This window comes from Corynebacterium lactis RW2-5 (assembly GCF_001274895.1).
Classification (GTDB): Bacteria; Actinomycetota; Actinomycetes; order Mycobacteriales; family Mycobacteriaceae; genus Corynebacterium; species Corynebacterium lactis.
Map to the genome: position 1 here is coordinate 2,128,725 of NZ_CP006841.1, position 55,001 is coordinate 2,183,725.

The following is a 55,001-nucleotide window of genomic DNA, read 5'->3' on the forward strand; positions in this document are numbered from 1 at the left end:
TGGAGTCGTCGAATGCGGCGGCGAGATTCCGCCGGGAGTAATCGATTTCGGCCCGGAAGTTCGCTTCCACCCGGATGCCTACATGGGCAGCGGTCCAGAGTCGGAAGACTCCCCTGTAATTGGGGACGAATCAGCGAATTGCCTCCTCGCGCTTGCGGAAGCATCTGCGCGCGAACTCGGGCTGGATGACAAGGCACGAGTCCTCTCCCACGGATGGATTGATCCAAAAACCACACAGTTAAAGGCAGTGCTATGGGCGAAATCCGTCTTGTCTGCGTGGTCCGTTGGTGGTGCGGCAGTTATCGTGCGGGGCGGCGATTCTGAGCGACTGGAGCAGATAGCCACCGCAGAGAAGGCAACAATCCTTCAGGTCTAAATCCGCCACCCGGGTTATCTTTGAAATGTGATTACCCGTCCGTATATTCTCGCAATTCTCGCTGTTCTCAACGTCGTTGCCGCACTTGCGGTCTGGGATCTGAGTCCCTGGTGGTGGATATTCCTCGGCGCGATGATAATTTTGGACCTCATCGCGGTGTACGACATGTTTCAGAAGAAGCATTCGATTCTCCGTAACTTCCCGGTCATCGGTCATCTTCGCTACATGGGCGAGACCATTCGCCCCGAAATGCAGCAATACTTCATCGAGCGCAACTTCGACGGCGCCCCATTCGATCGTGACACGCGCACCGTCGTCTACGAGCGAGCCAAGGGCATTTCTTCGAAAAAGTCCTTCGGCACTGAGCGCGATATCACTAAGCCGGGCTACGAGTACGTGCGCCATTCCATGGCACCAACGCACGAGGTCATCGCTAATCCGCGCGTAGAAATCGGTGGGCCCGATTGCAAGCAGCCGTATTCTTCTTCGATTCTCAATATTTCTGCGATGAGTTTCGGCTCCCTGTCCCCCAACGCAGTGATGGCGATGAACAAGGGCGCGAAGCTGGGCCACTTCGTGCAGGATACCGGCGAAGGTGCGATTAGCCCGTACCATCTCAAGTACGGTGCGGATATTTACTGGCAGCTCGGCTCTGGCTATTTCGGCGCGCGAACCGAAGACGGCGACTTTGACCCGGAGCTGTTCCGCAAAAAGGCAGCTATCCCGCAGGTAAAGGCAACCTATCTGAAGGTTAGTCAGGGCGCGAAACCGGGTCTCGGCGGAATGCTCCCCGGAGACAAGGTCAACGAGGAAATTGCACAGACCCGACACGTAACTGTCGGCAAGGGGGTGATGAGCCCTCCCTATCACCGCGTCTACTCCACTCCGCGCGAGCTGGTGCGATTCATGGGCACCATGCGCGAGCTTAACGGCGGCAAGCCGGTCGGATTCAAACTCTGCGTCGGCTCGCAGCTGGAGTTTCTCGCGGTCTGCAAGGCGATGTTGGAGGAAAACATCACACCGGACTTCATTGTCGTGGACGGCGCTGAGGGCGGAACTGGCGCGGCACCGTTGGAATACTCGGACCGAGTAGGCCTACCGCTGACTGACGGTTTGATTCTCGTCCACAATGCTCTGGTCGGTGCGGGTTTGAGAGACCGCACCAAGCTCGGCGCCAGCGGAAAAATTATCACCGGCTTCGACATCATCAAGCGAATGTGCATCGGCGCGGACTTCGTGAACTCCGCCCGAGGAATGATGATGGCCACGGGCTGCATCCAGTCGCAGCTGTGTCACACGAACACATGCCCCGTCGGTGTCGCCACGCAGGATCCGAAGCTGTGGAAGGCTCTGGATGTCGACGACAAGGCTCAGCGTGTGGCCAATTACCACGATGCGACGGTGAAGGAAGCAGCAGGCATGCTCGCGTCCATGGGACTGTCGGACTTCTCTGAACTGGGCCCTTCTTATCTACTCCGCCGTACCAGCGAAGAGGTCGGTGAGTCTTACGCCGAGCTCTACAACTGGCTCTCCCCCGGCGAGCTTCTCACAGGCACTCGCTTCATCAACTGGGCCGAGGCCTGGGAGATGGCCGACCCGGATACCTTCCGCTACCCATCCGCGCACACTCGCGCGTAGGTCAGCGACTAGGCGGCTAGTTGCCCATGAGCTTCTGGCGCAGTTTTTCGTCCTTAGCCAGAACCTCGTCGCGCATGTTTGCCTGGTACCGCTCCATCGCAACAATCAACTCCGGGTAACCGGCCGAGAGGATACGGACAGCGAGCAGCCCCGCATTCTTCGCGCCGCCCACACCAACAGTCGCAACCGGTACGCCGCCGGGCATCTGAACGATGGATAGAAGCGAGTCGACGCCCTCCAAGTTCTCCAGGGCACGAGGCACTCCGATTACGGGCAGCGGTGTCGCAGAGGCGACCATCCCCGGAAGGTGTGCCGCTCCCCCGGCTCCCGCGATGATGCAGCGCAGTCCCTTGTCCGCGGCGGACTTTGCGTAGTCAATCATGCGTTCTGGTGTGCGATGTGCGGACACAACGCCGACCTCGAAGGGCACCCCGAACTCTGCCAGCACCTGCGCCGCGGGCTCCATTGTTGGCCAGTCGGAATCAGACCCCATAATCAACCCGACTAGTGGCCCCTGCGCGTCCTTCAACTCAAGCATTGTTTTGTCTCCTCGTCCCGCTTCCAATGCGCCTTTTAGCTGTTTTCTGGCTTGCCGACGTACCCATCGGCCCACTTACCGTTCACGATATATTCAGCGGCGAGGTTTGCAATCTTGCGTGTCTCAGCGATGCCCTCAGCTGTAGCGTCGTAGCCACAGAGGTTGACGTGGCCAAGCTTGCGCCCCGGACGCCATTCCTTTCCATACCAATGAATCTTGACCGAGGGAAACCTGCGCCATACCTCGGCAAATCGGTAGGCAATCGGACTGTCGGGAGCCTCTTCGCCGCCGAGCGTATTTACCATCACCGTGACGGGGGCGGTGGGGCGAGTCGACCCTAGAGGAAGATCAGCGACCGCGCGCAGATGTTGCTCGAACTGACTGGTCTCACAACCGTCCTGCGACCAGTGACCGGTGTTGTGGGGGCGCATCGCCAGCTCGTTCACGAAAATCTGGGGGTTGCCTGCTTCGTCTGTGGTTTCGAAAAGCTCGACGGCCAGGGCCCCGGTCACCCCCAGCTCTGTTGCCACCTTCACGCTGAGGTCGCGAGCCTGGGCCGCCAGGTCGTCGGAAAGCCCAGGGGCCGGGCAGATTGCCTCTACGCAGATTCCATCTCGCTGCACCGACTCGAGCACTGGCCAGGCAGCCACCTGGCCCGAAGGAGTCCGAGCACACATGGCGGATAGCTCTCGTACTAGGGCAACCTTGCGCTCCGCCATTAGTGGCACGGACTGTCCCAGCAACTCGGAGACCAACTCGCGCAAGTCCTCGCGGCTGCCAGGGAACCAAACCCCGTGCCCGTCGTAGCCTCCCCGGCGGGCCTTTAGACAGACGGCTCCATCAACTCGGTCGTGGAAAGCCAGGGCTTCTTCGACGGATTCAATTGCTGAATATTCCGGAACTGGAGCGCCCATTTTCTCCAGGCGCTGGCGCATCAGAAGCTTGTCCTGCGCATACAGAAGAGCCGCCGGCTGGGGCTGGACTGAGTAGCCCATCCCCGACAGGCGGTTCAGAAACTCGGTGGGAACATGCTCGTGATCAAAGGTCACAGCATGAGCGCCCTGGACTGCACGCTCCACGTCTTCCCAAACGCGGTAGTCGCCGATGACGATGTCGTGACAGACCTGAGCTGCAGAAGAGTCGCGCGAGCCCGCTAGCAGCTTAATCGACTGACCCAACTCGATCGCCTCGGTCTGCATCATACGGGCCAACTGCCCGTCACCGATGACAGTCACAATTGGCACACCGCGCGGATGCGCAGGATGCCGCTTAGCAGCGGAAGTAGAATTTGCAGGATTATCTGGTGTATCCGTAGCAGTCACGCCCATGATTGTAGGGTATCGCCCACCAAGCCTGATAAACGCGGACTGTATGCGGCCACCGCCTGCCGATTAGGTCATCCGGGAAACCATCTTCGCGACTTTTCGCGCTGACGGGATGTCTTCGACCTCGAGCAGCGGTCCGAAATAATGAGTTCGGAGCAAAAGCGCACTTCCTCGCCTGTCGACACTGCGCACGGAACGTAAATCCACCGTCGTCACTCGTGGACGCAATAGACCACGTCGGAGAAGGATTCTCCTGTCGGTCAGGACGAAGCGCTCTCCTAACCAGTTCAGCGAAGGGCGCACGACTCGCCACAATATTAAAACAGTCCAGGCGAAGAACAGAAAAGTACGGACCGGCTGCATCCCCGCCCCCACCGTGGCGGAACCGTCAATGAAGCCAATCATCAACCCAACGACTCCGGTAATCGCCATCAGCTCCAACAGGGGCCAGACAAGCCTGCCGAAGGTCGGGTTCGTATCGAGCAGAATTTCCTCATTCGTATCGAGCTCAGAATACGGAAAGGACATTACTTTCGGTCCCCCACCGCGTAGCTCCCATCAGTGGCACGAACGTGGAACACATCGCCCGCTGCTACGAAGTGAGCGGTGCCCAAATGATCCGTGACTACTAGCTCGCCATCACTGCGCACATCCGAGGCACGGCCCGTAAGAGTCTTGCCTCCTGGAAGTTCCACCCTCACTTCACTACCAATGGTTATGCAAGCACGACGATATTCTTCGAGCAATTCTGCGGAGCCCTCGCGCCACTGCTTCTCGCGCGCATCCAACGCCCGTAAAAGCCCTGCCACTAACTCAGTGCGCTCCAGGTTAGGTGCCCCCGCGAGGAAGAGAGAGGTTGCATGGGCAACCGGTAGCTCCTCCTCCAGCAGCGACACATTGACACCAATGCCGGGGATAAGAATCGGCGGCGCAATCGATGCTGCCTCCACCAGGATTCCACAGATCTTTCGGCCGTCCACCAATACATCGTTCGGCCACTTCAAACCAACCCGATCGCGCTCCAAACCCGCCTCAGACACCATCATGTCCACGACTGCCAGCCCGACCACTAGTGGCAGGAGTCCAAGTTGGTCGGAATCAATTCCCCGCGGACGAAACAGAACGGACAGTGCGATTGAAGCGCCGTAGGGCGCCGCCCACTTACGGGCTAGACGCCCTCTGCCCGAGGACTGCTCCGAGGCGAAAATGGCACTTCGGTCCGGCACTTGTACCGCAGTGGCGCGTTCTGCCGCCACCTTGTCCTTCAAATCCGCATTAGTCGACCCCGTACTATCTAGCACCTCGATACTGTTCCACCCGGGAGCGAGCGAGCGCAGCTTCGCCGCATCTACAGGCCTGCGAGAAGATTCAATACGAGCGTCAGTCATGCACAGCATCTTAGGCGACACCGCGGATTGACGGCGCCGCAGGAGCAACTACCGTCGGCAAGCCCCAGCGAGGAACTAGCCCTCCCCATTTTCAATACTGCTTCCGCCCCACCGACTAACACCGTTGTGCAGTGACAATTGTCACACTCCATCCCCTTTACTTATTTCGTCCCCAAATACTAAATTCTCCTAACATGACTATTCCCTCACATTTGGTAGTGGACGGACAAAAAAGCTCACAGGGGTCAACCCCGGTCGGCAGCTCGGAAAACCAGCTGCTCACACAAACAGGCCCACTTACCACCGCGGCACGCAACGAGGATCTTCTGCGCAGACGAGCGGAAGCGACGATGCCAATGGGCGCCCTTGCCCACGAAAAGGTTCGTGCGGCCGGCCGCATGACTGCCCGCGAACGCCTCGATTATCTCCTCGACGAAGGCTCCTTCGTCGAGTTCGATGCTCTGGCCCAGCACCGCACAACCGCCTTCGACATGCAGAACAAGCGCCCCATCACCGACGGAATTATCACTGGCTGGGGCACCATTGACGGCCGAGAGGTCTGCGTATTCTCCCAGGACGGCACCGTTTTCGGCGGTGCCCTCGGAGAGGTCTACGGCGAAAAGATGGTCAAGATCCAAAAACTCGCCATCACAACTGGCCGACCACTCATTGGACTCTACGAAGGAGCCGGCGCGCGCATCCAGGACGGCGCAGTCTCCCTCGATTTCATCGCGCAGACCTTTCACCACAATGTCCGCGCAAGCGGCGTAATCCCCCAGATTTCTGTTATTTTCGGCGCTTGCGCCGGAGGCAACGCCTACTCCCCTGCACTCACCGATTTCGTGGTCATGGTCGAAGAGAGCTCACGCATGTTCGTCACCGGCCCGGATGTGATCAAGACTGTCACCGGCGAAGAAATCACCCAGATGGAACTTGGCGGCGCCGACACTCACATGGAAATCGCAGGCAATTCTCACTACACCGCCTCCGACGAAAAGGACGGCCTCGACTGGGTCTGCGACCTTATCGACTACCTCCCCAACAATCACGGCACCACACCCGAGGCATGGCCAAACACGGCCGAGGCAGAAATCACCGAGCTCGACCGTGAGCTCGATTCAATAATCCCCGATGCCCCCTCCATCCCCTACGACGTGCGCGATGTAATCCGCACACTTTCCGACGACGAGGACTTCCTGGAGATCCAGGAAAACAGGGCCGGCAATGTCGTCATCGGCTTTGGAAGAATCGAGGGCGAAAGCGTCGGCTTCGTGGCGAATCAGCCACTCGAGTTCGCCGGCTGTCTAGATATTGATGCAGCGGAAAAAGCAGCTCGGTTCGTCCGCACCTGCGACTCTTTCAACATTCCCCTAGTGCTGCTCGTCGACGTCCCAGGATTCCTTCCCGGAGCCAACCAGGAACACCAGGGAATCCTGCGCCGAGGGGCCAAACTCCTCTACGCGTACGCCGAAGCAACCGTGCCAAAGATTACCGTGACAATGAGGAAGGCCTACGGTGGCGCCTACTGTGTCATGGGCTCAAAGGGACTGGGCGCAGACGTCAACCTAGCATGGCCGACCGCGCAGATTGCCGTAATGGGCGCGGCAGGCGCAGTTCGCTTCCTCCATCGGCGCGAAATCAAGGCGGCGGAGGCGTCGGAAAGCGACGTCAAGGCCCTCATCGCAGACTTTGAGCGTCAATACGAGGGCCACATGCTAACCCCTTACCGTGCCGCCGAACGGGGGTTAATCGACGAGGTAATCCTCCCCTCCGAGACACGCATCCGCGTGGCGCAGAGCTTGCGTCTCCTCAGGGGCAAGAAGGTCCCCTGGCCTGCACGCAAGCACGGAAATATCCCGCTGTAACACCCCATAGTTTTGAACACTTAACCTCACTGTTGAGAGTTCATTCGTTAACAGCGGTCGCCCCCGACTACCTCCCCCCGTTGTCGAAACGTAAACTAGGGACCATGACGACTGCCGCAAATACATCAACCGGTGAAACCCCGGATTTGACCACCACCGCCGGAAAGCTAGCTGACCTGCGTGCTCGCCTCGCCGAGACTCAGGCACCGATGGGCCAGGCGTCCATCGAGCGCGTTCACGACAAGGGAAAGCTCACCGCCCGCGAACGCATTGAGTTCCTGCTTGACGACGGCTCGTTCGTAGAGGTCGACGCCCTCGCACGTCACCGTTCCAAGAACTTCGGCCTGGACGCCAAGCGCCCGGTGACCGATGGTGTTGTTACTGGCTACGGCACCATCGACGGCCGCAAGGTCTGTGTGTTCTCGCAGGACGGCGCTATTTTCGGTGGCGCACTGGGCGAGGTTTACGGCGAGAAGATTGTGAAGATCATGGATCTCGCAATCAAGACCGGTGTCCCGATTATCGGCATTAACGAGGGCGCGGGCGCCCGTATCCAGGAGGGTGTTGTTTCCCTCGGCCTGTACTCGCAGATCTTCTTCCGCAACACCCAGGCGTCCGGCGTCATCCCGCAGATTTCCCTCATCATGGGCGCCTGCGCCGGTGGCCACGTCTACTCCCCGGCCCTGACCGACTTCATCGTCATGGTCGACGGTACCTCGAAGATGTTCATCACCGGCCCGGATGTCATTAAGACAGTCACGGGTGAAGAGGTCACCCAGGAAGAGCTCGGTGGTGCAGGTACCCACATGGCCACCTCGGGTACTTCCCACTACACCGCTTCGGACGACGAGGACGCGCTGACCTTCGTCCAGGAACTCGTCGGCTACCTGCCGTCGAACAACCGCGCAGAGGCCCCGCGCCTCGAGGCAGACCCGTTCGAGGGCTCCATCGCGGACAACATCACCGAGGCGGACCTCGAACTCGATACCCTGATTCCGGATTCCCCGAACCAGCCATACGACATCAAGGAAGTTATTACCCGCCTGGTCGATGACGAGGATTTCCTTGAGATTCAGGAAGACTACGCGCAGAATGTCGTAATCGGCTTCGGCCACATTGAGGGGCGCTCGGTCGGCTTCGTCGCAAACCAGCCGATTCAGTTCGCTGGCTGCCTGGACATCAAGGCTTCCGAGAAGGCCGCGCGCTTCGTCCGCACCTGTGATGCCTTCAACATTCCGATTGTCATGCTGGTGGACGTCCCGGGCTTCCTGCCTGGCACCAACCAGGAGTTCGACGGCATCATCCGCCGCGGCGCGAAGCTCCTCTACGCTTACGCAGAGGCTACTGTTCCGAAGATTACCGTTATTACCCGTAAGGCTTACGGCGGAGCATACTGCGTCATGGGCTCGAAGGACATGGGCGCCGACATCAACCTGGCATGGCCGACCGCACAGATTGCGGTTATGGGTGCTTCCGGCGCTGTCGGCTTCATCTACCGCAAGGAGCTCAAAGCTGCAGCGGCCGAGGGCAAGGATGTCGTCGCACTGCAGAAAGAGTACGAGCAGGAGTACGAGGAGACTCTGGTCAACCCGTACATGGCTGCTGAGCGTGGCTTCATCGACGCTGTTATCCCGCCGAGCGAGACCCGCGGTCAGCTGATTGAGGGCCTGCGCCTGCTGGACCGCAAGGTCGTCAACGTGCCGGCCAAGAAGCATGGGAACATTCCGCTGTGATAGATTCCACCAATACCCCAGCATCCGAGGACGCCGCAGCAGCGCCTGCCGCGCCGTTCATGTCCATACTCAAAGGCAACCCGACACCCGCACAGACCGCAACTCTTGCGCTACTGTTCGCAGGCATGGCTAACGCAGCCGGGGCTGAAGAGGACAAGGGCCCGCGTAACCAGTGGGGCCGGCTGGAGGAAGGCTTCCACCAGCCGCACCAGTACGTTCCGGGAACTTTCCGAAACGTCCACTTCTACTAGTAGTTTTCATCGCTGATGGTGAGGGCTCACACCCCCGCCTTCTCCCAGCGGTCTGACATCATAAAGGCCACCAATGAAAGTTCAATGGTGGCCTTTTACTGTGTTCACTACACTTGAACTTATGAAGAGAAATGCCGTACTAGCCGGACTGGCCGCTTTCGCCCTGATACTTTCGGGATGTTCCCCTTCAGCTGAGGACTCGACGGACAGCAGTGCTGCCGCCGAGCGCATCGTTTCGTTGTCTCCTACTGCGACGGAGACGCTGTACGAAATCGGCGCGGGCAATCAGGTGGTTGCAGTTGATTCGAACTCGAATGTGCCAACCGATGCTCCTCGACGTGATTTCAGTGGTTTCAAGCCCAATCCTGAGGCTGTTCTCGCCGAGAACCCCGATCTTGTTATTGCCAGCGACGACACTAACGGTCTCGGAGAGGCACTGGATGCAGTTGGGGTCAAGCTCCTGCTTCTTCCTGCCGCCACATCCTTCGAGGATGCGTACCAGCAGGTAGAGAAAATTGGCGAGGCGACCGGACACCGCAAGGAATCGCAGCAGGTCGTCGAGGAGATGCGCACCGGCATTAGCAAAGCCGTCCAGGAGGTACCCGAAAAGATTCGTAATTCAGGACTGAGTTACTTCCACGAGGCTGACCCGAGCCTCTACAGTGCTGGTGGCGGCACTTTCATTGGTCAGGCCTATGGACTGCTTGGGCTGAAGTCCATTGCAGGTGACAGCGCTGATTATCCGCAGCTGTCGAACGAGGCTGTCATCGCTGCTAATCCGGATTTCATTTTCCTCGCCGACCACGGTTCGGCAGGCGGGGTAACTCCCGAGGCTGTCTCTGCCCGCCCCGGCTGGAATGAAATTGATGCGGTGAAAAGCAATCGGATTGAGCCGCTCGATCCTGACCTTGCTAGTCGCTGGGGGCCGCGCCTGCCGGAGTTGATTCGCTCGATTGCGACTGTTCTGAAGGCTTACCAGCCTGCTCACGCCTAAGTGGTTTTAAGGAAACAAGCAAATCTTGTGATACCTCATCTTGAATTTTTCGTACCCGGGCGGCGAGATGTTTAAAGGAACGCTGTCAATCACGGTGGGCATCTGCGCGGTTGTTGCAACGCTCATTCTCGGTATTTTCATTGGGGCTGCGCCGCTTCCCGTCGCTGGAGTCTTTCATACTTTGTCGTTTGGCTTACTCGGTGGCCCCGATTCCGCCCTGAGTGCTCGGGAGTCGGCGATTCTGCTTAACGTCCGCCTTCCCCGTGTCGCGATGGCGGCGCTCGTCGGAACGGCCCTGGCTATTGCCGGCGCAACCTATCAAGCTGTGTTTAGGAATCCCCTGGCAGACCCGTACCTATTGGGAATTTCATCGGGTGCAGCCCTCGCGGTCACGGTGGCTATTTTGTTCGGCGCTGCCGCGGCGATGATTCCGATCGTGGGCTTCGCGGGCGGGATCGTAGCGGTGGTGGTTACCTATATTGCGGGCAATTCTCTGGGGGATCGGTCGTCGCCCGTCACCGTTATCCTTGCTGGTGTGGCTGTCGCGGCCTTCGCTAATGCCGCTCAGCAGTTCCTTCTCCAACGTAATGAGGACTCGCTGCGCATTATTTATGGCTGGATGTTGGGCCAGCTTGGCGCATCGTCGTGGAGGGGTGTCCTCTACTCGGCGATTCCGGTGCTGGTAGGTGTCGTCGCGGTCCTCATGTCCGCGCGTGCCTTGGATGTCTTGAGCGTCGGGGATACGGAGGCCGCGTCGCTCGGACTGAACGTAGGCGGTGTCAGGGTCGCCCTGGTCGCCGCCGCGACTCTAATTGCGGCTGCTTCAGTGAGCGTGTCCGGGCTGATTGGTTTTGTGGGAATCATTGTTCCTCATGCCCTTCGGATTATCGTCGGGCCGGGCCACAGGCTGCTTCTGCCTCTAGTTGCGCTGTGGGGTGCCGCTTTTCTGCAGGTGGCGGACATTGTGGGGCGAACCGTCATGTCGCCGGCTGAGGTCCCCGTCGGCGTGGTCACCGCCGCCGTCGGTGGCCCGTTCTTCCTGTATTTGCTGCGTCGCTACGGAAGGTCGAAGTCTTGATGATTTTTCCCATGCTTTTCGCACGCGTGACCGAGCCCGGTCGCGTAGATGATGCGTCGTTGGGCGCGGTCGAGCTACGCGATGTTTCTTTCACATATCCCGGCAGCTCTCAACCGGTTTTGTCATCCGTGCAGCTTCGGGCGAGTGCTGGCCAGTGGGTTAGCTTGATCGGCCCGAACGGCTGTGGCAAGTCGACGCTGTTGCGCTGTATTGGTGGTTTGTCTCATTCCACGGGCGAGCTTGCTGTCGGTGGTATTGACCCGCGCATGAGCCCCCGCGCCGCAGTCGCACGGCGAGTGGCCCTTATGCCGCAGCAGCCCGTGGTCCCCGAGGGAATGCTTATCAGGGAGTACATAACCTTGGGTCGTGCACCGTATAGAGGTCGCGGCCAGCAGGTTGTCGACGATGTCGTCGTCAGGTTGGGGCTGGAGAAGTACGTCTCGCGTCGTCTTACTGATGTTTCCGGTGGTGAGCTCCAGCGTGTCGTTTTAGCGAGGGCTTTGGCCCAACAGCCTACGATTTTACTTCTCGACGAGCCCACGTCCGCCCTCGATATTGGCAAGGCGCAGCAGGTGATGGAGCTGGTGGATGGCATTCGCAAAGAATCCAAGCTCACCGTCATTGCTGCGCTGCACGACCTGACTCTCGCAGCGCAGTACAGCGATAGGGTCGTGTTCTTGGAGCATGGGTGTGTTATTGCTGATGGCGAGCCTTCCGATGCACTGACTGAGGATCGTATTGAAGGTGTCTATGAGGCCTCGGTCCGTGTCATGGAGCAAAAGGGCGCCCCGGTTATCATTCCGGAACGCCCTACCTGGTCTTAGCCAGTCAATCTGAGTCAGTCGATATCCTCATCGAGCTCTCGATCGAGCCTGCGCTGGTCTCGGTCGCGCACCGCAGGGTAGATGACCTTGAAGGCAAAGAGTACGGCAGCAAGTCCCATGCCGACACCTACGATAGCTTCAGTTAGGTAGCCTGCCAGCTCCATTCCAATCATCATCTGCGATCGGGCCATACCGGCGATCCACAGCAAGATGATGACCCCCAAGGCCACGGCTTCCCCCTTGGAAATCCTATTGATTCGCGGCAGCGGAATCCTTTTCCTCAGCCAGCCCTGCCCGATGAGAAGGGAGAAAAGCGGCACGAGGAAGATCGCAACCGCCGCGGTCTCCATGTTCTGCCCCGGCATGGCCCAAATCAGCACGACTGCCAGCAGGTAGCACAGCCACATCATCGCGGTGAAGCCGACTGTAGAAGACTGGTGCAGCAGCATGCGCTGGTATTCGTCATCGACGGTCGCTTCGTAGCGATGAATTACGGAGTCTGCGTATGACATTTCTACTCTCCTTCTTCCGCAGTGGAATCAAAGATTTCTTCGACTGTTTTCCCTAATACTTTGCAAATTCCTAGGGCCAAGTACACCGACGGTGAATAGTTGCCGCGTTCGATGTTGGCGATTGTCTGCCGGGAAACTCCGACTGCTACCGCCAGATCCGCCTGGCTCAATTCCGCCCAACGCCGGTACTTGCGCACGAGGTTCGAACGATTTTCTTCGCCCACCTTGCCAACCTCACTTAACTTATTGTCAACTTTACTTTACATATAAAGATCCGCCATGACAAGTATCTTTTACATTTTTGCCCGCACCCCGCCTATGGCCGCCCCGTCAATGCTCTATCTGTGCCCATCGGCCGGAAGCCCTACACTGATTATCCATGAGCACCCCCCGCATCGTCCTTGCATCCACATCCCCCTCTCGCCTATCAATACTGCGCGGTGCCGGGATTGAACCCATCACCGCTGCACCCGAGGTTGATGAAGACACACTCATCGCCTCGCTTGCCGACGCCTCCCCCGCCCATGTCGTCGAAACACTCGCGAAAGCGAAAGCACACGCCGTAGCAGAAAGATTCCCCGACGATGTCGTTATCGGAGGCGACTCAATGCTCTTGATTGATGGCGAGTTACAAGGAAAGCCACACACGGTCGAGCGGACTATCGCTCGCTGGCAATCCCAGCGCGGCCGCACGGCAGAGTTGATTACCGGGCACTGCATCGTCACTCCTAAGGGAGAGCATGTGGAGGCGGCGATTACCACTTTGGACTTCGCCGAGGTGAGCGATGAGGACATCCGCGCATACGCGCAGACCGGGGAGCCCCTCAAGTGCGCTGGCGCTTTCACTCTCGAGGCCATGGGCGGCTGGTTCATCGACGGAATCAACGGCGACCCATCGAGCGTGATTGGACTCTCGCTGCCAGTCGTGCGGCGAGCGCTCTACAGGTACGGTTATTCCGTCTCACAGTTCTGGAATAAGTAAACAAAACCGCATTCCTGCGACCTCGGAATTCGGGCCGCCGGAATGCGGTCTTGCAGCTTTTAGGCCAGCTCGGGCGGGTTGAGACTACTTAACGGCCTCAACGCGCTTGATAGCTTCCTGAGCGACGAGCTCTTGGATGCCCATGTCGAGCTCGGAAGTGAATCCGACGCAGGAGCAGTTGATCTCGCCGAGGACGTAGGTATCCTCGCCGTTTTCACCGTCGGCAAGCATGAAGTCGGCGGTCCAGATCAGCGGGATGTTGTCACCCCCGAGCTTCTCGGCGATAACCGGACGAACCTCGGCAAACATGTCAACGAGATCCTGCCAATCCTCCGGCTTGTCGTAGGTGTACTTAGCGCCAGAGAACAGGGTTGCAGAGAAGTTGTCCCCACCGGCTGCCGGCTTCTTGTGGACGACGAAAACCGGGTGCGGGCCGACCAGCAGAATACGAATCTCCCCCTCAACAATGCGCGGCATGAAGCGCATATCGACGAGCATGCCATTGTCTCCGATGATGTACTGGTCACAGAAGTCCATGAACTCGCCGAGCTTGCGAACCTCAGTGTGGTTGTCGACGGCCTCGGTGCAGCGCAGCATGGTGTCGAGCGGCAGAGCGGTGCCCGGCTCAACGGAGGCTGCGAGCTCCTTGTCCTCCAGCTGAACACGCCAAATGCCGGAACCCGTGGAGCCGCGGTTCTGCTTCAGGACGCGCTCACCGTAGGACAGGGAGGTCGGGAAAGTCTTGTGGAAGGTCTCGACATCGTAGTATGCGGCGGTGTCGGCCGGAACCAGGTCGGTGGTGTTCAGCTTGACCAGTGCATCCTTAGCGCCGTAAGCCATCATCTCGACCGGAGTGGACATACCGACGAGCCCCGCGCCGGAGAGCTTGGTGAGAAGCTCGAAGTAGCCCTTCTCGCCGCCTGGAATGTTGCCCGGATTAACACGGGAGATGTAGCCGTCAAAATTCTCGGAGACATAGTCGAAGATGGCGTCCGACCACTCCGGACGGTAGTAGACGACCTCGGAGGACCAGCCAGCTTCGCGAATTGCGTTGACGATGGGCATGGTGTCCTTGCGATGGCCATCAAAGTACTTGTCCGAGCCGCCTTCGACCTCAAAAACGACGATGTTCTTGTGCACAGATACTCCTTTTTGGATGGTGTGGGGCATGGGGCACTTTGACGCCTTTAAAGACTCTGGCATATAAGCACCGAGCGAACCGCAAAGTCATCTCGTTTCGGACGCCCTTATTGCCCGTTTCCTTCGGTCAAGCCAACATTTTTCTACGCTGGCTCTTAGGAAAATTTTAGGCCATTTACTGAGCTGACCGCCTACCCAAATGCCCGGTTTTACCCCCGACTGTGAGCCGTATCCCAGCGCCGCACGAGACAGCAGCCGACCAACTGATTTCGCAGGTCACAGAGCCGTGGCTCTGGGGCCACCCGACACGCCAAACCGTCGATTCTTCACGCCCACCAAATCCCGAATCACTTCGCTCCAAGGAACAGCACAGAGCGCATCGACGCCCGGCAATGTTTCCGCCATTGCACCGATTAGCAAGAAGTTACACCGGGCGCTTAGCCCTGTCTCCACGCTGGGCCGTAGACTAAATGAGAATAGACATTGCTTCGATTTTCAAACTTGTCACAAATAGACCCTCGACTAGTTACGCGTTAAGGGAGTTCCGATGGTCGCCCCGTACGATCCGCACCCAATTTTTCAGCAGTACGCCCACCCCGAGCGAATTGTCTCCAGTTCTTGGCTTGCCGCCCGGCTGGGCACTCCGGGACTCAAGGTCGTCGAATCCGACGAGGACATGCTGCTCTATGACATCGGGCACATCCCCGGAGCGGTCCGCATCGACTGGCACCGCGACCTCAACGACCCCGTGATGCGCGATTACATCAGCCCCGAGGCCTTCGCCGAGCTCATGAGCTCCAAGGGCATCTCCCGCGACGACACCGTGGTGATTTATGGGGATAAGTCGAACTGGTGGGCCGCGTACACCCTCTGGGTATTCGAGCTGTTTGGACACCCCGATGTCCGCTTGCTCAACGGCGGTCGCGACGCCTGGATGACCGAGGAGCGTGACACAAGCTTCGAGGTGCCCGATTACCCACGCACTGATTATCCCGTAGTCCAGCGCAACGACGAGGCCCTGCGCGCATACGCCAAAGACACCCTCGAGGCCATTGGCAACACCCCGCTGATTGATGTGCGCACGCCCGAGGAGTACGCCGGCACCCGCACTCATATGATCGATTATCCGCAAGAGGGCGTTCTGCGCGGCGGACACATTCCGACGGCAGTAAACGTCCCGTGGAATCAATCGGTACACCCAAACTCCCGGTTCCGTGACCGCGAGGAACTAGAAGAGATCTATGCCGGTGTCGAGCAAAGCTCCGACACCATTGTCTATTGCCGCATCGGCGAGCGCAGCGCGCATACCTGGTTTGTTTTGCGATACCTGCTGGGCTACGAGAACGTTCGCAATTACGACGGCTCGTGGGTCGAGTGGGGCAACATGATTCGGATGCCAATCGCGCAGGGCTCCGATCCCGGTTCGCTTGACGACGGGCAGTCACGAGCACGCTAGCCACATCGCAGTGCCCCACATGGCCGCTCCCCTCATCGGGGGAGCGGCCATTGCACTACAAATCACTTCTTTTATCTACAAATCAAGTTTTTTGCAGTGGTGACACCTACCAAAATCACACCCTCACACTTTTGAACACTGCTCAAGGCAACAATTCCTACCCCCTTATGTAGCGCCCAAAAGAAGGTCCCTCCCCCTTTCTGTGCCACAATAGAGGCGTTGGGTTGCACGCTGTTAGCTACTGACCGGCTACAACGTGCCCTATGAATATTTGTCGCAAATCACTGCCCTGTAGACACCGGGTTAACGGGTCTCGGGGCAACCACGAAAAATGGAGGATTTCGTGTCCGAGCAGACCACTGAAAAAATCACGAAGGTTCTCGTCGCCAACCGTGGCGAGATTGCTGTTCGCGTAATTCGCGCCGCGAAAGACGCGGGCATTCCTTCCGTCGCCGTCTACGCTGAGCCGGATGCGGATGCTCCTTTCGTGAAGATGGCAGACGAGGCTTTCGCACTGGGCGGCACCACCTCCGCAGAGTCCTACCTCGTTTTCGACAAGATTCTGGATGCGGCTAAGAAGTCCGGAGCCAACGCCATCCACCCGGGTTACGGCTTTCTGTCTGAAAACGGCGACTTCGCCGAGGCAGTTGAGAACGCTGGCCTGATTTGGATTGGCCCGTCGCCGGAGTCCATTCGTGCACTGGGCGACAAGGTCACTGCTCGCCACATCGCATTGAAGGCCAATGCTCCGATGGCTCCGGGTACCAAGGAGCCGGTCAAGGATGCCGACGAGGTTGTCGCCTTTGCCAAGGAACACGGTCTGCCCATCGCCATTAAGGCAGCTTTCGGTGGTGGCGGCCGCGGCATGAAGGTCGCCCACAAGATGGAGGAGGTCGCTGACCTCTACGAGTCCGCTACTCGTGAGGCTGTCGCTGCTTTCGGCCGCGGCGAGTGCTTCGTTGAGCGCTACCTGGACAAGGCTCGCCACGTCGAGTGCCAGGTTCTGGCAGATAAGCACGGCAACGTTGTCGTCGCCTCCACCCGTGACTGCTCTCTCCAGCGCCGCTTCCAGAAGCTGGTCGAGGAGGCTCCGGCCCCGTTCTTGACCGAGGAGCAGGACCAGCGTCTGCGCCAGTCCGCAAAGGACATCTGCAAGGAGGCTGGTTACTACGGCGCCGGTACCGTTGAGTACCTGGTCGGCAACGACGGCCTGATTAACTTCCTCGAGGTCAACACCCGCCTCCAGGTTGAGCACCCGGTCACTGAAGAGGTCACCGGCCTCGACCTGGTTCGCGAGCAGTTCTCAATCGCCGAGGGGCGCGAGCTCTCCCTGAAGGAAGACCCGGAGATGCACGGTCACGCCTTCGAGTTCCGCATCAACGGCGAGGACGCTGGCACCAACTTCATGCCGGCCCCGGGCACCATCACCAAGTACGTCGAGCCGTCCGGCCCTGGCGTCCGCATGGACACCGGCATCAAGGAGGGCGACGTCATTGGTGGACAGTTCGACTCCATGCTCGCGAAGCTGATCGTCTGGGGCAAAGACCGCGACGAGGCCCTGCGCCGCTCCGCTCGCGCACTGGCTGAGTACGAGGTTGAGGGCCTGGCTACCGTCATCCCGTTCCACCGCCACATCGTGGAGAACCCGGCATTCGTCGGAAACGGCGAGGGCTTCGGCGTCTACACCAAGTGGATTGAGGAAGAGTGGGAGAACCCGATTGCTCCTTACGATGGCGATTCTGACGCTGACACTGACACCATTCCGGCACAGAAGGTTGTCGTCGAGATCGATGGCCGTCGTGTAGAGGTTGCCCTGCCGGGCGACCTGGCTCTGGGCGGCGGCGCAGGTGGCGCTAAGAAGAAGTCCAAGAAGAAGCGTGCCGGTGGCTCCAAGAAGGCCGCTTCCGGCGACGCTGTCGTTGCCCCGATGCAGGGCACTGTCATCAAGGTCAACGTTGAAGAAGGCCAGGAAGTCTCCGAGGGCGATACCGTGGTCGTTCTCGAGGCCATGAAGATGGAGAACCCGGTCAAGGCTCACAAGGCCGGCGTTGTCACCGGACTCTCCGCAGAAGCTGGCGCGGGCGTCGGCAAGGGCGATGTCCTGATGGAGCTGAAGTAAGACCTCGGTCAGGCTGCGCCAGGAACATCTAGTTCAGCAGTCAGCCTGAATCCGGTGGCCTGGGAGCTTAACCTCCAAGGACGGGGTCTGCCATGACCTTTCGAATCGTGGCGGGCCCCGTTTTGCTATCTGGTGTCCGAGCCTGCAACCGCGCTGGCAGCAATCCCGATAAAGTGGCTTACATGGAACCGATGGAAGTCAACGCTGGCCGATTCTACTGTCGCCCCCTCCGCCACGATTCTCGCGTCGATGACGCGCCTGTCACTTCGCGTATTCTCGGCTTGGCTAACCAGGACGCTGTCGCTAAGTTTCTCATCTCGTCGACGGCTGACTGGGAATCAGACACCGCTTATCGCTTCGCTGTCGCCGAGCAGACAAATGTGGAAATGCTGGCGCTACTCACCGTCACTGCGGTAGGCGAAGATAGCGTCACCGTCGAGGTTCTCGCCGACGACGACCTAGACCGAGTCCTTCCCAACGACGATAAGGTACTGCAGAAGGTCACCCTCGGGGACGGCGTAAAAGCAGCGAAGGAAGCCGTCCACCGCTGGGTGGAGGGCTTCCTTGGTAAGAAAGTTGTCGCCTAGGACCCGCTACGCAAGAGGTAGATATCCATAATCCACCCGTGCTCAGCTCGCAGTTTCTTTTTCAACTCTGCAATTTCCTCGCCGGCTTCACCGACGAGGCCACGCCGTAACGTCTGCAAATCCGTCCCGAGGAACGCACCCCAGAGAATCTCCTCCTCTGGGGCAGCATGATCCAGCCACGCCGCTCCGCCGTCGAGCATGACGACCGCATCCGTACCTGCCGGACGCTGAGCCAACTTTCGGCCGGTTGTGATCAGCACGGGCTTGCCAATCTGATTCAAGCACTCTCCGTGCGCCGCGGTCAGCGCTGAGATTGCCGTCACGCTCGGTATAACCCGGGAGTTGACCTCAACCCCAAGACCACGAACGCGCTCGAGAATCCGCAACGTCGAGTCGTAAAGGGATGGGTCCCCCCAGACGAGGAAAGCACCGCGCCTGCGACCGTCCCCACCGAGGTGGTTAAGAAAAGCGTCGGCAAGCAGCTCCGCGCGGCGCTGATGCCAGTCGCGGACAACCTTCCCGTAGTTTTCGGGAGTGCGATTGCGGGGCGGATCCGCGACCGCGACGAGCTCAACATGAGGCGCGTGAGCATCGAGAATGCTCTTCCGTGCTGCGAGCAGGTCGGCTTTGTCGCCGCCCTTGTCGAGGGCAAAGACTACATCGACATTGCGAAGAGCGCCGATAGCCTCGAGCGTTATGTGGCTTGGACTACCGGCGCCTATCCCAATGACGTCAATATCTACGCGCCCGCGGGGGCCGTTTGTACCGGCAGCTTCACCGGGCGACTCGTGATTACTGATGATTGGTCGGGTCTCCCTCGTATCCGAACTGCTCAGCCATCTCATCCGGAGACAGGCCGGCCATCGAAGCGGTCATATTCACAGCGGTAGCCTGCTTCAGGTAAGTCTCGCAGGCGTTGGCCATGTACTTGGAGTCGTAGACGTTCATCTCGAGGATAGGGGTCAGCGAACCATCATCATCCATACGGGAGACCAGCAGGTGTGGCTGGTCGGTATCCGTCGTCATCGAGCACTTGATCTTGATGCCGTTGACATCCGTGAATGTAGGCTTAATCATGAGTCATCCTCCTCCATCGAAGCGACGCGGTTACCAGTGCCAGCGCGACAGCCGGCGCAAAAGTCGCTCGTTACAAACCATGTTAGCCAGTTTCGACATTCCACCGGCGACGGCTAAAACACACGGGGGTAATGCCGCAGCACGCTGCACTAATGCGCCTGCGCCACACTCCTGTCGGCCGCGCTGGCAGGTCACCGCGCGTGAACACCGACAATCCCAGCCCAATTGCCAATTCCACGATTCGATGCGTTAAAGTAGTGAGGTATTTTTCGAGGACAAGAAAACCTTGGGAGTACATGCGCATCCAATGATTTAGTTCCTTGGCTGCGCTGCCCTAGTAGCTCAGTGGATAGAGCACGGCTCTCCTAAAGCCGGTGTCGGAGGTTCGATTCCTCTCTGGGGCGCATCATAAAGACCCGCTCTCACCTCTCGTTTTACGAGGTGGTAGCGGGTTTTTACTTGTTTATCGGCGTTTATCTTTACGCCTGATTACGCCCTATTCTGCGACTTTTTGAGCCAAAAGTGAGCCAAAAATGAGCCACAAACTGCACGCTGAATTCTGCGGTTTTGCAATCTCGGGCAGCTCGAACCTGTTTACGATTCCCTCTTGGCTGACTCGAGGCATTAAAAAACGCCCCGCCAGCCAAGCCGTTCGGGAAAACCGAACAACTCAAACTAGCGGGGCAAAGATTCTTGACTCAGTCCTCGGTCGGTGGATTCCGGGCTGTCGGCAACACCTGCGAATCCCCAACAATCCCAGTCAGCCTCGCCAGGTCCGGCTGCGGTGCGGCGCCCTCCGCGCCACAACGCGCCCAGTCGATGAACTCTCGTAGCCAGTCAATCGCGTCCGTGAGGCCACGGCGAAGAAGATGCGTCCGGTCTTCCTCCACACGCAGCATCGCCTCGGTGTCCCGCAGGCGACTCTCGACACTATCGAGCCGGTCCTCGAGCTTCTTAATCCGATCGCCCTGGCTCTGCAGAAGCGTCCCGTTGAACGTCACCGACGACTCTTCTTTACGGCCCTTCCAGCCAATCCACGCCACGATAATGCCAACCACAGCACCCGGAATCGAATTAATGAGACTTCCCCAGTTGATCTCCATACCCAACCTCCCCACGGGAGCGGTTTCGCCCCATCACTGTGGCAGACGCAGCCGCAGTAATAGCCAACAGCAGATAATTCTTCGCGCTCACCCACATTCGTGACCCGTCGTGGATCGCGTCAATCGCATACGAGCTCGCCCACATTGTCAGCAACGCGCCGCAGATTGCAATGCCTGCGGTTCTGCTGACTCTGCCAAGGGCTGCCCACTTCCCTCTCGGAGAGGTGGCCGCACCAATAGCCAGAAGCAGCGATGCGGCCGCCCATGCCAACGCCGGACTACCGGCCGGCAGCGCCGCCTCAACTGGTGTGAGCGCGGTCACCGAATGCCCGTAGTAGCCGTAACTGGTGGCTGCAGCGTAGACTGCCCAGACTGTGGCGATCAGGCGCGGGTTGAACAGTTTTTCCGTCACCGCGCCAGCTCCTACTCGCCCAGCCGGTGCTCACCGACATACTCGCCAGGGTTAGTGGTCGCTGCGGCGGTTCCCAGGCCGAGAACCGGGGCGATAACCGCCAGTAGCGCATCCATCTGCACTTCGCTGCCCCAGCCGAGGTACACGCCAAGGACACCGAGCGCTGCGGCGAGGCCGTAGACGGCCTGACGCCACGGCGTGTCAGAGTGCAGCAGGGCGAAGACAAGGGTGACGGTTGCGATGATGACGCCGGTGATTGCTGGCGCTGCGGTGTCGTCCAGGACACCCCAGGACACGAGCGCTGCGACGAGCGCTGACGCTACCGCGTACCAGGTGGCACGAGCGGACGCTGGGATGAAATTACGAATGGTTTCCATGATGTGTTTTCTCCTTATCTGAGAATGTAAAAATGCCCACGCTGGTTGACGCGGGCAAAAGAAAAGCACCCCAGGCGGGGTGCTTACTTGTTCTGCTCCTTCAGCTGTCTCTCAACAGCAGCCAAACGCCCATCCAGGCGCTCAAACGTCTTCAGAATCAACTCGGTGTTTTTCCTCGCAACAAACGCATTTTCATCCGCGAAGCGAATGAAATCGCCAAGTCGCGCCTTGAAATCACTCCCTGCGACAGCTGTCGGAACGACAGTATCGAGCGACAACGATGGTTCTTGTGGCTGTGGCGTCACTGGTTTCTCCTCCTTTCTGCCAGCACCGAAGAACACTGTCTTGAGCTGATCTACGGTGCCCTTGTAGGCATTCACGTCGACCTTGAACCCCGCTACGAGCCCATTCGAGCCGTACTGGAGAATATCCGGCCGGCGGTCTCCCAATGGGTAATACCACCCAGGATGATTGTCGCCACCGTCACCGATGTAGGCGTCACGGTACGGGGCAGTACGATTTCGTCCGTAGTTGGATACCCACAGGTAGCCCAGCCCTTCCATCGAAGGTTCCCCACCAGGCATGTTTTCCCAATACCAGGCGCCCGAGTAGATTCCCGGCACGTGGTATCCGCGCTTTTCTAGCTCGCGTTTGGCTGCCCACACATCATTTTTTGTGAGCAGTTTTCGATTTCCTGCGACGCTCTCTACGTCAATCCACACCGGCAGGTCACGTCGACCGCCCATTTGCTGGTCGATGACATCGACCTGCTGGGCAATCGTCGTGCCTTCGGAAGGTGCACGTAGGTACCAGTAGGTCGCGACCAGCAGCCCTGCAGACTCAGCGTCTTCTAGGTGTGAGCGGAATGTACGGTCTCGGTACGTGCCGTCACACAGTCGCAATATGACAAAGCTTATCCCCTCGTCGCGCGCTCGCTTGAGGCTCATACCGTCCTGGTGCTCTGACACATCAACGCCAAAAATTGCCACTGCTTTCTCCTCTACCTTGTGGTTCGCCGCGCCCGGCCAGCGAGCGCCAGCGAGCTTTGTCATCGGGTCCAGCCGGTCCGGCCCCGGAGGCACCCATGTGTAGCGGTGCCATTCCAAGTGCAGGTGCGGGGCTACGCCGCCGTTGCTGGCCGGATTAGGGTCAATGCGGCCGATGCGCTGCCCCTCCCGCACCTTTTGGCCAAGCTTCACTTCCGGGATGACGTGGCCATAGATGGTTTCACCACCGCCGTTGCTGGCCGGATGGTCGATACCAATCCATCGCCCGAATCCCGTGGCAGGCCCCACACGCGCAACTGTGCCGTCTTTCACCGCATAGACCGGGTGTCCGCCAGAGCCGCCACCCCGCCCGAAATCAGTTCCCCAGTGCTGTGTACCCCATCTGGGACCAAACCCGGATGTAACGAAAAATCCCTTTTCAACAGGCATTGTGACCATAGCTCTACCTCCTTGAACGAATTACGGGTTCGATGAAAAGCGCAGCCAAATCTTTCCAGTGCCACCAGCTCCACCTAGCGTGCGACCGATAGGCTTAGTGCTCGCAGCTCCACCGCCGCCACCAGGCGAATCGCCCCGCACAGTCTGCCCGACAGCCTTACCGCCGATGAACTGCCTTCCGAAAAATTCACGGTTTCCTGGTGACCTTCCCGACGGGTCGCCGTAGCCCTGGCCACCGCCGCCCGGCTCCGCCTTTACCTCCCCCGAGCCAGTGCGCACCCAGGACGCTTCACCTTCATAACCGCCCTTAGTGCTAGCCCCTGGGTCACCACCGCCACCGACATAGATCGACAGCGTGGACGGCAAATTAGTAAACGTTCCTGATGCCCATTGCCCGGCATCGCCACCGTTGCACGCATTAGCGCCGATGATGTCACCGCCAGAACCACCACCACCGCCACCGAGGGCAACCACCTCAACTGAACGCGCCCATTGTGGCACTTCAACACGCCACGGCCCCTTCACTGTGTATTCGACTTGTAGCGATAGGGAATCATCCGCTTCGACAATTGGGGTATCCGTTTCCGGCGTTGGCTCCGGTGGCGGTTCGACGTATCCCTCCGTCCATCCGAGCTGATGCGCACGCCGGAACGCCATAATCCCTGTGGACTGCTGCACAGCATGAATACCAGGCGGGAAAATGGGAACTGGCACTGGCGTGAATGGCCCAATCGGGCTGATGAAAAATGCGGCACGGTTGGCGAAACGGAAATCAAGGGGAACATCCGCGCGTAACGTGGACTTATCGAGGGTTAGTTCCTTAATGAACTGTTTTCCTAGATAGGCGCGCACCCACCCGTTCTTTGGGCTGATCCACAGCCCAACATGGCCGCCCTTGCGTCCTCCCACTTCCGAATCGTCGGCGGCGCCATGTAGCGGAAGTTTCGTCTCGTTCTTCCCAGCCCATAGGCGGGGCGCCATGTTTATTTCTAGGCCGGTGCGGTCAAAAACCAGGCCAATGCTGTTACTAAACAGGCCGAATTCCCATGCCCCGGCATCGTTGCCGTTCATAAACAGCTCGACTTCCAGGAGAATGTCGTCACCGACAGGCGGGGCTAGAAGACCGGAATGTAAAACCATCGCAGTATGTGAAGTAACCTGCACCGGGTTAGCGGTCATAAACACTAAGCCGGGGTAGCCGCTGGCGACAGAAAACGGGAAACTTGTGTCTTCGACACTAAGGCGCCCTTGCCCGTTTTCCGCAGCATAGGTGTGCGCATCATAGATACCGCCACGGCCTTCGAAAACATACCGCCACATGCCGCCGAGCTTTTTCGACCACACAAGATTCCGGCCACGATAGACCTCCGAGACTTCCTGGTCGCCGACGAACACCCGCTGGACACTGTTGTTGCCGACATACATCATGGTGCCGGCACCTCCGTGATAACTGTCACCTGCGTCAGCGGGGTACCAGGGGCGGGAGGCTCCGTCGCAACGACAAAATCAAAATTGCCGCGAGCACGATTAGCGAGCTCATCGGCAATCGAATCAAACTTGGCCTGCAACGACTCAATCTGTGAAATCGAGTGCGTATGCACCGCCGCTGCTTTGCCCTCCAGCACTCCAGGAAGCGACCGAATCTCACCAATTTCATGGTCATGCTGCAGCGGAGCTTTACCCGCGACCACCTGAGTCAAAGCGCCCGCAGCATCCTCATGGTCAGCCAACGTCGCGGCAATCTCCGCCAACGTGTCCAAATGCTCCGGAGCACCGTCCACCAGCCTCGCCACCGCTTCAGTAGCTTCCCGCTTAGCTGTGGCCTCCGCGCTACGCGCAGCATCCTCCGCAGCAGACCTATCAGACAAGACCTGTGCTGCTAGTTGTAGGACCTCATCTCGCGCTGACGTGCCGACATCACGCGCCGACCGCGATTCATCACGAGCAGACTCCGACGCCGTTCGAGCAGCAGCCGAGTCTTCCGCACTCATCTCCGACCCATCAGCCGCCGCCTCAGCCCGGCGCGTCAGCCCTTCGACGGTGGTGGCTGCGTCGGTGGTGGTTTTGACGGCTTGTTCGAATTCTGGGATTTTCGCGGCTGCGGCTTCGGTGCGGTCGCGTGCTTCGTGGACTGCTTGTTCGGCGAGCATGACGCGGGTGACAATCGCCGGAGCGTACTCGGCGGTCATTTCTTCCAGGTCGGCTAGCGAATGTTCGCCATCGGTGGGCAGGTTAATAACCCAGCGATGATAGACGCCTTCGGATTCCAGCTCGATGACACATTCGCCGGGATCCAGGTTTGGTGAGGTGGCTTTGCCATCGACGAGTGGCAGCGGCATTCGCTGAGATGTTGTGACGACGCCTGGGGCTGAAAATGAGCCGCGGGTGGTGGATGCGGCGACGTATACGGTGCCTTGTGAGGATTGTCCGATGATGGATTGGAAGTCGAAATGGACGATGGTCATGGGTTCTCCTCTTCGAAGATTCCGGGGTCTCCTGGGTCGACTGTGGACATTTCCCGGGTTGATGACAGTTTTTGGGCGAAGAGCATGGTGTACCCGTGTCCGCCGAGTAGGTATCGGTGGCGTCCGGCGTCCTGAAAAACGCTGATGGAGACGCCGTGTTCAGCCTGCTCCGGTGAAATCACGACGGGCATGATATCGACCATCGTTGCTTGCTCAACACCGGCGATGCTGGTTGCCCAGGATTCTGCGAAGCGCCACCCGCCTTTGCGAGCCTCAATCCACATGCGTTGCCAGTCCTGGCCGAAAGCGCGGGTGCCAGAAACCCCGACTTTCGCGATGATGAGCCACGAACCCGGAGTTTTGAGAATCAGGCCACCTTTGGGGTCAATTTCGGCGCCAATCATGGGGCCGACTTGCTCCGTGAATGGAATACGCATTCGCGCGTGAATGGATTGGTCGCCCCGGTATGCGAGGTTTGCTGAGGAGAATACTGCTGCGCGGCCACGTTCATCCCAGAGCTCTTGGGTTTTGCTCTGCTGGTCGGTGATAGCGGTCGTGAGATCCGGCAAGTCACCTTCAGAACCGGTAAACGCCTTCACGAGAGGGCTGATGATGGAACTCTTTAGCCCCTGCAGGAACCCGCTACGGGCTTCCTCTGCCGCTGCCGTGATACCAGTCAGCTGCCCCCAATTAATGGAGTCGCCGTTGATGTTCTGCAGCTTCCCCAGGTCACCCGGGCGCATCGCACCAGCTGGTACTCCATAGTCTTTCGGTTCTGGCGCCGTCATTGCCCCTCCTCATGCAGTTTCTTACGGAGCGCTGTTTTCTGCTCAGGTGTCAACGCCGCCATAATCACGTCGATTTCTGCAGGCCTCGACACCACATCCTCCGGTGGCACGCCAGGCTCATCAGCCGGCAACCACAGACCGGCCTGGCCCTGCCACCACCCAGCCCCATCAAACGGAGGCTTATAAAACTCCATCTGCAGCTCCGGGTGGTGGCGGAACCCGCGGCGCCAAAAAATCTGCGACAACTCCGCGGCCGTTTCCTCCGGAACCCCAAAATCCCCCTTACCGGTAGTGAGCTTCACCCACGCCCACAGCATGAACTGTGTCGGGTCATCCTTGTCATAAGTTGTTTCCAGTGTTGGCAAACTCATTTACAACCACCCATGTTTCTTAAAACTCGACGTCACAGTATTAATCTGGTCAACCGCCCACTCGACCGGGTCACGCAACGGTGGCACACCCAACGTTGCCGTCCACTCCTTCGGAGTATCCGCATCCCACTCAAGGCGAAGCTTGCGGCACTGCAGCACCTGCACGTACCCGTCATCTGCTCCCGGCTCCTCACAGCCAATACGGTCACCAATCGTCCAATGGCCAAAGCCCGGCGCGCCGATGAGATACGGTGCACCGTCACCGATGTTGACCTCGAATGCCCACTGTTCGTTGGTGTCGCGGAACTCTTTCCTCATCGCCAACAGTGCCGAGAGTGTGTAGGCCTGCCCGGAGTGATGGACGACGTTTTCTGGAAAGTGCGCCCAACCGAGCTTCTTCGACCGGAGCGGAGATTTGATACTCATCCACGCCAAGAGCCGGTCTTCAAACCAAGGGCGGATGATTGATTCAACAACGGAGCCGAGCGCTGGCTGGAGGATAAATGAGCCCATGATGTTGAAAATCAGCTTGATGTTCGCGCTAATGAGCTCATTGACCCCCGGGGCGGATTTACCGCCGACCGTGACCTGCGCGACGGAAGCGGGCTTGTAGCTGGCGGACACGCTGTTGACGGTGCTGGCCTTGCCGTTAGTGCGGTAGACAACCCAGGGTTGTTCTGGGGCGACGCCCAGAAACCCGGAGACGCTATATTGCGGTGCTCGGCGTGGCTTATCCAAGATAATGCGGGTTTCGTCGACAAGGTTATCGGCGATTTCCAGGCCAGTGCGGACAAGGCCGGAACCAATCTTTCCGAATGTGGAGGTTTGCCCGTACCAGCCGGATTTGTCGACGATGTCGACGACGATTTGGCCGTTGCGTTTCAGCCCAGCGCCTGGCCACGGCTGCGGGTCACCTATCAGCCACCGGCGGCACGTGACCATCAGCCCGCAGTCTTCCAAGATTGGTTTAGCCACGTCGTGGAAATTCTCGAACTCCGAGTGGATGTACCGCAGCGGACTGGTGTCCGTGGTGAGCAGTGAGGGTTTGACCACCATTTGCCATCGTTTGTAGTCCAGTGTCGCCACCCAGGACTCTGGGTCGAGAGGGTCATCCGGGAGCTGCCAGAGTGACCCGTTGAGCCGGAGAAGATTGGCGAAGAGCGTAACCTTTAGCCCCCAGATTGCGTTTGCAAAAAGCGACCAGGAATTGGGTATCTGGAGTGCTGGTGGGGAAAGTGGATTCGCCCAGCACGGAAGGTGCTTAAACATTTCATAGTCGTGAACGAAGTCGACGGTGACGGTTCGGGCTAGGTCTTCGTCCTGAGTGAGGGTGCAGTTGCTCATCAGCCCGCCCCACCGCTCCGCCGCGGCGTCAATGGTCAAAACCACGTTTTGTTTTTCGCGTTTGCGTCGTTCCCAGCAGAACTTCGCCAGATGATGGTCAAACGGGAGAACGAGCTGCGCCGGGGCGGTCTCATTGACCTCGATTTCGAAGAAACCAGCGTACTCGGCAGCTACCACACCGCGGAGCACCATGCCGACCGTTTTGTTTTCCCAAATGCGGATAAGCGGCGGCTCGTCACGGCGGCGACGCCGTTCTTCCCGCGCGGCGATAGCCTGCTCGTAGATATCGTCGAGTTGCTCATCCGATGCGCCTTGTGCGGTCACAGCCATGGGGATTGCCACCTCCGTGGGATTCTGATTTCCGCAGTCGCGCCGGCGATGTTGGCGAAGGAACCGTAGGTTTGGCGGATTCCGTAGGCAATCATGTCGCCGGTGAAATCTGCAATGAGATCGTCAGAAAGAATCGGCACCCAGTCAGGGATGGTTCCCTTCATCCATTCGGAAATCTTCTTCCCGATTTCCTCCGGCGTGATTGCCAGGAACGTATCCAGCCCGATTGTCTTCACTAGCTCGCGGAGCTTTTGGGCGATCCACATGCGCCACTGGTACGGCAGCGGAATATCGAGCAGCGGGAACGGGTCAACATAGACCGGCAGTCTGGTGTCCGGGGTTCCTGGTGGGATTGGGTGCTTGAAAAACTGGCCATTCAAATCAGCCCACGCCTGGGTGTTGTCGTTGGCCACGACCATCTCCGCGCCTGGGTTAGTGTCGACCAGCATGGTGCGGCCGACGGGTTGCCAGGGCATGAAAATCATGCGGTCAGTGTCGAAGTTCTCACCGATAGGCTGGTCTGGAAGACCAAACTTCGCCGGGGATGTCAGCACCCACTGTGGCCACGACTCCACGTCACCGTGGTTATTGACGGTGATGCCGTCGCCCGCCCAGTTCGAGCCGGTGAATACGAACTTGTGCCGAAATGGCACCGGCTCGTAGTAAAACGGGTCGTGGGCGATAACGACCAGTTGGTACGACGCAGCCGCCAGCGAAAAGGGGTCACGATTATCCAAGTATTTCGGGCCCTCTTCCAGGCGGACTGTCAGGAGTCGCTTGCCGGACATGGGGGTTGTGACAGCCAGCTTCGTGTCCTTATCCGGGGCGAACGCGCGCATGAACCGCGACTTGTCATGCGCCCAATCCTCGCCGAAAAAATCCACATTCAACACGACATGGCGCTCCATGGTTTTCGAGCCCACATAGCTGCTGCCTGGCTGCCCTACACGAGCTTTGTGAACCGTCTTGATTGGCGGCTCGTAAAACTCGCCCATGTCGCCCTCCATCAGGCGAACATTCCTGCCCCATGACTCAGGGCCATGGATAGGCCACATACTGCCGTCACAGCCCATAACGGTCAGGCCGAATTCCTGAATGTCATCCATTAATGCACTCCAATCTTTCCGGCCGATGCTTTGGCCTGCTCCACGCGGTACTTCGCGAAAATGCCGTCGGTGTCATTGGCAATGAAGTTGTTGACCACGGCGGCACCATCAGGGCTAACTGCAGACATCGCTGGCCCCAGATGCTCTTGGGCGATAGCCAGTGGCGCTTCCAGGCCGGTTTGCTGCGCCATGTATCCGACGGGGTTTTCCACGATCTGCTTCATGTCCTGGAATGGCAGAAGCACGCTTCCGAAGATGTCCTTCGAGTACTCTTCGAACGCGTTCGTCACGCCCCATGCGACTTCGCCGGAGTACCACGCGGCCAGGTCGGTCATTGCCCCGCCAGCTGTTCCGACAACGTCACCGGGGGTCATAGGCATGACTTGCCCCAGCATTGCTCCCAGCGGTGCTGCGGCCATACCGGCTGCCGCGCCACCTGCTGGGCCAAGCGCCCCGGTTACTGGTGCGGTGGCAGAACCCACCAGCGCGCCGATGGTCGGCGTGCCCGCCATGCCGAGCGCTGACATGCCTGCGGAGAACGCGGAGTCTGTCAGCCCTGAGGCCGCAGACGTCGCCATGTTTCCGGCGAAACTGACCGCCGAGGATGTAACGAGCTTCGCCGCGTCCGCCCAACTGTTCTGGGCCATGACCATCGGCAGCGCCTCGTTGACCATGTTCTCTAACGAGCCAGTCGCCTGCTCAGGTTGTGTCTTCTCCGGCTCCTGGCCAGTCACCGTTGCCGCGTCCTGTGGCTGCTCCGCTGGCTGCGGCGGCTGCCCCTGCGGCTGGGTGTCCTGCATCGCAGGAATCTGGTTGTACACCAGGTCCTCAAACGCCTTCGTCTGCTCCGGCGAAAGCACGCGCTCGGGCTTGATGGTGTTCTTGAGCATGTGGCCAACACCGGTGGCGCGGCCACCAGAGTCATACCAATTGTTGGCACGCCAAAACTCAGCCGCAGCGACAGGTGTGCCGTACCGGTCCTGGATATACCGAGCACCCGCCTCACCCTGCTTTTCCGGGTCAGGTGACCTATCCGGCAGGTACTGCTGCAGAGTGCCCGACGCTGGGTTCAGCTGGAAAAGACCAAACGCACCCGATGACGGGTTCACCGCATTCGGGTCCCAATTCGACTCATGCTCGACAATGAAATCAATCGATTCGAACTGCTCACCGGTATCCCAACCAAACGCCTTCAGGGACTTCTTGACTGCGGCCTTAACCGCATCCACACCCTGCAGGTTCTCTTCGGGCTGTTCTGCCTCCTCCCCTTGCACATCCGGGGATTCGACCGCAGAATCGACTGCTTCCTCGAGACTGCCCTCATCGATTACCGAACGGTCAGCGCCGGGCGCGGCCTGCTGGCCCTCCGGCAATGCTTCGGCTGTTTTCCCGGCTTCGACAACAGCGTCGTCGTTTTTACGGTAGTTGAGGAGCTTTTCAGCTCCCCCGTTGACTGCCTGGAACCACACACTGCCGAGTTTGAAAATCGGAGGTATCTGGTCGGGGAACCCAGCGATCTGCAAGGCGTCACCGATATGGCCGGAAACGAAGGCCGCCACGACGCTGCCGGCGTAGCCGGACAGTGAGTCACCACCGGGTGGGGTGGCCTGCAGAGAGTCTGCGGACGCAGATGCAGCCGGAGACAGTGGTGCGACGTCAGGGTCGGACTCAAACGATGATGCTGTAGCTGATGGCGTCAGCTCATCGCCTGTGTTCGTTTCGTCTGTGTGTGTTTCGTCCGGCACTTCCGCTGCGCTAGATGGGGCTGTTGCGCCGCTTCCAGCTGGAATCCATGCATGGTGCGTGTACTGCGGATGATTGAACCCGGCTGCTGCGGGGCCAACCTTGCCGCCACCCGGGCCACCGCCCATTTCGACGTTGGTGCCGTCCGGCAACGTGCCACTGGTATGGCCAAACTGGCCGCCACCGTTGTCGTACCAGCCCATACGGAAACTACCTGCAGGACCAATACCGATGTTCGCGCCGTGCTGCTGCAACCACGCGAGCTGCGTGCTGGTGGAGAATTTGCGCGGCCACGGGTCTATGCCAAGACCGAACGCTGCCAGAATTCCCTGCGTGTAGGAGCAGTCGCCCCACGCGCCACGACGATTCGGGAAGTTCTCGTACGGCGCGCCGTCGAGTGGCCGCTCGGCCTGCACTCCACGAACCATCTTGCCGTCGACCAACGCGCGGTATTCTTGCGCGGTTGGTGGTGTTTCGGCGTGGATAATGTCGTCGAAAACTCCGCCGTCGGCGTAGCCCGGCAACTTCGGGAAAGTCCCGTTGTTGATTTGCTGCAGTTCCTTGTCGTATTTCGCGGAACTGCGGCGGTTGATGATCCACTCACCGGCGTCGAGGCGTGCTGCCGGCATGCCGTATGAGTCGTAGGCCAGGAACCCGTCGACTTCGTTGGTGCCCGGCCCGGCAGTGGGAAGTCGGTACCCGTCATGTGGCCGGTCCTTGGTGGACAGCGCATCGCGGTAGGTGCCGCCGTGCGCGAACCGTGGGTAGCGCCCGCCTCGAGCGAAGCGCCCACCATGACGATTGCCAGACTTGTGGTCGCGGCGAAAAACGTCAATGAAGATGGTCTTGCTAACCAGTTTCGCTAGAAGATCACGCACGCCACCAAGCTTCGTCATTGCGTCACTGGTCTTAGCGGTGACCTTCGGCTCGGTCTTCTTATCATGGAGCTCCTGCAGCCTGCGCTTCGCCTCCGCAGCCTTGGTATCCAGCTGGTCCTTAGTCAGGTCAGCCAGCGGCGTGGGGCGTTGGGAGTCCAGGTCGAAAATCTGGGCAAGCGCAATCTGCTGATCCGCAGTCAAATCCTCGATGTTAAGGTTTGCGGCCGGAGTCGGACGCTGGCCATCGAGCAGACCAACCTTGTTCAACGCATCAATCTGCTGCACATTCAGACTATCGATGTTCATGCTGGCCCACGGCATCGGACGCTTCAAATCCAGCGTAGCCAGCTGCGCGATTGCAAACTCATTCGTTGCAAACAGCGGCATGGCATCGAGGTCCGCCTTCGGGCGAGCAGTCTTACCATTCAGATTGTCGATGGTCGTATTAACCGTGCCGGTCTTGGTGTCCAGCAGAATCGTGTCGAGGTCAACCTTGGGGTTAGCCGACATGGTCGACAGCCACTCCAAGTCACCACGAGCGATTTCACCGTCGCGACGGAACTCATCCATGATGAGATGCGCCGTCGGATTCGTGGTCGACACGTCCAGCTGGTCGAGAATCGACCGAGCCTCAGCCGAGGACACCTTCACCTGGTCGGTGTTGAGGAACGCGTCCATCTGGGCGGTTTTTCCGTCCATGTTCGGCATGCCGTGGTTGACCCACCAGTCGTAGCGAGCAACTGCCTGCTCGTCCTTGGCGGTGATGGTGACCTCGCCGGTCTGCTCGTCGACAACCTTGACCTTCATGCCAAAGTCCTCGAGCTTCTTGCGAGCACCTTCGTCCTTGACAACCATTGTTGTCTCGAGTGACTTGCCGTCTAGGCTCTGGAACTTCGCAGCTACCGATGCGAGCTCCATCTTCGCCCCGTCGGCCTTGAGATCCACAATCGTTTGAATCTGCTCCGGCGTCATCCCGTAGGCCTTGAGAAGCTTCTGGAATTCGGCGTCGGTCATGCCCAACGATTGCTGCAGGCTATCCAGCACACCGGAGGACTGCGCCCACACATCCTTAATGTCATTTCCGGCCGCGACGCTGTCGGCCATAGTGTCACCAAGAGTTTGCAGCTCATTGTGGGCTGCAGCGCCAGCCTGGGTGGTGGTGTCCAGCAGGCCGTTTGCCTTCATGGTGGCACCAGCAAACGTTTCCATCTTGCCGGAGACCTGGTCCACGACCTTCGTCAGTTCCGCCGATGCGTCAGCGGCTGACAGTTCCACGCCAGCGAGTTCCATGAATGCACGCCGCAGCTTGTTAGCGCGGTCGCCTGCGTCGCCCGTCTTGCCAGCAAGTTCCTCAATCGTGGCGGCAGCATTCGCAGCAGCCGGCCCCACACGATCGAGTGAACCCTGCGCGCGGTTGTACTCGTCACGCAGTTTCTGCATCTGCGCGGCAGCGTCAGCGCCGCCCTCACCAGACTCAATCAGCTTCCGCTTGAAAGCCTCAAACTGGGCAGACGAACCCGTCAGCTGCTGGGCAAGCTCCTCATTAGACAGGCCAAGCCGCTTAATAGCCTCCGCTGCACGGCCAGCCGAATCAGAGGAATCACGCCACTGCTCATCAGCGAACTTCGTCTCCTGGGAAATCGTTCCCATGGCCTTACCAATGTTGTGCCCCGCTTCATTGACGGCGATGCCGACACGGGACATCCAGCCCGGGCCATTGCTGGCCAGCTGCTCGAGATGCGACTGCACATCCTGCACACTGCTGCCCATTGCAGCGACAACGTCGCCGCCGGAGGCCATGGCACTGAACATGTCGCGGAACGCGCTGGATGCGAGAGTAGCGGAGCGGGCAGACTCATCTTGGAAGCGGTTGTACTTCTGGGTCTCCGCGATAAGCGTCGTCACGACTGCTGTACCAGCAGCTAATGCGGCGCCCCACGGGCCACCAAACAAACCGATGATGCCCTTGGCTCCGGCCTTCATGGTCTGCAGTCCAGCGCCAGCGACACCACCGGCTACAGAACCGAACCGCTGCAGGCTAGCAGCGGCCTTATGGCCTACAGACTGCGCCATGTAGTCGATAGTGGTGAAAGCGTCCTTAGACCACATAGCGTTAATCCGCGCCTCAACAGCAGCGGTCTTATGCGCCTTAGCCATCTTCAGCAGCGACACCGAGCCACGCTCATAGCCGCGCGCCATACTCTGAATTGCTACATTCGACGACGTGCCCAGGTACTGCAGCTGCGCCTCAAACTTGGTGATTTCCTGCCCACTAGCACGGTAGTAGGCCTGGATATCCTTAACGCCCTGCTGCATCGACGAGCGGGACTCAGACATAGCGGTCTTCTGCTTCGTCACCGCATCGGTGACCTTGCCGACCACCCCCGGCAATGTCTTAAAGCCTGCCCAGGCCGCCACAGCGGCAGTCACGGTCGCTGGGTGCGACTCCATAAACGACGAAACCGCCTCTAGCGGCGGGGTCAACGCCTTCGCCGCGACAGCAGTGGTCTGCAGCGCAGTCAAGAACAAGTTCCAGGTACCCACGCCGAGCGCACCAGCAGCTTGTGCCGCAGACGCACCAATACTCACCAACGACGGAGCAAGCCCCTTACCGGCCTCCCACAACTGACGGAAAACCTCAGTCGTACGAGCAACAGTCGCAGAATGCATGAACGCCTGAAACGCATCCACCGCCGAACTGGCAAGATTCTGCAGCCCGGGCACCACATTCGACGTCAGATAGTTATCGAACGTTTCCATGACCGGCTTAGCGCGCGCGTTCATCGCATCAAGCGCGTCGGTGACACCCTTGAAACCGCCGGCGGCCTGGTTGAAAAATGGTCCTGCGATAGTGGCACCGAGCCTGCCGGCCGCAGCGCCCATGTTGCGGAACGCGCCCTCGACGGTATTACCCGCTTCAAGCGCAGCGCCGCCCATGCCACGCTCCATAGCGCTCTGGAACGTCGCAAAATCAATCTGCCCCTTAGAGACCATGTCGCTGATCTCTGCAGAGGTCTTACCAAGTTCTTCCCCGAGGAGTTGCAGGACAGGAACGCCGCGGGAAAGCAGCTGCATCATGTCGTCGCCCTGCAGCTTGCCGCGGGCTGCGACAGAGTTGAAAATCTGGCCCATCTCACCCATCGACGCGCCCGCGATGGTGGCGGTATCGCCAACGACCTTCAGGGTGCGCTCGAGTTCCTGGCCAGGCTTAATACCAGCTGCGACAGCGCCTGCGGCAGCGGTGGCGGCTTCTTCAAGCCCAAAGCTGGTTCCCTTCACCGACGCCAGCGCGTTGTCCATGATGGACCCCACAGACGACGCAGAATGGCCGAGACCGCGGAGCTTGGCTTCCGCCTGCTCGATACCATTCAACCGGCCAATGCCCTTGGTAAGCCCGGCGCCGATAGCGGCACCAGCTGCCACACCGACACCGACAGCGGACTTCTTCAGGGCACTGCCCATGCCGGAAGACAGCTTCTGGCCCATCGATTCGCCCGACTTCGACGCGGACTTTTCCGCCCCACCCATCGCCTTGGTGATACCCGGGGCGATTTTGCTGGTCTCCGGGATGATGGAGATATAGGCAGCTGCGATTTCGACGGCCATGGCGTCCTCCTAGGGCTTGTTTTGCCGCTGGAGTTTCCTCCGGCGTGCGAGTTCGGCGCGGGTATTTTGCAGTTCGGCAGCGTTCTTCGGACCATTCCTGGCGCGTCGTTGCCGCTCAACAGCTTCTTTCAGCTGGTCGATAACTGGGCGTGGCTTCGGCGCAGTCTTCCTACGCGCTCGTTGCCAGTTCGCCCATGCCAGCGTGTCGATGGTGTTCATCAACAGCTGGTTTTTCGGCGCCTTGTACTCCGCGAGCGGATCATCAAGACGCCTCACCGCGCTGCCCTCCGGCGCCCATGCGAGGAACGCTTTCAGCTCAGCCCACGACAATGCTGGGCTTCCGAGCTGGTGAATCGAGCGCCCTTTCTCAATGAGGTCGTAGGTCAGCGCGGTCTTAAACCCTGGTCGGTGTAGAAGCCCGGCCAGGACTAGGATTCCCCCAGCGGAACATCAGTGAGGCGATTCCACTCATTCCACAGCTGGACTTTTTCACCGAAAACGAGGTTGTCAACGAACCACTGTGCGTCGTCGATACCCAGCTCGGTGATGAAGAAGTCGAACGCTTCGCTGACCGGTCGGCGGCCGTCTTCCAGGAGCTTGTCGTCCGGGTTGTCCTTAAACCACTTAGCGAACGTCGCGTAGGTCTCATCGTCGATGAACTCCATGCGCGGCACAGAGAACGTTTTCGACTTACCGTCCTTGGTCGGGATTTCGCACGTGAACTGAGTACGGGCGTCCCATGCTGGTACGAATTCGAAAGCCATGAGGGGTCTCCTTAATAAGAGTTAGAAAAAAACTGGAGGGGTTACATGAGGGGTTTGATGGGGTCACCCCAGACCGTCGTCAGCCGAACCCCTCATGAAAAGCTGACGACACACAGTGGCCTGGGGTGAGAGCGACGGTTAGGACTCCGTCGGGTTGATCTTGAGGGTGAGGGTGCGCTGCGCGGTAGCGCCAGCACCATCGGCGACACGGACAGTGAAGGACTCCTCACCGGAGCCGGTCGGGGTTCCCGAGAGCTTGCCGTTCTCAGCGAGAGTCAGGCCTGCCGGCAGGGAGCCGACTGCGGTGAACTTGTAGTTACCGTCACCGCCGGATGCCTGCAGAGTGGCGGTGTACGCCTTGCCCTGGGTTGCCGGGGCAATCACAGCGGTGGTGATACCGAACTGTGCTACCTCACCGTCGGCGGTGCTGATCGAGTAGTACTCGTACATCACGTTGCCGTCGGCATCTGGGAAGCACTTGGTGGTGACCTCGTACATCACGATGTCCTGGTGAGTGTTCTGAATGTCACCCAGGTTGACAACCTGGCCAATCGGGATGACCTGGCGCTTGGTGCCCTGGTCGGTCAGGTGCTCAGCAACAAAGACGGAGCGCGGCAGCTTCTTCTTGTTGTGCAGAACCTTGAAGCCCTCGCTCGTCTCCTGGACATTGTCGTCACCGAAGACGGTCTTGAGTACGTCAATGTTGGCGGACTCATAGAGCGTGGCGGTGAGCTCCTGGCCGTAGTCGGTCTGAAGCGTGTAGGCAATATCGCCGCCGTAAGACTTCTTGTCCTCGGTATCACGAGTAATGGCCTGAGTCAGGCCGTCCTCGCCGACGATGCCGAGATCAGCGAATGCCGGGTCAAGCTCGGACATGGTGTCTTCCGGCAGGGCGGTGTTCAGCGGTGCGCGGAACAGCACACCGTTCTTGCCGGGGTTGGTTGACGTGATGTTGTTGACGTTTGCCATTTTTGCCTCCTTGGGGCATGAGAAAAGCCCCACGCGACGCGCAGGGCTTAAGTTGGTTACTGGTTAGTCAGCAGCGATATGAGGAGCTGGCCGGAATACTGAAACCGCACCAGGTTTTCCCGGTCGGGGTCGAGGAACCGCTGTGGCGCAGCGTATTCCCGCCACCCCCGCAACCTGTGGCCGGAAAGGCGCATGCCCCTCCAAGACTCATCGCGGAGCGCCTGGCGAATCAGCCCGGCGACCTGCTCGGCTTCGTATTCCGTTTCTGCATAGACCTGGACCGACATCGTTGCCGCATCGGTGATACGGTTCGGTGTCGCCCCTCCAACCCGCGTGACCACGACATGCGGGAACTTCGGCTGCCGCGGGTACCGAGTGCTCACTCGAATACCGCCGCAGATTCGGTGCAGCAGGTCGATAAACGCTTTTTGGGCTTGTGGGTCAGCTTCCCGCATTGATGTTCCTCAATAGCGTGTTGTTCTTCGCGTTATCGCGAGCAGCCTTGTAGTTAGTCGTGATGACCGATGCGCGGTGACGAGACTTGCCCTCATAGGGGCTGGATTCGTACCCGTCGCCGCAGGCGTCAGCGATACGCGCGGCACGTGAGTCAACCTCTGCCGCCACTGCGGGCAGGCGACGAATCTCCTCAAATGCCTTGATGTTGTACTTGATTTTCATCTAGCCCTCCATTCGCTTACAGCGGCACTCGACCAGACCCGGCGAAAACCACGGGTTGGATTCCCAATTCCCCGGCGGGGCGGTCAGCTCGTAGACCATTCCATCGACCTCGATACGGTCACGGTCGGTAATGCCAGCTTCCACAGGGGCGTAGACCACCGCATCAAACTCCGCGGCCTCAGGGTGCGACGCGGTGACTGCCGGTGTGCCGCCTTTTTGCACCGCAAACACCATGACCTTGTCCTTGGTGTAGCGATGAAGAGGGTTGCCATACGGGTCTTCTGCCCCGTCTTCGTGGCGGTGCACCGTCACAGGAATCGTGCAGGGGTATACGTTAGCTACCATCCGGTTGCCTCCATACTTACTGCCCTGTCAGCGCTGAAATCTTGCAACGCGGATTCCAGCATCTGCCGTTCCTGGCCGGAAAGGAACAAGTCTCCGTCCGGATTCCGCCATGAGGTGGACTGCGAGAACGACCCCGCAGTGGCTTGCTGCTGCGTGATGCCACCTCGGTCGGTGGCGGCCAGTGCTCGCTTCGCCATAGACACTGACACCAGCGCGAGGACCTTCCGCAGATTCTCGTCCGGGGTAGCCGGGATTTGCGGGTAGCTTGCCCGCAGCCATGCTTCCGCGTCGTCTAGGACAGCCTCGATGGCCTCGTCTGTGACCGAGGCGGGGGCGGTCTGCCACCGCAGGCGAACGTCCCTATAGGTGGCAAACATACGCTACCCCGCAGACAGGCCGTTGAGCTTCACCATGGCCAGCGGGTCGGTGACACCGAACGCGACGGTCGCCCAGGTCTGGGACCAGGTCGTCTGAGTCGAGGCGTCACGCCACGTCTCGGTCGAGATCGGGGACTCCACACCCATTACGCCGACCATGCCAGCCTGCAGCACCAGACCCTCGCCCTTCTTCATGGCGTTGGTGGAGTGCAGAGTCAGACCGAAGGTGCCCAGCATCTCCTGGTAGTTGGCGACACCAAGCAGCAGCTTCAGGTTCTTAGCGTCAACCGGGTTGAGCACCAGAGTGTCAGCACTGTAGCCGAGGTCAGTCTGCTCGATAGCAAGCTGCGCGTCCAGCAGGTTGCTGATGACTTCTCCCTCGCCGGTCTTCGCGGTCTTCGCGGTTGCGGCGACCTCGGCGGCCTTATCCCAACCACCAGATGTCACGCTCAGGGTGCCGTCAATCTTGTCGATTGCCTCTGTCAGCGCCGAAATGCCGCGCTCGTCCAGATCCTTCACCATGGTGTTGGAGACCTGGGAAATCTTGCGCTGCAGCAGCATCGCATCATTGCGGATACGTGCCTCATCGGTGACACCGAACTTGCCACCGGTCTTCTGGACACGAGCAACAACCGGCTCCCCGTCCGGGGTGTGCAGCACCGGGAACTCAGCGCCCGGAGCGACAATGCCTGGCTTGTCGGTTGCTGTCGGCGTGTTCTTGACCAGCTGGTCAAACAGCAGCGCACCGCCGGTGGTGGTGACGTTGCCGAAGATGACCTTCGACAGGAGGTCTCGCTCAACCAGCTGTGCCGCATAGTTGTCGATGCGGGTCGGCTCGTTGAGCATCATGTCGATGGTGATAGCCCCGTTTTCAATGTTGGGGCCGGAAAGCGGGAACATTGGGTCACGTGCCATTGTGTTTCCTCCTTAGTTCAGGGCGACCGTTACGGTGCCGTTAGCGGCCTTGGTGACAGCGACACCGGCGACGGGGCCGTCGGTTGCCTTCTTCGCCTTGCCACCAGCGGCTGTGGAGATCTTGTCTCCCGCGGCGATAGCGCCGGAGGCGACCAGCTCGTAGACACCGAGGCGGTAGATGGCGAAGTGCTCACCGTCCTTGGCGTCGTGGGCTGCGACACCGAACGCATCAGCGTCGGCGGTAGCTGCCTTGACGACAGGGTTACGCCCTTCCATGTCGGCGGCGATGACGACGAAGGTGCCCTGGGCGATGTCGCCCTGGGCCTTGCCGGTGATGTTGGTTGCTGGGGTGAAATGCATCGGCGTGGAAGCCATTGCGTCCTCCAATCAGATTGAAATGAAAAATGGCCAGTCGGATTTAGACTGGCCATCCTGCAGGGAATGCGTTTGGTGGAGTTTCCGGCTCCGACCGAACTGCGGCACCGAGCTGCTCCACCGGAGTGTTTGACGGTGGCCGGGTCTGTTCCTTCTGCATCGCTGCGAGCCGCTTGGCACGGTCTTCGATTTCTTCTGGGCTGCCTGAGCCAAGAAGGTCGTGGTTTTCCTCAGCGATGCCGTAACGGGCTGCCAGCCGAAGGCGCGTGTTTTCGGCCTCCAGGGCCTTGAATGCGTCTTCCTGGCTAGCTAGGCGCTCGGTGGCCTTTTGCAATTCCGTCTTTTCCGCTTCCTGCTGGGTGCGCCAACTCTCCGCATCCGCGCGCAGTTCGTTGCGTTCGGTGCGGTAGCGTGCTGCTTCGCGTCGTGCTTCCTCGAGTTCCTTGCGGAAGTGCTCTGGCACTGGCTGCGCATCAGTATTGTCCGGTTCCTCCTGGGTTCCGGTGTGCGCCACCTGCTCGGCGCTGGCTTCGGTGGCGGTGTTTTCCTCCGACATGAGTTACCTCCTGGGTAAATCTGTTTTCGGGCATAAGAAAACCCCGCCACCACCGATGTGGTGCGGGGCAGTGCCATGGCGGGGACTCGCACCCCACGAATGTGGCTACTCCATGGCTTTATTCATTGAAGAATGACTATTCGGTTATTTCGACTGCATGGGAGATGAAAGCATCAATCTCGGAGGAATCTTGGTGAGTCTTCTTTAAGCACAATCCTTCCGGAGTTACGAGATACGCAGGGCTCCCCTCAGGCTCGTTCTCTGCTGGCCCTATCATCCAATGATTGTTGAACCGGTATGCAGAATTTGCGAACTGGGTTACTCGCTTTCCAGTCGCTGCAGCCACTGTTTCCCGCAAATCGGTAATGCCTTCAATCATTCTTACTCCTCCCTTACAATCCTAACTGTGTCAGGCGTGGGGCGAAACCCCTGCATGTTGACCCAACGGAAACTTCCCGCAGCGCCTTTCTCGATGTCATACTCGAATCCCTCAACAGCTTGCTGCGGATCGACAATAATCAGGCCGTTTTCGGTCTTTTCCCAACCTGTTACGTGAGCAGTCATTCTGCCCCTATATCTGATTAGACCGAAACTTCCCTCCGGCATTTTCTCAAGTTCGTCTCGAGCCTTCTCCCAATCTAGTCCACCTGTTTCACGATCTGAGCCAGTCCATTGCGGTGTTTTTCCGCGGTCATCACGCCACGTCTTTGAGGAGGCCTCAGCATCGACTGATGGTTGGCCGGGAATTGCCGATACGTCGTACCCTTGCATGCGCATCAGCCAGGCATTTGCGCTGCGGATGCAGTTGTCAGCATCACCAGTAGGGTTAGCCCCTGTGAGTGCTGTTTTGACCGTTCGCTTAGAACCTTTCCGGGACACGCCTGGAAGTTTCGGTGGTGCTGCACCCCGCTCAGCGTCCACAGTGAAAATGCTCTTGATGTAGCTACCGCCGCCATTCTCGCTGACGTGGCTCTGCCACCTCTTCCACTGATTATTCGCAGGTCTCCCATCTTCCCATGTAGCTTCTCGCCACGCTGCTTCCAGGCGGCGGTATTCCTCCTCTCCCTCCCACGGCTGACCCTCAATAACAAGAACCGCACGACAGTCGCACCCATCGTGATAACGACGCCCATCAGCCCGGCGCGTGGCGGTGTCTTCGGAGTAGACGGGGCCGCGTGAGGCGAGCATTGCGCAGAAGGCGCAGGATTCTTGCCCTGTGAGTACTCGGGCGTACCCGATTCGTTGTGTGACTGGCTGCTTACTCACTGCATTGCGGACACGACCGAGCCTGGCAGTATCTTCCACTGCCCTGCGCCCAGCGTTGAGCGTATGGCGCATAAGAGTGCGGGTCAGGCGTGCGCTCATCTGCTCGATGACATGATGATGATTGGGGAATGCAAAGGCTGGTACTGACCTCTTGATGAGTTCCTTAGTCTCATCGTCAACAAGCTCGAGGATGATGTTTGATGGTTTCTCTCCAAAGCCGGCGGCTCTAGCCAGTGCGTCGTAGGTGGCGTGGGGGCCGTAACCTTGGATTCGTGCCGGGGCTACTTCTAAACCGAGCTGTGCCATGTCGCGCCCCATTTGCTCGACGTAGGCACGGTAAGCCTCCTGTCGGTACTTCACGACGATTGGGTGCAACTCAACGGTGATGTCATAAACCGCGTCGGTATCCATGGGCACACCGAACTCATCAATCTTCGCTGCAACGTCGCGTTCTAGTCGGCGTTGGATATCACGGAGTTTCGCGTCCTGCGTTGGCATGTACCTTCACCTCCCCCGCATGTCGATTGTTGTGATGCCGTTATGGTTCGGTTTGCGGTTCCTGGCTGCCGTCCGGCTGGTCGACGTCGAATAGGCCACTTCCACGGCCGGCTTGCGCTTCCCTAGCCCGCTTGACGCGCTCATGCGTCCAACCAGGGATATCCGACCACAGCTCATCTGCTGGTACACCAAGCATGGTGGCGAGTTTGCCGAGCCCATCAACCGTCTGAGCAAACGAACGCGCCGACGTTTCCGCCCACTTGACTTCAGAGGCGAAGTCCCCGGCTTCTTCTTCATCACCAGCGATGTGCGCACACAGGCGCAGCATCTGCTCATGCGACTCACCCAGTGAGGTTTGAATCTCAGAAGCCTTACGATCCTTAGACGTCTCCAACGCCGCCAAACCGTCAGCAGAAATATTGGAAATCGCATTCGCTCCGAGCGACTGTGCTGGAACCTGGGCGACCGCAGCGAAGTCACGCACACTCGACTCACGAGCCTTGATGTACTGCGTCAGGTCCGTCTCATCGAACTGGCCGACCTTCACGTCCTTGTTCGCAAACGTCCACGTGTCACTGATGGCCTGCCGCATTGCCTCATACTCTGACTTCGGAGCCCAACCGGTGACGTACCGCTGCTTAAACGCCGCCCAGTACTGCGCGACACCCTGCTCATAGTTAGTGCGGTCAATGCGGGCCGACAACGCGAGCAGGTGCTCGATAATGCCGTTGGTTTCTTCGCCGGCAGCCATCATGCGGTCCTGATACCGGACAATGGGCGTCACACCAACGTTGTGCTCCCGATACTCGATGAACGGAAGATTCTCCGGGGATAAGTAATAGCGCTGCCGCCACGCCGCCGGCTCATCCGGGGCATTCTCAACTCCGAAGAAATACACACGCTCTTCGTCGTAGAGGCACAGGTGACCGTTGTCGATGACCATGGCGATTATCGGGAATTCCGTCTGCGTAGCCGCCCCGGTATCCGGCCACGTCATTTCCTCCCCATAGCGAGCAACCAGCCGGCGAGGCGAATGCACGCCGATACGCGCCCCGTTAAGCGTCGACGGCAGCACCGACGCATACGCAGTGCCATACTGCAGCGCCGCACGGTGCAGACCGGTTTGGCGCGCATCCATTCGGTTGGTCTGCCAATGGTGCCACGACCTGGCCTGCACTGAGCCTTCCGAGAAATAGTTCTCTACCTTGAGTGACTGCCCATAGGTGTCCAGCACAAGCCCAAGAAACGGGGTCTGAGACATCTTCGCGATCTGCAGATGACGGTGATAGTTCTTCCCCTGCGCCACATCCATACGACGCGCCGCCTCTGTGTCTGACCACGGCTGCACCGCCCGGTTAATCTCATCGAAATGATGTCGTTGCACCGAGTGGTCCTGCAAAAGAGCACGGATTGCGTCACGTGCCTGAGACTCATTCATAACGTGCCCTCCTAGTAGAAAAATGCCGTGTCATCGACCGGCTCTGCCTTAAGTGACGGGTCGGATTTGACCATGCGGTAGACCATGCGAGCGCCAATCATGCAGACCGCCGCGTCAATCTTCTTCTGCGATGCACGCGACTCTTTCCGCACCGTCTCGCCATAACGGCCAAGATGCCGCTGAGCGTTGCGCACATGCTCACTCAACAGCGGGTTGCCGTCGTGGGTGAACGCATGCTGCACAATCTCGGCGGCCGCAAGCTCACACGCCTGCGTGAACGGAACGTCCTTGCTGCGCATGTCCCAGGCAATCGGCTCCGGGTTCCGCGCCCCAGGTGTTGCCCACAAGCGCAGCTGGTCGCCGTAGCGCTCCGGCCAATCCACCTTGACGAAGCTCTCCCACTCACGGACATCTGCGAAGAATGCCAGCACCTCGAAGCGGTCAAACGCCCGCTGCACGCCCGCATCTACCGCCTCGACGTCGACGACGCCGTCCGGCGGCGGTGCCCACACGCCAGCGGTGAATACATGTCCATCGTCCATGCAGCAGCCAATCAGTGCGGTGTGGTCATTCGACAATGAACCGTCGAAAAACAGCACAACCTGCTCGCCATCGACGAGTTCACGGTCAGGCCTGGACATCTGCGCCCAGTCCTGCGGATCACACCACGAGTCCAGCGACGCAGTCGGCCAGTTCAAATACTTCCGCTTCGAATCATCAGGCCGCGCTTTCGGGTGCCAAATACGCGCCACAATCGCGTCCAAGTCAGCCCACGGGCAATCCTCATACACAAAAGCCAGCCCGGCGCGCAGGCTGGCTTCATCAGCGAGGTCGGTGTCTGGTGGGGCTTGGCGTGCGTCGTAGAGGATTTTGCGGTCGGATTTGGTGCGACCGTCTTCCTGTAGCGTCCAGGCTTCAAATGTTTCTTCTCCGGCTGAGCCGGTGCCTGGTTTCCAAGCGTTGAGGGTCTCCAGCATGCGGGAGCCGGACTTGGCGAGGTTATCCAGGAGCGTGCGGTGTAGTTCGGTTCCGCCGTTGGAGTTGGTCCAGTGTTCGAGCTCGTCGCCGATGATGAACGTCGCTTCTGCGCCTTCAGCGGACGCTGCCGAAGACGTGATGACTTCCAGTTTTCCTGCGGGTTCGACATTGATTTGTGTTTTGCCCGCGTCGATTTGGTAGTCGCGGTTGAGCTGGGGTGCGGCGCGCTTTGCGACCATGGCTCGAACCATGCGCATAGTGTTTTCGGTCTGGTCTTGAGAGACCGCCGCGATTTGCACAAGTGGCATGGGTTGCTGCTTGCCGACACAGCCGCCGAGAACGTTGTCGTCGAAATGGTCCAGCCGGACTGGCGCGAGCAGCTCGATAAGGGCCATGACGGCTGCGAATGGTGACTTACCGGAGCCCTTGGCTAGCCGACGGGCTGCGTGGTAGTAGACGAACCGGCCGTCGTTGTCGACGGCGTAGAACCAGAGGATGAAGCGGGCTTGCTCGCGGGTGAATTGCCATCGTTGCCCGGCGCGGATGCCGTTGGGGTGGCGTAGGTATTTGGCTGCCCATGCGAGGGCGTTCCATCCGAGGGTGCGGGTGGGTATTCCTTCTGGGAGGGTTATGATCCTGTCGGCGGCGGCGACCATGTAGGTATCACCGCCTTTTCTTTATCCGGTTAGGTCGTTTTTGTATTTTTCCATCAGCAGGATTGCTGCTTGGGTGTTGTCGTCGATGTTCTTGGTCGCATCGGCGCGTTGCAGTTCGATGCGCAGTCGGCGGCGTGCTCCCTCTGTTGTTAGGAGGGAGTCCATCATGGAGTTGATTTGAGCGATGATTGCGGCGCGCACTGGCTCTGGTCTTTGCATCTCGTCGGACAGGATTGTGGCGCATAGGTGCGCTGCTGCCCAGTCGGATGGTTCGAAGAACACTGATTGGCCGGAATGCTTCAGGCTCCTGTACCAGCGTTTGGCGCTGATGTGCCAGCTGCGGTCTTCCGCTGGTGGCTTCACCGTTTCTGCACCGGCCACTTTCAGCGTTGTTGGGCCTTGCGGTTTATTGCGGCGTCGGCGCTGGTCTGACCGTTTGGGTACTGGGCCCGGCATGGCCTACCTCCTCCCTGTTGTTTGTCTAGGAAGCTTTCCTGTCTGATTCATGTCCTCGATGGCCGCGACTGTCTTCGTTAATGCAACCAGTTCGCCTGCCGACCACACGGTGGCGGTAGTACGGATGAACCGTTCGGCGGAGTAGACCTCTACTCGTCCGTAATTGCGACCTTTGCTTTCCGGTAGGAGCCCGAAGATGTGGAGTCCTTTGCCGGAGACTGAGCGCTCAATGAATGCGCCCGGCGCGGCGTCGACGATCCGGCGTGCCCATTGTTGGAGTTGCCCGTTGCTGAAGCAGTTGTCCAGGTCGATGCATGCGAATCCGCCGCCGAGCATGAAACCGTGCGGCTTCTTTTTGACGTCGCGGAACTGCGTCCATGTTTCTGGCTTGGTTGACGATGCTGGCTTGCCGTTGGTCTGCATGGGGCGCTTGCCGTCGGCGGCAACCCAGCGTCGTGCGTTGGTCATTTCCTGCGGGTAGCGGTTGCGCTGGCGGGCACGGTACGCCTTTTGCCGGCACGCATTCGAGCAGTACGTCCGAATGCGGCCGGGTGCCTGCAACGGAAGCGTTGCACCACAGACTTCGCAACCTTTGTTCATACTTCGATTTTATCAGAAAACGTTACGTTTCACTGCTGTGACCTGGCCTTATGTTCTCCAATTAAAGACGGTCACACAGACCACGAAATAAGGCATCGAAGTTAGCGCTGCGCCAGTTTTAAACCCGCAGGTCAGCAAAGCGCGCCAGCGTTCAACCTAGCCCGTTTTCCCACCTGACCAGCGCAAATAATGGAACCCGTACACAAATTTAAAGGCAATGCCCTCCGCCCTGGCCAGCCCCTCGAAGCGAGGGTCCTCCCCCACCCCTCACAGCAAGCCTGGGTGGGGCTTTGCCCATACGGGCTGGCGGCGTCGCTGCCTGGCGCGGGTTGCTTCCCCTGCGGTCTTTTTCCTGTGGCACGGCGAGCAGATAGCCCGGAGGTTTTCTAACTCATCATTGCCACCTTCGAAGACCGGCACCACATGATCCACTTCGTTGGCGATGACAGCGCAGCCACGCAGCCGCGCTTGACATTCGAAGTGATCGCGCGCCATGACTTGGTCTGCTACGGCTTTTGATACGCCTCGGGATCTGGGACCCTGGGAGTTCGACTTCCACCCTGGCATGTCTGGTACCTCCTGGGGCGAGTGGCGGCTGGGGGCTACCGGCTGACCTCTAGGGGTTACTGGAGGGGTGTTGCCGTCCAGGTGAAACTCCGCAATTCTCTACCGCGACCCATCGTAGCCATTAGCGAAACTAGCGTTAGCCAATCGCGCATGGTTGACGTAAAGCAAAAGCTCTCAAACCATAATCTCAATTGAGATGGTTTAAGAGCATGCGCTTCAGTCAAGCGTAGCTTAGCACACGGACTGTAAACCGCAGGTCACGAAGTTCTACCCTGTCGACCGCGTGTCGTCGCCACACTGATGCGCTGCGACTGCGCGCATGCAGTCTGCGATGTCGAAGAGTTCGACGCCTTCATCACTCAGCGTCGTTGGAATCTCGCCTTGCTTCGCCCACTTCCTCAACGACGTGTGACTGACACGCACGCCAAGCACTGCGAGCGCGTCGGCAACCTGACGCGCAGAACCCTGCTGTGGAACTTCCCGCCGCGCCACCGGCTCAGGTGGACTCACCCTATCGCCTATCACCCGCCGATGATGCTCAACCTCGACGAGCACACCATCAGCCCACGAACGCTCCGCGACATCATGCACACGATCATGAAGCCACCGAGCCACGTGCTCAAGGCGTCGACTGGTTGGCGGCCGACACTGCACCTCGTAGGCCAGCGCCTGCGCCCAGTCCCACAGACACAACTCCGCCGCGTGCTCCACATCCAGCAAGTACACCGGCAGCGGCGGGCGAGACCCCCGGGCACTCGGGGGACGGCCCCCATTGACCCCGGAGGCAGGCGGCGAGGGGACCATCATCTCAGCGAGGGCGGGGGCCATAGATTCAATCGCGGACAATGCACGACCAAGCTGCTCAACCTGGTCCGGCGACAACGGTGGCATAAGGCTCCAATCAACAAGCCACAACAAAAAGAACTAAAGAACCAACAAAGGTAAAGGGGGGGTGGAAAGAAAGAGAGGGGGAGGGATATTTAAAAGCCCTCCCGACCCGACCCGTCCCGACCCGACCCGTCCCGACCCGACCCGTCCCGACCCGACCCGACCCGGTGCCAGCCCGACAACTACTCCCCTTGTCGAACGGTTTTTTCGTCGACGGGAAAGTTTTTGGGTACGACAAAGGCCGCGTCGTCAAAAGCGCGTAGGCTCTCTTGGACGCACCGCAAGCTCGTTTGTTTTTCGCCCCTCCTATCGCGGGGCGTGTACTCGAAAACTAGTTGCGGCGGCGTCGGCGACGGCGACGTGCGAAAGGCTCCGCTCCTTTGGCGGGACCGGCATCGCGCACGTGCGATGCCTTACGGCCCTGCGGCGCACCGCCCGCATGGTGTGCGGGGAGTGCCGGAAGCGACTGGACAACATTGACTTGAATAGTCTCGGCTGGCTGCCGAGAACTCCCTTTGGCGGCTCTACCCTCAGACTCAACCTGGCCATGGGAATCAGTATTGGGGAACTGCGGCTTGCCGGGCTCCTGGCTTGGGCCCGCGGCCGGGGACGTAGCGCGTACCGTTTTTTCTTCCTGAGAAGGGGTCACTGCCCGACTGGCTGCCGGGTTGTCCTGGGCCTCAACCTCGTCCGCGATAAGCGGATTCGGGAGTCCCTCCTTCTTGCACCAGCGCGCAACGAATCCCTCCCAGCGGGAGAGTTTCTTGCGCAGCTCCGGGCCATACATTGGAGACTCTGGTGGGTCGAGGAGCGGAAGTTCCTCCTCGGCGCGTTCGCCTAATTCATGCCGCAGCTGATTACAGCCACGGCATGCCGTCACATAATTGTCTGGGGTCGTCGGCGCATCGATGTCACGGTGGTCGTACTCACGGCCACGATCGGACTTCTTATCGCCCCAGACCACTTCATCACCGCAGTACCGGCACTGGTCTCCATCACGGAGCATGACCGGCACCTGCAACCCAGCACGGTTTTGATCGTTGCGGCGTTTCGTTGCCTTCGACTTCGCATCGGAGCGGATGACATGAACAAATGATTCACGCTCAACGAGCACGAATTGCCGCTCACCTTCAGACTCCACCTCGGTGATAATCCCGATAGTGATCAGATCCTGAAGCACAGGCTCCACCCGGCTAATGCCGATATGCCGGACGGCTGCACCATAGGTGATTTTGTAATCCGTCCACTGCTGCGCAGAATGCGTAAACAACGCTGACGCCGCGCCTTTGAGTTCACTGACCAGACGGTCATCGCCACGTTCGGCTGCCAGCTCATAGGCTCGCATCCACTCCGGGGCCTCGTTGAAAGTATCGCTGACCCTTACCCATGCCATGGTGCATCACTCCCGGACCGGGGCTGCCCAGCAGAAATATGGGAAGCGGTACCAATCATTCTTCGAACTCCAAATCAAAAACCGGCGCGGTAACAAAATGAACCAACACAATTGCTTACGGATCTCTACAACAAGGCACTGGTAGCGCCACGGCTAGACCTCGCTTTCCTCGTGATAACCGGTTCGGTCATCACCTTCATCAGACGGATAAGGCCACATGGTGTTCGCAGAAACAGTGCGGGACAGCACCCGGTACCGCGCAGACAAGCCATATGTGCGGGCCCGCAGACTGCACGCCTGGTGCACATCTTGTGCCTGTTCTGCGCTCATCCATGTCACCCCAGCGACGCGCAATGAATTCCATGTGTATCCGCCATCTGTTGACGCCACCACACAGAACTGCCTGACGGCCTTGTTATTGCTTACGCCGCTGTCACCCATCAAGAAACCTTCCCCGTTACTGCCGGCCGTTGCGCCCACGCACACGCAGACAGCAACTGCGCTGCCGTCCGACGAGCCTCCTCGACAGAGGCGAACTCAATGTCCCCCAGGCGAACCCGGGAGCTACCACAGGCAGCCACACCTCGAGATGCCTCAACATCGCCGAACTGTGCAATATCACGGTCGTAGATCCCAAACCCCCATGAGTAGCAATGCTCAATGAACAGCTTGTCCGGCCGTAAGAGCTGGACCTCCACCGCGCGGGCGTACTCGTTCGCAGTCCTAACAGCGTCTTCCCACGAGCCACACCACGCGACGCTACCGGTATCGTCCTCAACAACCCACGGCAACAAACTGCCGCCCGTCTTCTTCACCTGGAGCGTCATGACTACGCCACTCCTCCCAACGGCCGCGCGACAACAACACGTCGCGCAACAGGCGACCCGGTGTTCTGCTGCTCGTCGACGCCGTCCAACTTCTCCTCGTCACCGTCCGCAGGATTCGACCCGTCCGGATTACAGACCCACACGACCGCGAGCTGCGGAGCCGTGGCCACAAACTTCGCTTCGGCCGTCGAAGGGAAGCGAGTCACCACAGCGCCGATAGCCCGCGCTGCCTTCTGCAACGCGACTTCCTGCGCCGGTGTCGCACGGGTAAGGACGTCGGACTGCGAGACCATGGCGGAACTCCGCTCCTTCGCGTGCACTTCCTGCAGCACCTCGGAGACATGCTTCGCGACTCCTTCAAGCGGCTGCCTCGGCGACTGCACCGGGCGACGCGTCTTGTGCGGTTCAAATGGCAAACCGTAAACAAGCGCTATCTCAATGAAGTCCGCCGAAGCGGCAACCTCGACCTCAACCGGCCCAGCGTTCGTTACCTTCTGAATCGCAACTTCGGCTAACTCCTTCGCGACTCGAGGCGCGACATCCACCGAACCGGAGGCGATCACGTCGACACCGGGCACTTCCGCGGCGCCCATCATCATCGGGTTGGCCGCAGAGACAGTGACCGTCGAATCCTCGCGAACATCAATGCGAATCGAATCGAACTGCGCCGCGGTATCGCCCGGCACTGCGATTGGGTGGACTGCCTTCAACGCGTTCGAGAACTCTACGGCTGGCGCCACGAACCGGAAGTGCCGACGCTGCTGTGCTTTCGGCGTCGCATCAACGACGTCTACATCATCTGCTGCTGTCGTCATTTCTTGGAATCTCCTGTCCATCAATGGTTAATTGCCCTGGAATCTCAGTGCGGGTGGGGCGCTTACGAGGGCCAAGGAATCGGTAAATCTGAATTTGGCGCCGCGTTTGCTGCTGTTCCCACCAACGCTGCGCAGCTGATTCATCTGATGTCATCTAGCTGTCGCTTTATGGTTCTTCGTCATCTCATTGAGCCGTCTGCGCTCACGCGCAGCACGCCGCTGTTGCATGCGCTGTTTCTCCCGCTCAGGCATGCCCGCTCGCCGTTTGCCATGAGCACCGGCGCACACATGCTGCTGGAACAGCAAATACCCCTGAGACCGCTTCCGCAGAGCTTCTTCCACACTGAGGAACACAGCAGCGCCATGTACGATCTGCACGTTCCCATCTGGGTCAGACGATGCATCAAGGGCAAGCCGATGCCCCAATGGTGTGCACGCCCACCGGATAGGAAAACCGCAATACCTACAAACCCGTTCGCGTGGCATTTTTCCTCCTCATTTTCGCTGCTATCGGCTGCTTAGTGCTTTTCGCCGCGGTGAACTATCCGCAACACGTTGGCTTCGACCTTCATCTGGAAAATCAGCCATCGTCGGCGCATCATGCTGATTTCAACCCCTCCATGCGCTGCTTGACGACGGGAACTGCTGCCCACGCTTTCTGAGCCGACAGGCCATCCCTTTTCCGGCACCATGCAATCGCTTCCCGAAGGGTGGCCCCTAATGACGTGAAGTGCAGGAGATCTAGCGCAGTGGCTTCCGTATCTGACAGCTCAAACTCGACCTGCGCCATCGCATTGACGTCAGCCATAGCGACGGATGTATTACCGGAGATGATTGCTTCCACTGATTCACAGCGCACTCGAGCTGACTCAGCGATATGTTCTACTGACATTCCCAGTTCTATGAGCTCGAGAACATGCCCCCGAGCATCAAGCCGACACATCTCATTACCGCCGGGAGAGCGTTGTCCAATACCCGCCGCAGTCTTCAAAGCATCTTGCAGCGAATTACAGATTATGGCCGGAGGGATCCCTGCCATTGCTACCTGCCAGCGACCGTCTGAGATTCGGCGGGCGCACCGTGGCTTATCTTTCTGGTTCACCTTGCACCTCACTTGCGATGTGCTCGATGAACTCCTCGAGCTGGCGCATAACGCGCTTGTCATCCTTATTGAAAGTGACCAGGTTTTCCAAAGCCCCTCTGGTGATGAACTGCTGCCCATCCCCATGCCGGCCTAGCCGACGAGGCAGTGTTGGCGGAAACCTCAGACTACGAGGCATCTCTGACATCAGATCACCGAACGACACCTCGAAATCGGTCGTGGCCGGTTTCCTGCCACCGCGGGGCACGGGGACTACTACGAGCACCCACCGATTCTTCGGTGAGCGAACTCGACGAAGCTGTTTCATGTCATGCCTCCGGCCAATACCGGGTCGCAGAGACGCCACTGTTCTTCTTTTTCATCTGGAGAACACGCTCAATGCTTTTGACAGACTTTGAAATAAAGACCGCCGTGCACAACCAAAAAATTGTTGTGATTGTCCAAATGATTGGAACAAAATTGAAATTGTCGTAGCCGGTAATGATGACCATTGCAAAAGAGGATGCGGCAAGAATCAGCGACATTGCCCATTGCAGTTTGTTCCTGGTGTTGACGTGGTCCAGCAAATCGTAGGCGTCGCGCCACATTGAGCGGCTGAACTTAACGTTTGGATTACTCATTTATGCTGCCTCCCGTGGATCGCTCGGGAACCCAACAGTCATAACGCGATCAACTTCGCAGCTGAAGATGCGCCAGTGCTGGCGACTCCCAGGAGTCTTCGGCATCGTGCGAAGGCGTCCCGCCTGGCACCAGCGATAGACGCGTTGAACATCTATGCCGAATTCGTCGGCGAACTCGCGCGGCGTCAGAGTTCTCCGTCTGGCGATCATGGTTACCTCCGTAGACTGTGTATGCTTCATGGCAGTGTTCCTTTCAACACTCTCGGCCTGTCCCTGGTGCTAGCGGGGGCGGGCCCTTTTATTTGGTTTGTGAGGCGCGCAGCCAAACCGCCGTGCGAAAGGCCCACGGCATTGTGGCTGGCTTGCGGCGACCGATTCTCATATCGCCTACGCGCCAGTGCCCGGCAGAGGAATCGAACCCCTGAGTAACCATTCGGGCTGTATTTATTTATCTGCCTTTATGCTGGTGTCCGACCAAGGGGCCGCTCTGGTTCCCCATGGATGTGTAAAAGGAGCAATGCACCTATCTGCGAGCTCCAACACTTCGACAACGGTGCCGACTGCCCGGTAAGGAATCGATACTGATGTGTCGTTGTCCGTATTGGTGATTGTGATTTCGCTTTCGGTGGCGTCGATTCTCGTGTTTCCGATTGCTGCTTTTAATTCCACGTGTGCTCCCCTGTACTAATCTGTTTTGTTGCCGCTGTTGGATTAGTGTCAGCCGTTACGATTTGTCCATGAGTGAAAACGAATTCAGGCGCCTCGTCGCTCGAGTAGAGCGAGCGGCTTCGCACCGCCACGAGCTGTGGAGTCTTGGTGCCGAACATCTGAAGGCGAACCCGATTGAGCGCCGGGTTGTAGGCGACGGCGATATCCGTTCCTTTCGCCTCCATGCGACCGCACCTGTGCCAACCGAGCTGTCCCTCATCTTCGGAGAGTGGCTGTACCAACTTCGCGCTGCTCTCGATGGGCTGATGTACGAAATCGTTGTCCGAGAAACCAAGTTGGACCCTCCGCCAAATGCCGGCCGGATTTCCTACCCGTTGTGCAGATCTGCTGACGCTTTCGCCTCGTGCAATACCTATGGGGTTTCCGATAGGATTCGCCGAGCTATTGAACGCACGCAGCCCTATCACGCCACCGGAGGATTCAGCGGAAGTGCGCTGTGGTGGATTCATGAGCTCGCTCGAATTGACCGCCATCGACGTGGGCATTGCCTCGTGTGGCGCATCGTCGAGCTGCAGGTCAATTCCAACAGCCCGGCCATCGACACCTCGCGCTGTGGTGTATGCAATCGGTTCGAGGCTTTCATCCGGGGTGATGAGGAGTTGGAAGCCGCGTGGATCGCGCTCCGCCGCGGCATCGAACTCAACTCGAATGACGGAGTAGATATCACTTGGCGTCTCCAATTCGATGTAGCCGACTGGGTCCAGCGAATTCCTCGCAGCTACGGTGTTTGGAGCCTCGATGACCGAATGGCCAACGCAGAAATGTATCTCAGTAAGACCATCGAGTTGTTCGAGCAACTCTTCATCGTTGATGACGAGATGCTGGCTTAGGCCACTGTCATGGAGTCTGGTTAACATTTGTTGACGCAGTTGGCCTCTAGCGTTGGCTAAATCCATGTACTTCATCGCCGCTTCCTCCTTTCGTTTGCCGGCTGCTGTTTGACTGGCAGTTTTCGCCACCTATGTATTTGGTTCCGTAGATTTATTGGTATGGATTGGCTGTCAGTCGGAATCGATATCCTCGGAGTACCCATCGGTGTCGCTGGTCTCGTGTACGCGCATATCGCTAATTGCAAGGCGAAGAAGTCCAACAGCATCGCTAAGCGGGCACTTCAAGAAGCCGCCGAATCGAATCGCATCGCAATACAGGCAAACAAGCTGGCTGAGGATGCGAACTCGGTCAGTGAAAGAGCGCTCCGAGTCTCTAGCGAGGACTTCGAGTACAACTGGGGATTCCGGATCGAAAACGATGGGGTTATCTGCATCTCCAGCGAAAGCTCCCACGATGCTGTTGACTTCACCCTGTTTGTTGAGGTTCAACACGCGGGCAAATCCATAG

General features: G+C 59.1%; 60 protein-coding genes and 1 tRNA gene (2 of these 61 cut by a window edge). 16 read left to right on the plus strand and 45 right to left on the minus strand.

Annotated features, from left to right (window positions below; all coding sequences use genetic code 11):
- Both CLAC_RS09335 and CLAC_RS09340 read left to right on the plus strand, forming a co-directional pair.
- A protein-coding gene (locus CLAC_RS09335) for a TIGR03089 family protein (RefSeq protein WP_053412684.1) crosses the window boundary here: on the plus strand, positions 1 to 376 show its 3' portion. 356 nt of this gene lie to the left of the window's left edge; only the last 376 of its 732 coding nucleotides appear in the window; the start codon falls outside the window, past its left edge; its stop codon occupies positions 374 to 376.
- Between the two features lie 27 nt (positions 377 to 403).
- Positions 404 to 2,014 carry an FMN-binding glutamate synthase family protein gene (locus CLAC_RS09340; protein ID WP_082313308.1) on the plus strand — a complete coding sequence of 537 codons (1,611 nt, stop codon included), beginning with the start codon at positions 404 to 406 and terminating at the stop codon, positions 2,012 to 2,014.
- 16 nt (positions 2,015 to 2,030) lie between these two features.
- Here the strand turns inward: CLAC_RS09340 and purE are convergent, their stop codons facing one another.
- From purE to CLAC_RS09360, 4 genes are all read right to left on the minus strand, one after another.
- Positions 2,031 to 2,552 (minus strand): 5-(carboxyamino)imidazole ribonucleotide mutase, encoded by a 522-nt coding sequence (gene purE, locus CLAC_RS09345; protein ID WP_053412685.1) that lies wholly within the window; start codon positions 2,550 to 2,552, stop codon positions 2,031 to 2,033.
- 35 nt (positions 2,553 to 2,587) lie between these two features.
- A complete protein-coding gene (locus CLAC_RS09350) occupies positions 2,588 to 3,880 on the minus strand; it encodes a 5-(carboxyamino)imidazole ribonucleotide synthase (protein WP_082313310.1) in 1,293 nt (430 codons plus the stop codon).
- Between the two features lie 63 nt (positions 3,881 to 3,943).
- Positions 3,944 to 4,405 (minus strand): PH domain-containing protein, encoded by a 462-nt coding sequence (locus CLAC_RS09355; protein ID WP_053412687.1) that lies wholly within the window; start codon positions 4,403 to 4,405, stop codon positions 3,944 to 3,946.
- The gene (locus CLAC_RS09360; RefSeq protein ID WP_053412688.1) at positions 4,405 to 5,265 is read right to left on the minus strand and encodes a biotin--[acetyl-CoA-carboxylase] ligase; all 861 of its coding nucleotides are present in this window, start codon (positions 5,263 to 5,265) and stop codon (positions 4,405 to 4,407) included. Before CLAC_RS09360 ends, CLAC_RS09355 begins: the two co-directional genes overlap by 1 nt.
- 275 nt (positions 5,266 to 5,540) lie before the next feature.
- Between CLAC_RS09360 and CLAC_RS09365 the strand changes: the two genes are divergently transcribed.
- From CLAC_RS09365 to CLAC_RS09390, 6 genes are all read left to right on the plus strand, one after another.
- Positions 5,541 to 7,130, plus strand: coding sequence for an acyl-CoA carboxylase subunit beta (locus CLAC_RS09365; protein ID WP_053413385.1), 1,590 nt, complete (start codon positions 5,541 to 5,543; stop codon positions 7,128 to 7,130).
- A gap of 104 nt (positions 7,131 to 7,234) precedes the next feature.
- Entirely contained in the window at positions 7,235 to 8,863 is a 1,629-nt protein-coding gene (locus tag CLAC_RS09370; protein WP_053412689.1) for an acyl-CoA carboxylase subunit beta, read from the plus strand.
- Complete coding sequence (locus CLAC_RS09375; protein WP_053412690.1) at positions 8,860 to 9,114, plus strand: acyl-CoA carboxylase subunit epsilon; 255 nt, start codon at positions 8,860 to 8,862, stop codon at positions 9,112 to 9,114. The genes CLAC_RS09370 and CLAC_RS09375 overlap by 4 nt, the downstream gene beginning before the upstream one ends.
- 121 nt (positions 9,115 to 9,235) lie before the next feature.
- On the plus strand, positions 9,236 to 10,108 hold the full coding sequence (locus tag CLAC_RS09380; RefSeq protein WP_053412691.1) for an ABC transporter substrate-binding protein: 873 nt from the start codon (positions 9,236 to 9,238) through the stop codon (positions 10,106 to 10,108).
- A gap of 67 nt (positions 10,109 to 10,175) precedes the next feature.
- Positions 10,176 to 11,186 (plus strand): FecCD family ABC transporter permease, encoded by a 1,011-nt coding sequence (locus tag CLAC_RS09385; protein WP_053413386.1) that lies wholly within the window; start codon positions 10,176 to 10,178, stop codon positions 11,184 to 11,186.
- 11 nt (positions 11,187 to 11,197) lie between these two features.
- Complete coding sequence (locus CLAC_RS09390; RefSeq protein WP_053413387.1) at positions 11,198 to 12,010, plus strand: ABC transporter ATP-binding protein; 813 nt, start codon at positions 11,198 to 11,200, stop codon at positions 12,008 to 12,010.
- A gap of 14 nt (positions 12,011 to 12,024) precedes the next feature.
- On the opposite strand, the gene CLAC_RS09395 is transcribed toward CLAC_RS09390, so the two are convergent.
- On the minus strand, positions 12,025 to 12,522 hold the full coding sequence (locus tag CLAC_RS09395) for a hypothetical protein (RefSeq protein WP_053412692.1): 498 nt from the start codon (positions 12,520 to 12,522) through the stop codon (positions 12,025 to 12,027).
- A gap of 2 nt (positions 12,523 to 12,524) precedes the next feature.
- Complete coding sequence (locus tag CLAC_RS09400) at positions 12,525 to 12,746, minus strand: helix-turn-helix transcriptional regulator (RefSeq protein WP_053412693.1); 222 nt, start codon at positions 12,744 to 12,746, stop codon at positions 12,525 to 12,527.
- A gap of 155 nt (positions 12,747 to 12,901) precedes the next feature.
- Between CLAC_RS09400 and CLAC_RS09405 the strand changes: the two genes are divergently transcribed.
- Positions 12,902 to 13,504, plus strand: a complete 603-nt coding sequence (locus CLAC_RS09405; protein WP_053412694.1) for a Maf family protein — start codon at positions 12,902 to 12,904, stop codon at positions 13,502 to 13,504.
- 84 nt (positions 13,505 to 13,588) lie between these two features.
- On the opposite strand, the gene CLAC_RS09410 is transcribed toward CLAC_RS09405, so the two are convergent.
- Entirely contained in the window at positions 13,589 to 14,644 is a 1,056-nt protein-coding gene (locus CLAC_RS09410) for a Cj0069 family protein (protein ID WP_053412695.1), read from the minus strand.
- Between the two features lie 547 nt (positions 14,645 to 15,191).
- Here CLAC_RS09410 and CLAC_RS09415 point away from each other — a divergent pair.
- The 3 genes from CLAC_RS09415 to CLAC_RS09425 all read left to right on the plus strand — a co-directional run bounded on the left by CLAC_RS09415 (position 15,192) and on the right by CLAC_RS09425 (position 18,806).
- Positions 15,192 to 16,100 carry a sulfurtransferase gene (locus CLAC_RS09415; RefSeq protein ID WP_053412696.1) on the plus strand — a complete coding sequence of 303 codons (909 nt, stop codon included), beginning with the start codon at positions 15,192 to 15,194 and terminating at the stop codon, positions 16,098 to 16,100.
- 331 nt (positions 16,101 to 16,431) lie between these two features.
- Positions 16,432 to 18,219, plus strand: a complete 1,788-nt coding sequence (locus CLAC_RS09420; RefSeq protein ID WP_053412697.1) for an acetyl/propionyl/methylcrotonyl-CoA carboxylase subunit alpha — start codon at positions 16,432 to 16,434, stop codon at positions 18,217 to 18,219.
- A 182-nt stretch (positions 18,220 to 18,401) separates the two neighbouring features.
- A complete protein-coding gene (locus tag CLAC_RS09425; protein ID WP_245621855.1) occupies positions 18,402 to 18,806 on the plus strand; it encodes a hypothetical protein in 405 nt (134 codons plus the stop codon).
- Here CLAC_RS09425 and cobF read toward each other — a convergent pair.
- Entirely contained in the window at positions 18,803 to 19,651 is an 849-nt protein-coding gene (cobF, locus tag CLAC_RS09430; RefSeq protein WP_082313319.1) for a precorrin-6A synthase (deacetylating), read from the minus strand. The two genes, CLAC_RS09425 and cobF, sit on opposite strands and share 4 nt — an antisense overlap.
- Positions 19,599 to 19,883 carry a cg0963 family protein gene (locus CLAC_RS09435; protein WP_053412698.1) on the minus strand — a complete coding sequence of 95 codons (285 nt, stop codon included), beginning with the start codon at positions 19,881 to 19,883 and terminating at the stop codon, positions 19,599 to 19,601. Before CLAC_RS09435 ends, cobF begins: the two co-directional genes overlap by 53 nt.
- A gap of 331 nt (positions 19,884 to 20,214) precedes the next feature.
- On the opposite strand from CLAC_RS09435, the gene CLAC_RS09440 reads away from it, so the two are divergent.
- Positions 20,215 to 20,287 (plus strand) — tRNA-Arg (locus CLAC_RS09440).
- Positions 20,288 to 20,581: 294 nt separating this feature from the next.
- On the opposite strand, the gene CLAC_RS09445 is transcribed toward CLAC_RS09440, so the two are convergent.
- The 32 genes from CLAC_RS09445 to CLAC_RS09595 all read right to left on the minus strand — a co-directional run bounded on the left by CLAC_RS09445 (position 20,582) and on the right by CLAC_RS09595 (position 51,212).
- A complete protein-coding gene (locus CLAC_RS09445) occupies positions 20,582 to 20,986 on the minus strand; it encodes a hypothetical protein (protein WP_053412699.1) in 405 nt (134 codons plus the stop codon).
- The gene (locus tag CLAC_RS09450) at positions 20,958 to 21,398 is read right to left on the minus strand and encodes a hypothetical protein (RefSeq protein ID WP_053412700.1); all 441 of its coding nucleotides are present in this window, start codon (positions 21,396 to 21,398) and stop codon (positions 20,958 to 20,960) included. Before CLAC_RS09450 ends, CLAC_RS09445 begins: the two co-directional genes overlap by 29 nt.
- Before the next feature lie 11 nt (positions 21,399 to 21,409).
- A complete protein-coding gene (locus CLAC_RS09455; protein WP_053412701.1) occupies positions 21,410 to 21,775 on the minus strand; it encodes a phage holin in 366 nt (121 codons plus the stop codon).
- Between the two features lie 83 nt (positions 21,776 to 21,858).
- Complete coding sequence (locus CLAC_RS09460) at positions 21,859 to 23,220, minus strand: GH25 family lysozyme (protein WP_053412702.1); 1,362 nt, start codon at positions 23,218 to 23,220, stop codon at positions 21,859 to 21,861.
- A 21-nt stretch (positions 23,221 to 23,241) separates the two neighbouring features.
- On the minus strand, positions 23,242 to 24,648 hold the full coding sequence (locus CLAC_RS09465; RefSeq protein WP_053412703.1) for a glycine-rich domain-containing protein: 1,407 nt from the start codon (positions 24,646 to 24,648) through the stop codon (positions 23,242 to 23,244).
- Positions 24,645 to 25,685 carry a hypothetical protein gene (locus CLAC_RS09470; protein ID WP_053412704.1) on the minus strand — a complete coding sequence of 347 codons (1,041 nt, stop codon included), beginning with the start codon at positions 25,683 to 25,685 and terminating at the stop codon, positions 24,645 to 24,647. Before CLAC_RS09470 ends, CLAC_RS09465 begins: the two co-directional genes overlap by 4 nt.
- Positions 25,682 to 26,473 carry a hypothetical protein gene (locus CLAC_RS09475; protein ID WP_156324821.1) on the minus strand — a complete coding sequence of 264 codons (792 nt, stop codon included), beginning with the start codon at positions 26,471 to 26,473 and terminating at the stop codon, positions 25,682 to 25,684. Before CLAC_RS09475 ends, CLAC_RS09470 begins: the two co-directional genes overlap by 4 nt.
- Positions 26,470 to 26,844, minus strand: a complete 375-nt coding sequence (locus CLAC_RS09480; protein ID WP_053412706.1) for a phage gene 29 protein family protein — start codon at positions 26,842 to 26,844, stop codon at positions 26,470 to 26,472. Before CLAC_RS09480 ends, CLAC_RS09475 begins: the two co-directional genes overlap by 4 nt.
- Positions 26,845 to 28,518, minus strand: a complete 1,674-nt coding sequence (locus CLAC_RS09485; RefSeq protein WP_053412707.1) for a Gp37-like protein — start codon at positions 28,516 to 28,518, stop codon at positions 26,845 to 26,847.
- A complete protein-coding gene (locus CLAC_RS09490) occupies positions 28,509 to 29,624 on the minus strand; it encodes a hypothetical protein (RefSeq protein WP_053412708.1) in 1,116 nt (371 codons plus the stop codon). Before CLAC_RS09490 ends, CLAC_RS09485 begins: the two co-directional genes overlap by 10 nt.
- The gene (locus tag CLAC_RS09495) at positions 29,624 to 35,851 is read right to left on the minus strand and encodes an aggregation-promoting factor C-terminal-like domain-containing protein (RefSeq protein ID WP_053412709.1); all 6,228 of its coding nucleotides are present in this window, start codon (positions 35,849 to 35,851) and stop codon (positions 29,624 to 29,626) included. Before CLAC_RS09495 ends, CLAC_RS09490 begins: the two co-directional genes overlap by 1 nt.
- Positions 35,852 to 35,860: 9 nt before the next feature.
- Positions 35,861 to 36,181, minus strand: coding sequence for a hypothetical protein (locus tag CLAC_RS09500; RefSeq protein WP_053412710.1), 321 nt, complete (start codon positions 36,179 to 36,181; stop codon positions 35,861 to 35,863).
- 98 nt (positions 36,182 to 36,279) lie between these two features.
- Complete coding sequence (locus CLAC_RS09505) at positions 36,280 to 36,615, minus strand: hypothetical protein (protein WP_053412711.1); 336 nt, start codon at positions 36,613 to 36,615, stop codon at positions 36,280 to 36,282.
- A gap of 138 nt (positions 36,616 to 36,753) precedes the next feature.
- Complete coding sequence (locus tag CLAC_RS09510) at positions 36,754 to 37,584, minus strand: Ig domain-containing protein (protein ID WP_053412712.1); 831 nt, start codon at positions 37,582 to 37,584, stop codon at positions 36,754 to 36,756.
- 56 nt (positions 37,585 to 37,640) lie between these two features.
- Positions 37,641 to 38,039, minus strand: a complete 399-nt coding sequence (gene gp17 / locus CLAC_RS09515) for a tail completion protein gp17 (protein WP_053412713.1) — start codon at positions 38,037 to 38,039, stop codon at positions 37,641 to 37,643.
- Positions 38,026 to 38,262 (minus strand): hypothetical protein, encoded by a 237-nt coding sequence (locus CLAC_RS09520; RefSeq protein ID WP_053412714.1) that lies wholly within the window; start codon positions 38,260 to 38,262, stop codon positions 38,026 to 38,028. Before CLAC_RS09520 ends, gp17 begins: the two co-directional genes overlap by 14 nt.
- The gene (locus tag CLAC_RS09525) at positions 38,263 to 38,607 is read right to left on the minus strand and encodes a hypothetical protein (RefSeq protein ID WP_053412715.1); all 345 of its coding nucleotides are present in this window, start codon (positions 38,605 to 38,607) and stop codon (positions 38,263 to 38,265) included.
- Positions 38,601 to 38,984, minus strand: a complete 384-nt coding sequence (locus CLAC_RS09530) for a Gp19/Gp15/Gp42 family protein (RefSeq protein ID WP_053412716.1) — start codon at positions 38,982 to 38,984, stop codon at positions 38,601 to 38,603. Before CLAC_RS09530 ends, CLAC_RS09525 begins: the two co-directional genes overlap by 7 nt.
- A 3-nt stretch (positions 38,985 to 38,987) precedes the next feature.
- Entirely contained in the window at positions 38,988 to 39,899 is a 912-nt protein-coding gene (locus tag CLAC_RS09535) for a major capsid protein (protein WP_053412717.1), read from the minus strand.
- Positions 39,900 to 39,911: 12 nt separating this feature from the next.
- Positions 39,912 to 40,274 (minus strand): DUF2190 family protein, encoded by a 363-nt coding sequence (locus CLAC_RS09540; protein ID WP_053412718.1) that lies wholly within the window; start codon positions 40,272 to 40,274, stop codon positions 39,912 to 39,914.
- Positions 40,275 to 40,317: 43 nt separating this feature from the next.
- A complete protein-coding gene (locus CLAC_RS09545; protein ID WP_053412719.1) occupies positions 40,318 to 40,830 on the minus strand; it encodes a hypothetical protein in 513 nt (170 codons plus the stop codon).
- 136 nt (positions 40,831 to 40,966) lie between these two features.
- Positions 40,967 to 41,209 carry a hypothetical protein gene (locus CLAC_RS09550; RefSeq protein ID WP_053412720.1) on the minus strand — a complete coding sequence of 81 codons (243 nt, stop codon included), beginning with the start codon at positions 41,207 to 41,209 and terminating at the stop codon, positions 40,967 to 40,969.
- 2 nt (positions 41,210 to 41,211) lie between these two features.
- A complete protein-coding gene (locus CLAC_RS09555; protein ID WP_053412721.1) occupies positions 41,212 to 42,594 on the minus strand; it encodes a VG15 protein in 1,383 nt (460 codons plus the stop codon).
- A 40-nt stretch (positions 42,595 to 42,634) separates the two neighbouring features.
- The gene (locus tag CLAC_RS09560) at positions 42,635 to 44,032 is read right to left on the minus strand and encodes a phage portal protein (protein WP_053412722.1); all 1,398 of its coding nucleotides are present in this window, start codon (positions 44,030 to 44,032) and stop codon (positions 42,635 to 42,637) included.
- An 11-nt stretch (positions 44,033 to 44,043) separates the two neighbouring features.
- Positions 44,044 to 45,666: a terminase large subunit gene (locus tag CLAC_RS09565; protein WP_053412723.1), complete on the minus strand. Its 1,623-nt coding sequence runs from the start codon at positions 45,664 to 45,666 to the stop codon at positions 44,044 to 44,046.
- 21 nt (positions 45,667 to 45,687) lie between these two features.
- Positions 45,688 to 46,122, minus strand: a complete 435-nt coding sequence (locus tag CLAC_RS09570) for a phage terminase small subunit (RefSeq protein WP_069359750.1) — start codon at positions 46,120 to 46,122, stop codon at positions 45,688 to 45,690.
- Between the two features lie 3 nt (positions 46,123 to 46,125).
- On the minus strand, positions 46,126 to 46,722 hold the full coding sequence (locus CLAC_RS09575) for a hypothetical protein (RefSeq protein ID WP_211255354.1): 597 nt from the start codon (positions 46,720 to 46,722) through the stop codon (positions 46,126 to 46,128).
- Between the two features lie 267 nt (positions 46,723 to 46,989).
- Positions 46,990 to 47,289, minus strand: a complete 300-nt coding sequence (locus CLAC_RS13200) for an HNH endonuclease (RefSeq protein ID WP_082313321.1) — start codon at positions 47,287 to 47,289, stop codon at positions 46,990 to 46,992.
- Positions 47,290 to 47,556: 267 nt separating this feature from the next.
- Entirely contained in the window at positions 47,557 to 48,180 is a 624-nt protein-coding gene (locus CLAC_RS09580; RefSeq protein ID WP_053412726.1) for a hypothetical protein, read from the minus strand.
- A 328-nt stretch (positions 48,181 to 48,508) separates the two neighbouring features.
- On the minus strand, positions 48,509 to 49,570 hold the full coding sequence (locus CLAC_RS09585; RefSeq protein ID WP_053412727.1) for an HNH endonuclease: 1,062 nt from the start codon (positions 49,568 to 49,570) through the stop codon (positions 48,509 to 48,511).
- A gap of 440 nt (positions 49,571 to 50,010) precedes the next feature.
- Positions 50,011 to 50,397, minus strand: coding sequence for a hypothetical protein (locus tag CLAC_RS09590; protein ID WP_053412728.1), 387 nt, complete (start codon positions 50,395 to 50,397; stop codon positions 50,011 to 50,013).
- A 2-nt stretch (positions 50,398 to 50,399) separates the two neighbouring features.
- Positions 50,400 to 51,212 (minus strand): hypothetical protein, encoded by an 813-nt coding sequence (locus CLAC_RS09595; protein ID WP_053412729.1) that lies wholly within the window; start codon positions 51,210 to 51,212, stop codon positions 50,400 to 50,402.
- A 3-nt stretch (positions 51,213 to 51,215) separates the two neighbouring features.
- Between CLAC_RS09595 and CLAC_RS12685 the strand changes: the two genes are divergently transcribed.
- On the plus strand, positions 51,216 to 51,734 hold the full coding sequence (locus CLAC_RS12685; protein ID WP_156324822.1) for a hypothetical protein: 519 nt from the start codon (positions 51,216 to 51,218) through the stop codon (positions 51,732 to 51,734).
- A gap of 76 nt (positions 51,735 to 51,810) precedes the next feature.
- Here the strand turns inward: CLAC_RS12685 and CLAC_RS12690 are convergent, their stop codons facing one another.
- Genes CLAC_RS12690 through CLAC_RS09615 form a run of 4 tightly spaced genes read right to left on the minus strand, consistent with a single transcriptional unit; the run spans position 51,811 to position 53,174 of the window.
- Positions 51,811 to 52,251 carry a hypothetical protein gene (locus CLAC_RS12690; protein WP_156324823.1) on the minus strand — a complete coding sequence of 147 codons (441 nt, stop codon included), beginning with the start codon at positions 52,249 to 52,251 and terminating at the stop codon, positions 51,811 to 51,813.
- A 46-nt stretch (positions 52,252 to 52,297) separates the two neighbouring features.
- Entirely contained in the window at positions 52,298 to 52,621 is a 324-nt protein-coding gene (locus CLAC_RS09605) for a hypothetical protein (protein WP_156324824.1), read from the minus strand.
- Position 52,622: 1 nt separating this feature from the next.
- A complete protein-coding gene (locus CLAC_RS09610; protein WP_053412732.1) occupies positions 52,623 to 52,934 on the minus strand; it encodes a hypothetical protein in 312 nt (103 codons plus the stop codon).
- Entirely contained in the window at positions 52,935 to 53,174 is a 240-nt protein-coding gene (locus CLAC_RS09615) for a helix-turn-helix domain-containing protein (RefSeq protein ID WP_053412733.1), read from the minus strand. It abuts the gene before it with no gap.
- A gap of 497 nt (positions 53,175 to 53,671) precedes the next feature.
- Between CLAC_RS09615 and CLAC_RS09620 the strand changes: the two genes are divergently transcribed.
- Positions 53,672 to 54,493, plus strand: coding sequence for a hypothetical protein (locus tag CLAC_RS09620; RefSeq protein WP_053412734.1), 822 nt, complete (start codon positions 53,672 to 53,674; stop codon positions 54,491 to 54,493).
- Positions 54,494 to 54,652: 159 nt separating this feature from the next.
- Positions 54,653 to 55,001 carry the 5' portion of a hypothetical protein gene (locus tag CLAC_RS09625; RefSeq protein ID WP_053412735.1) on the plus strand. It continues 299 nt past the right edge of the window, so 349 of the gene's 648 nt are visible here — the first part of the coding sequence; the start codon lies at positions 54,653 to 54,655; the stop codon falls past the right edge of the window.

What these genes read in the sequence shown, in the direction of transcription:
- CLAC_RS09475 (WP_156324821.1), bottom strand. Translation starts at nt 26,473, where the DNA reads ATGACGGCGCCAGAACCGAAAGACTATGGAGTACCAGCTGGTGCGATG.
- CLAC_RS09380 (WP_053412691.1), top strand. Translation starts at nt 9,236, where the DNA reads ATGAAGAGAAATGCCGTACTAGCCGGACTGGCCGCTTTCGCCCTGATA.
- CLAC_RS09615 (WP_053412733.1), bottom strand. Translation starts at nt 53,174, where the DNA reads ATGAAGCATACACAGTCTACGGAGGTAACCATGATCGCCAGACGGAGA.
- CLAC_RS09355 (WP_053412687.1), bottom strand. Translation starts at nt 4,405, where the DNA reads ATGTCCTTTCCGTATTCTGAGCTCGATACGAATGAGGAAATTCTGCTC.
- CLAC_RS09530 (WP_053412716.1), bottom strand. Translation starts at nt 38,984, where the DNA reads ATGTTTGCCACCTATAGGGACGTTCGCCTGCGGTGGCAGACCGCCCCC.
- CLAC_RS09370 (WP_053412689.1), top strand. Translation starts at nt 7,235, where the DNA reads ATGACGACTGCCGCAAATACATCAACCGGTGAAACCCCGGATTTGACC.
- CLAC_RS09565 (WP_053412723.1), bottom strand. Translation starts at nt 45,666, where the DNA reads ATGGTCGCCGCCGCCGACAGGATCATAACCCTCCCAGAAGGAATACCC.
- CLAC_RS09540 (WP_053412718.1), bottom strand. Translation starts at nt 40,274, where the DNA reads ATGGCTTCCACGCCGATGCATTTCACCCCAGCAACCAACATCACCGGC.
- CLAC_RS09460 (WP_053412702.1), bottom strand. Translation starts at nt 23,220, where the DNA reads ATGGTCACAATGCCTGTTGAAAAGGGATTTTTCGTTACATCCGGGTTT.
- CLAC_RS09505 (WP_053412711.1), bottom strand. Translation starts at nt 36,615, where the DNA reads ATGGCTTTCGAATTCGTACCAGCATGGGACGCCCGTACTCAGTTCACG.
- CLAC_RS09495 (WP_053412709.1), bottom strand. Translation starts at nt 35,851, where the DNA reads ATGGCCGTCGAAATCGCAGCTGCCTATATCTCCATCATCCCGGAGACC.
- CLAC_RS09470 (WP_053412704.1), bottom strand. Translation starts at nt 25,685, where the DNA reads ATGACCATCGTCCATTTCGACTTCCAATCCATCATCGGACAATCCTCA.
- CLAC_RS09405 (WP_053412694.1), top strand. Translation starts at nt 12,902, where the DNA reads ATGAGCACCCCCCGCATCGTCCTTGCATCCACATCCCCCTCTCGCCTA.
- CLAC_RS09550 (WP_053412720.1), bottom strand. Translation starts at nt 41,209, where the DNA reads ATGATTGAAGGCATTACCGATTTGCGGGAAACAGTGGCTGCAGCGACT.
- CLAC_RS09465 (WP_053412703.1), bottom strand. Translation starts at nt 24,648, where the DNA reads ATGATGTATGTCGGCAACAACAGTGTCCAGCGGGTGTTCGTCGGCGAC.
- CLAC_RS09425 (WP_245621855.1), top strand. Translation starts at nt 18,402, where the DNA reads ATGGAACCGATGGAAGTCAACGCTGGCCGATTCTACTGTCGCCCCCTC.
- CLAC_RS09585 (WP_053412727.1), bottom strand. Translation starts at nt 49,570, where the DNA reads ATGGCATGGGTAAGGGTCAGCGATACTTTCAACGAGGCCCCGGAGTGG.
- CLAC_RS12690 (WP_156324823.1), bottom strand. Translation starts at nt 52,251, where the DNA reads ATGGCAGGGATCCCTCCGGCCATAATCTGTAATTCGCTGCAAGATGCT.
- CLAC_RS09575 (WP_211255354.1), bottom strand. Translation starts at nt 46,722, where the DNA reads ATGAACAAAGGTTGCGAAGTCTGTGGTGCAACGCTTCCGTTGCAGGCA.
- CLAC_RS09385 (WP_053413386.1), top strand. Translation starts at nt 10,176, where the DNA reads ATGTTTAAAGGAACGCTGTCAATCACGGTGGGCATCTGCGCGGTTGTT.
- CLAC_RS09420 (WP_053412697.1), top strand. Translation starts at nt 16,432, where the DNA reads ATGGAGGATTTCGTGTCCGAGCAGACCACTGAAAAAATCACGAAGGTT.
- CLAC_RS09535 (WP_053412717.1), bottom strand. Translation starts at nt 39,899, where the DNA reads ATGGCACGTGACCCAATGTTCCCGCTTTCCGGCCCCAACATTGAAAAC.
- CLAC_RS09595 (WP_053412729.1), bottom strand. Translation starts at nt 51,212, where the DNA reads ATGACGACAGCAGCAGATGATGTAGACGTCGTTGATGCGACGCCGAAA.
- CLAC_RS09520 (WP_053412714.1), bottom strand. Translation starts at nt 38,262, where the DNA reads ATGAAAATCAAGTACAACATCAAGGCATTTGAGGAGATTCGTCGCCTG.
- CLAC_RS09415 (WP_053412696.1), top strand. Translation starts at nt 15,192, where the DNA reads ATGGTCGCCCCGTACGATCCGCACCCAATTTTTCAGCAGTACGCCCAC.
- CLAC_RS09570 (WP_069359750.1), bottom strand. Translation starts at nt 46,122, where the DNA reads ATGCCGGGCCCAGTACCCAAACGGTCAGACCAGCGCCGACGCCGCAAT.
- cobF (WP_082313319.1), bottom strand. Translation starts at nt 19,651, where the DNA reads ATGAGATGGCTGAGCAGTTCGGATACGAGGGAGACCCGACCAATCATC.
- gp17 (WP_053412713.1), bottom strand. Translation starts at nt 38,039, where the DNA reads ATGCGGGAAGCTGACCCACAAGCCCAAAAAGCGTTTATCGACCTGCTG.
- CLAC_RS09545 (WP_053412719.1), bottom strand. Translation starts at nt 40,830, where the DNA reads ATGTCGGAGGAAAACACCGCCACCGAAGCCAGCGCCGAGCAGGTGGCG.
- CLAC_RS09605 (WP_156324824.1), bottom strand. Translation starts at nt 52,621, where the DNA reads ATGAAACAGCTTCGTCGAGTTCGCTCACCGAAGAATCGGTGGGTGCTC.
- CLAC_RS09445 (WP_053412699.1), bottom strand. Translation starts at nt 20,986, where the DNA reads ATGGAGATCAACTGGGGAAGTCTCATTAATTCGATTCCGGGTGCTGTG.
- CLAC_RS09510 (WP_053412712.1), bottom strand. Translation starts at nt 37,584, where the DNA reads ATGGCAAACGTCAACAACATCACGTCAACCAACCCCGGCAAGAACGGT.
- CLAC_RS09560 (WP_053412722.1), bottom strand. Translation starts at nt 44,032, where the DNA reads ATGAATGAGTCTCAGGCACGTGACGCAATCCGTGCTCTTTTGCAGGAC.
- CLAC_RS09435 (WP_053412698.1), bottom strand. Translation starts at nt 19,883, where the DNA reads ATGATTAAGCCTACATTCACGGATGTCAACGGCATCAAGATCAAGTGC.
- CLAC_RS09610 (WP_053412732.1), bottom strand. Translation starts at nt 52,934, where the DNA reads ATGAGTAATCCAAACGTTAAGTTCAGCCGCTCAATGTGGCGCGACGCC.
- CLAC_RS09390 (WP_053413387.1), top strand. Translation starts at nt 11,198, where the DNA reads ATGCTTTTCGCACGCGTGACCGAGCCCGGTCGCGTAGATGATGCGTCG.
- CLAC_RS09485 (WP_053412707.1), bottom strand. Translation starts at nt 28,518, where the DNA reads ATGGCTGTGACCGCACAAGGCGCATCGGATGAGCAACTCGACGATATC.
- purE (WP_053412685.1), bottom strand. Translation starts at nt 2,552, where the DNA reads ATGCTTGAGTTGAAGGACGCGCAGGGGCCACTAGTCGGGTTGATTATG.
- CLAC_RS09480 (WP_053412706.1), bottom strand. Translation starts at nt 26,844, where the DNA reads ATGAGTTTGCCAACACTGGAAACAACTTATGACAAGGATGACCCGACA.
- CLAC_RS13200 (WP_082313321.1), bottom strand. Translation starts at nt 47,289, where the DNA reads ATGCCAGGGTGGAAGTCGAACTCCCAGGGTCCCAGATCCCGAGGCGTA.
- CLAC_RS09350 (WP_082313310.1), bottom strand. Translation starts at nt 3,880, where the DNA reads ATGGGCGTGACTGCTACGGATACACCAGATAATCCTGCAAATTCTACT.
- CLAC_RS09620 (WP_053412734.1), top strand. Translation starts at nt 53,672, where the DNA reads ATGAGTGAAAACGAATTCAGGCGCCTCGTCGCTCGAGTAGAGCGAGCG.
- CLAC_RS09555 (WP_053412721.1), bottom strand. Translation starts at nt 42,594, where the DNA reads ATGCCAACGCAGGACGCGAAACTCCGTGATATCCAACGCCGACTAGAA.
- CLAC_RS09455 (WP_053412701.1), bottom strand. Translation starts at nt 21,775, where the DNA reads ATGGAAACCATTCGTAATTTCATCCCAGCGTCCGCTCGTGCCACCTGG.
- CLAC_RS09395 (WP_053412692.1), bottom strand. Translation starts at nt 12,522, where the DNA reads ATGTCATACGCAGACTCCGTAATTCATCGCTACGAAGCGACCGTCGAT.
- CLAC_RS09580 (WP_053412726.1), bottom strand. Translation starts at nt 48,180, where the DNA reads ATGCCACCGTTGTCGCCGGACCAGGTTGAGCAGCTTGGTCGTGCATTG.
- CLAC_RS09525 (WP_053412715.1), bottom strand. Translation starts at nt 38,607, where the DNA reads ATGGTAGCTAACGTATACCCCTGCACGATTCCTGTGACGGTGCACCGC.
- CLAC_RS09360 (WP_053412688.1), bottom strand. Translation starts at nt 5,265, where the DNA reads ATGACTGACGCTCGTATTGAATCTTCTCGCAGGCCTGTAGATGCGGCG.
- CLAC_RS09490 (WP_053412708.1), bottom strand. Translation starts at nt 29,624, where the DNA reads ATGGATGACATTCAGGAATTCGGCCTGACCGTTATGGGCTGTGACGGC.
- CLAC_RS09590 (WP_053412728.1), bottom strand. Translation starts at nt 50,397, where the DNA reads ATGACGCTCCAGGTGAAGAAGACGGGCGGCAGTTTGTTGCCGTGGGTT.